We start from the raw sequence: 57,671 nt of genomic DNA on the forward strand, positions 1-57,671 counted from the left end.
GCCTGGGAGCCCATGCCCGGTGTTCAAACCCGTCTTGCTCCGGTGCTTGCTCCGATATGTGGCTCTGGTTTTGGGCCCTATCGCTTAGGCGTGGCCTGCGCACGACCTTTCCATTGTCCGCCACGGCCTCGCCAATAGCGCCATGCCGAGGCCAGCGTGGCAGCCAGATAGAACAGCGCGGTCAAGGGCAGCAGCGCAGTCCACCAAAGCGGTTGGCGGTAATAACGCAGCATCGGGCAATACATCGCCATCATCAACAGCCATGCCAGGATCGCGGGCCACGCTGCCCAGCCGCACGTCAATGTCAGCACGGGCGGTGCCAGATAGGTCAGCGCCATGCCCAACACGGTGCCCGCCAGCAGCAAAGGCGAATAGCCCAACTGAGTAAAGGCTGTGCGGGCGATCATATTCCAGATGCTGGCCGCGTCTTCATAGCGTCGCAGCGAATAACTGTCCTGCGCCAGATCCAGGCGGATCGAACCTTGCTGCTTCATCTTGGCCGCCAGTGCGCAATCGTCGATCAGGGCGTCCTTGATCGCGGCGATCCCGCCGATGCGTTCCAGGGCGTCGGCACGAGCCAACATGCATCCGCCGGCGGCAGCGGCCACCTTGCTGCGAATATCGTTGACTTGGGCGAACGGATACAGCTTCGCGAAGAAAAATACAAAGGCCGGAATCAGCATGCGTTCGGCGAAGGACTCGCAGCGCAGACGCACCATCAACGAGGTCAGCACGCGTTGCTCGGCCTGCGCTCGGGCAACCAGTCGTTGCACGGTGGTTGTCGCATGACCGATATCGGCATCGGTCAGGAAAAAATATTCCGCCTGTGGGAACTGCGCCTTGGCACTCGCAAGCCCTTCGGACTGCGCCCAGACCTTGCCGGCCCAACCGGGCGGCAAGTCGCGGGCGGCAACGATCGTCAGCCGGTCCGTGCGACCCAGCTTTGCGGCGGCAGCGGCCGCCGTGGCCCCTGTGCCGTCGCTGCTGTGGTCATCGACCAGCATGACATGAAAGGTGCCAGGATAATCTTGAGTCAGCAGCGTACCGAGCGACTGCGCAATCACATCCGCTTCGTCGCGCGCCGGTACCACGGCGACGACGCTCGGCCACACTGAGGGCGCCGCTGCGGCGAGCGGCAGGCGGACTTGCCAGAAGCCGCCACGCAGCACGCCCAGATACACCCAGATAAGTAGAGCAATACTGGCGACGCCAAATGTCCACGCCATAATCAAACCTTCCCTCTCAAACTATTCATTGCGCACTATCGCTTGGAATAAAGTAGGGCACTCCCGTGCCGGCGCGCCCATTCTAACGTGGTTGGGTTAAACTTTCGCGCACCTCATCCCGCTCAATGACGCCATGTCCGTTGCATCTCCTTATGCATCCTCTGTCGCTGCCGACGCTTCCGGCGCCGGCGCTTCTGTGGCTCCCGCTTCCATCGCGCCATTAGGCATCGTCGCAGCCTTGCCTCAGGAGATTGCACAACTGATCGAACAGTTGCAGCAGGATCCGCACATGCGAGTGGTGGCCAGCGGCCGGCGGCAATATTACGTCGGCCGGCTGTGGGGCAGCCCCTGTGTCGTTACGCTGGCGCGTATCGGCAAGGTTGCGGCGGCGGCCACCGCGGCCGCGTTGATCCATGAATTCGGCGTGCGCGGGATCGTTTTCACAGGCGTCGCAGGTGGCCTGGGCGCGGGCTTGCGAGTGGGCGATATTGTGATTGCCGACAGCCTGATGCAACACGACATGGACGCCTCGCCGCTATTTCCGCGGCATCAGATTCCGCTGCTCGGGCTCGACCGCTTCCTGCCGTGCCCGACGCTCACACAAGCGCTCGCGCGGGCGGCGCGCAATTTTGTCGAGTTGAGTCTGCCGGCGCTGCGCGCCGAACATGACTGGACACTCGTCAAGCACACGCCGGTCGTGCGTCTCGGGCTGATTGCCAGCGGCGATCAGTTCATCTCTGACGACAGCGCCCGCATGGGCCTGCGTGCTTCGGCTCCCGATGCGTTGGCGGTTGAAATGGAGGGGGGCGCCATCGCCCAGGTCTGCTACGAATATGACCTGCCGTTCGCTGTGATGCGCACCATTTCCGACTCCGCCGACGATGGCGCGACGGATTCGTTTTCGCTCTTCCTCAATGAGGTCGCCAGTGTCTATTCACATGGCATCATCCAGCATTTCTTGGCGCAGCAAACGACGCCCGAATAGCGCCCTCCATCGCCCCTTCCGCGCCTCCAATAGCTGCAATCGCCCCGACGGGTTTCAATGCTGCTGCGGCTCCATCTTGCCGCGAAACACAAAATACTGATAAAAGTTGTAGCCCATCATCACCGGGAACAACACGCCGATCCCGATCAACATGAACACCAGCGTCGATGAACTCGAGGCTGCCTGAACAAGACTGAGCTTGCCCGGAATCAGATCGGGAAAAAGGCTGAGCGCCAGGCCGCCGAACGAAGCGACGAACAACAATACCGATGCGCGAAACGGCGACTGCACGCCACCGCGTTGCGTTGCATAGAGTACCCAGCCAAACGCCAGCGCGGAGATCGCGCCGAGAACGAGCAGCATCTGAAAGATCTGCGGTTGGGCCCAGCGCGAATGTGCGACGGGACTCAGCACCATCGTGCCCGCGGAGACGAGGATCGCAGCGGCTACCGTGGTCAGAGCGCTCGCGATTGCATACTTGCGCGCAGTGTGTTCGAGATTGCCCGAAGTTTTTTGAATCAGGTAAGTTGCGCCCAACAGCGCGTAACCGGATGCAACCCCAAGCGCAGTCAGTGTCGTGAAGGCGCCACTGACTGCGCCAGGCGCCAGGCCGGTAATGACGCGTCCGAGGATCACGCCTTGGGATAAGGCCGCAATCACGCTACCTACCCCAAACCCGATGTCCCACCAGCGCCTGCGATGTGCGGGATGACGGAATTCGATCGAGGCGCCGCGCAGGATCAAGCCGCCGATCATGACCATCACGGGCACATAAAGCTGCGACAACAGCATCGCATAAGCGCTCGGAAAAGCGCCGAACAGTGCGCCCCCCAGCACGACCAGCCAGGTCTCATTGGCGTCCCAGACATGGCCGATGGTTTGCATCATCATGCTGCGGTCTTTCTCTTCAGAGGTCACCAGACTCAGGATCCCGATGCCGAGATCGAAGCCATCGGTTACGACATACAACACCAGCATGAGTCCGATCAGGCAAAACCAGATCTGGATCAAAGTCGTGGGTGCAGTTGCATTCATCACAGCATCCTTACAATAGAAACGTACGCGTGGGGGAGGACCATGGGCTTAGTGCTGCGCCGCGCGCAAGGCTGTGAATACGGGCGGCGTGGCCGCCAGATCGGGGCCTTGCTTGAGCCATTTGCGGGCGAATATGAAAAACGTCGAGATCAGCACCAGGTAGAACAAGAAGAACATGACCATGCTGGCGGAGATCGTCGCGACAGGTACGTTAGACGCGCTATCGGCCGTGCGCAGCAAGCCATATACGGACCATGGTTGGCGGCCGACTTCTCGGATGATCCAGCCGGCTTCGACCGCAAGGTATGGCAGCGGAATACTGAACACCCATGCCAGTAGCAAAGCGCGATGAGTGAGCATAGCCTCCAGGCGCCCGCGTGTTTTGCGCCAGACGAACGCGCTCCAGAACGCCAGCAGCATGAACCAGAAGCCGATGCCGGCCATCGCCCGAAACGCGTAAAACAGCAGGGGTAGCATAGGCGGCTGGTCTGCACGGGGAATGTCAGCGAGGCCTGTCACGCGGCCGGTGAGGCTGTGCGTACCCAGCACGCTGAGCATATTGGGCAGCTCCAGCGCCCAGTCGTTTTTTTGTTCGGCCTGATTGGGCCAAGCCAGCAAAGCCCACGCTGCGCCTTCGCCGGGCTTGTTGGTATGCCAAAACCCTTCGATGGCTGCGCCTTTGGCCGGCTGGCTACGAAAGACGTCGCCGCCGCTGGAGTCCCCTAGCCATATCTGCAGCGGTGCGATCACCAGCAAGGCGGCCAAAGCGAGCTTGAACGAGCGCAGGAAAAACTCCGGGTTGCGGCGCCGATACAGATAGAACGCCGAGATGCCGGCGATGACGAACGCGCCGGTCTCCAGCGCGGCAACCCACATATGCCCGACGCCCCAGACCATATCCGGGTTGAAAATCGCTGCGAGGTAGTCGGTGACGATCAACTTGCCGTCGGTCAGCGTCACGCCCGCGGGCGTCTGCATCCACGAGTTGGCGACCATGATCCAGAACGCCGATATCGAGGAACCCAAGGCCACCATCCCCGTGGCGAACAAATGCACGCCGCGCGGCACGCGGCCCCAGCCATACAACATCACGCCGATAAAGCCGGCTTCGAGCATGAACGCCATCGCACCTTCGAAGCCGAGGATGTTGCCGAAAAACTCGCCGGTATAGCGCGAAAACCCTTCCCAGTTAGTGCCGAACTGAAACTCCATCGGGATGCCGCTGACAACGCCAACGGCGAAATTCAGCACGAGCAATTTGGCCCAGAAACGCGCATGGCGGTAATACATCACGTCCCGGGTGCGCACCCACATCGCTTCGACGAGGAAGAGGAACGCAGAGAGGCTGATGGTCAGAATCGGCCAAAGAATATGGAAGAGCGCGGTCATCGCAAATTGCGCGCGCGATAAATTGACTATGGAGTCCACTGACATGGTGACTGACATCCAAAAAAATAAATGACGGGCGGGTTCGTTGTTGCATACCGCGTTCGCGCAAGCGGACTGGCACGAGCAGGCATGCTCCTGAACGTGAGTTGAATATAGGCGCAACACCTCGTCTGAGCGCCTGTTGGCCGTGCGTCATTGCGCCGCGCTTATGCCTGGGAAGACGGTTTCACCGGGGTGTTGTGACAACGTGCCGCAGTGGCGATGCCCTCGATGCGTCGCATGAGCCCGGTCCTTACCGAGGAGGAACCGGCTTTTAAATTTAAGAAAAAGGATGGGATACCGATATCGTGTAAGAGCGTGCAATATTTTCGATGCCTAACCATCATCTGATGCGGCCTCGCTTTGTCCCCAAGCGGCGCACACAGCGTTTCGCAAAACTTGGGTCGCTGGACAATCGGGATCACGGCGAATAAGCGGGTCTCGAGAGCAAGAGAGTTGCCAATAAATAGTGCTGAATCCAAGAAAGAACAGACATATAAAGCGGGCTGCGCAGTGGGCTCAAAAGTGGACTGTGCAGTGGGCCATGAAGCGGGAATGTCTCGACAAGCGCTTCGACAAACTGATCGGTCTCGGGGCAATGGCAGGTTGTGCGATGGCATACAGTTCGGTGGGCAGCGCGGCCGACGCTGTCGCTGAGGTGCCGCGCGCTATTGCTGCGAATAGCGAGGATTCGTCGAACACTTCAGCCGCCATTCCACCCACCAGCATCATCAGTGGACGCCTGTTGCTGACGCAGGGGGTATCGAACGTGGAAGGCGCGGCGGGCGGCGGCTTGGCGCCGTGGGCGGTCATTTCGGGGTACTCCACGGAAAAGCAGGTCGGCGGCAACGTTCACGACACGTACATCAAGACCCAGGACTTTTCCCTCAACACCTACGGTGTATCCATTGGCATCTCCGATCGGGTGGAGCTATCGTTGGCGAAACAGACGTTCGATACGCGAGCGCTCGGTACCGCGCTGGGTCTGGGATCGGGGTTCAAGCTCAATCAAGACATCGTCGGTTTGAAAGTAAGATTGCTGGGCGACGCGGTTCTGGATCAGGACACATGGCTCCCGCAAATTGCGGCTGGGGTGCAATACAAGCATAACGAGCAGGGCAATGTCGTCGCGGCGGTCGGCGCCAAAAGCGATTCGGGCACCGACTTTTACCTCAGCGCCACGAAGCTGCTCCTGGCGCAAAGCGTGCTCGTCAGCGGCACGGTGCGGATGACCAAGGCGAACCAGTTCGGCTTGCTCGGGTTCGGCGGGGACAAGAACAACCGCTATCAGCCCGAATTCGAAGGGTCTGTGGCGTATTTGCTGTCGCGGCACGTCGCAATCGGCGCCGAATATCGAACCAAACCCAATAATCTGACGTTCGCGGCCGAGCAAAACGCTTACGATGCGTTCGTCGCTTGGACCATTAACAAATACGTTTCGCTAACAGCTGCCTATGTGCAACTGGGCGATATCGCCACGCTGAAAAATCAGCATGGCTTTTATATTTCTGCACAGGTCGGATTCTAGAAGATGCATACGCTGAGGCTCATCGAGAAACCCGCGCGCCGTACCTCGCGGCGCGGCATGTTCACGTTACTGGGCGCCGTGCTCGGCTTGGCGCTGTTGTTGCCGGGCTCACGCGCGCATGCGGAAGATGATAAGGTATATCAGGCATTTGGCGGTAGAGAGGGGATTGCGGCGGTCGTCGATGATTTGATCATCAATGTTCAGGCCGATCCGCGTACCAAAACCTATTTCGAGGGCACGTCGTTCAAGCGATTCAAGCAAAAACTAACGGAACAGATATGTCTGCTGACAGGCGGCCCGTGTGTCTATACGGGACGCTCGATGAAAGAAGCTCATCAAGGCCTGGCGGTCGATCGTGCGGCTTATTATGCGTTGATCGAAGATTTGCAACTGGCGATGGATAAACACCATGTCCCGTTTCGCGATCAAAACAAATTGCTCGCGAAATTGGCACCGATGTACCACGATGTCGAGGAAAGATAGGCACCCGCCATCTTGTAGACCACGCGGCGTTCAAACGCTGCACATCATTCGGAACGGATTCAACAACAATGACTTTTTTCGGGCAGCTACGATGGGCGGCCACGGCCGGCGCGTTGTTAATTTGCGGTAATGCCGCCGCGCTAACACTGCAGGTCGATGTGGTCGGCAAAACAGGAGCGCCCCTTGCGGATGCCGTGGTCTATGCGACACCAGTCAACACGAAAGTGCAGCTAAAGCCGCAACCGCTGGTCAATATCGTTCAGATCAACAAAAGTTTTGTGCCGAAAATGACGATCGTCCAGACTGGCACCGACATATCGTTTCCAAACAAAGATTCGATAGGACACGACGTGTACTCGTTCTCTCCGGCCAAAACCTTCGAACTCAAACTTTATTCAGGTGTGCCGGCCAAACCGATTCTTTTTGATAAATCGGGCCTGGTCACTATCGGCTGTAATATCCATGATCAGATGATTGCTTATGTCATGGTTGTCGATACACCTTACTTCGCTAAGACCGATGCGAAAGGCGTGGCTCATTTGGAAGGGTTAGTGCCGGGCGACTACGACGTGAAAGCGTGGCATTATAGTCTTGCAGATGGCGCGTCACCGGTAATGCGTCGCATTTCGGTGCAGAGCGACCAAAACGTAACAGTTCCTCTTGATGCCGTTGGTAACTAAAGAATAATAAGTATGGCAATACGGATTCACCACCTGCACACTCGTATCGCGCTGGTTTTCGCGGTGCTGCTTTTGGTCATCCAAATTGCGGGTTTTTCCGTCATTTCAACCGCTATTTATTCCAATGCGCGCAGAACGGTTAATAACGAGCTGAGCGTATCGGAAAAAGTTTTCAATCAGTTACTGCAGTCCGACGATGAAAAACTCCGTCAGGCGGCAACGGTTACCGCCGCCGATTTCGGTTTTCGCGCCGCGGTAGCCAGTCGCGACAGCGAAACCGTCGCATCGGCTCTCAAAAATCAGGGCGAGCGCATCAAAGCCAACCTGGTGATGCTGGTCGGTCTGGATAACGTCCTGATTGCGGATACCCGCGGCGCAAGCTATGCCGGTGCCCCGTTTCCCTTTCCCAACCTGATTAACAACGCGCGACGCGAGGGCAGTGCCTCGATGGTCGGCCTCGTCGACGGGCACCTATACCAGTTGGTGGCCGTGCCGGTGCTGGCGCCGCTACCGATCGCCTGGGTCACGATGGGTTTCGAAGTCGACGACGTACTGGCCAGCCGCTTGAGCGACTTGACCTCGCTGGACGTATCGTTCCTGAGCAAAAGTAACGGCGGCGATTGGAGTTTGCTGGCGACATCGCTTGCGGAACAACGTGGCGCGCAGGTCGAAGCCGCGTTCAAGCAGATGAAAGTCGCGGCCGGCAACGCCGAACTCGATTTGCCGGACGAAACCTATGGCGCCCGCGTTATTCCGCTGCAGTTGGCCGGCCAGCAGGTGGTCGCGGTGTTACAGCGCTCGCTCGATCAGGCCATGGCACCGTTCAGGCATTTGCAGTCGATTCTGCTGCTCATTTCGGTGATCGGCTTCATCATCTCGATTGTCGTCAGCGTCTTCACCGCGCGCAGTATCACCAAGCCGATTGCAATGCTATCGCGCTTCGCTCAGCGGCTGGGCCGCGGCGACTATTCCGAGCCGGTCACGATCGTCTCCGATGACGAAATCGGCGAATTGGCCAAAACCTTCAACAGCATGCGCGACGGCTTGGTGGAGCACGAGCGCAAGATTCTCGATCTGGCGTACCAGGATCCGCTGACCGGTTTGCCCAATCGCGTGTTGTTCTCGGATCGCGTCGAGCAAAGCATTGTTCAGGCGGGCAAATTGGGTCAGTCGTTTGCGTTGATGATCATGGATCTGGACCGCTTCAAGCTGGTCAACGATACGCTGGGTCACCATATGGGCGACTTGCTGCTGCGCGAAGTCGGCGCACGCCTGAGCGCCACGCTTGCGCGCAAGCGTGACCTGGTTGCGCGGCTCGGTGGCGACGAGTTCGCGGTGCTGTTGCCGGAAACCGATCGCGAGGGCGCCGAGGGCGTGGCGCGTCGCATGATGGCGGCGCTCGACGCGCAGTTCACCATCGATGGTCATTCGGTCGATGTCGGCGCCAGTATCGGCATCGTCGGCTATCCGATCCATGGCGAGGATCTGAATACGCTGATGCGCCGTGCCGACGTGGCGATGTATACCGCCAAGCGCGGTAATCGGGGCTGTGCGGTATATAACGCCGAAGACGACCAGCACAGTCCTGCACGACTGTCGCTCATGAGCGATCTGCGCCGCGCGGTCGAAAACAGCGAGCTGATGTTGCACTATCAGCCCAAGGTGGACCTGTCGAACTATTCGGTCAAATACGTCGAAGCGCTGGTGCGCTGGAACCATCCGGAGCGCGGTTTTATTCCGCCGGACCATTTCATTCCATTTGCGGAACAGACCGGTTATATCAAGGTACTCTCGCGCTGGGTCATCAATGAAGCGTTGCGCCAGTGTGCCGCGTGGCGAGCCGATGGCGTCGAGATCAGTGTCTCGATCAATGTTTCGGCGCGCGATTTGCTACACGCGGAACTACCCGAATATTTCGAACGATTGATGAGAAAGTACGAGATTTCGCCGGAATGGATCTGGATAGAAATCACCGAAAGCGCCGTGATGGATGACCCGGTCAACGCGATGCTGACGCTGGACCGACTGCATGAACTCGGCTTGCGCCTGTCGATTGACGATTTCGGCACCGGCTATTCGTCGCTCGCGTATTTGAAGCGTCTTCCGGTCGACGAAATCAAGATCGACAAGTCGTTTATCCTGAACATGTCGAGCGACAAGGATGACATGGTCATCGTACGCTCGACCATCGACCTGGGCCACAACATGGGGCTCAAGGTGGTCGCGGAAGGCGTGGAGACCGAAGACGTCATGCAGCAGCTCGCCACGCTGAGCTGCGACCTGGTGCAGGGCTTCCACGTCAGCCGCCCGTTGCCGGCGGCCAAGTTTGTCGAGTGGCTCAGCGGCTGGCAGGTGGAGGTCGCGGCCAAGCAAGCCGCGGCGCCCTCCGGGAAACAAGCGGCGTAGGCTTCATCGCCAAGACACCAAGACCTGACCTGCGCGCGACCCACGCCTAACCTGCGCCTAACCACGCGTGCACCGTTCAACGCTGAACGCCCGAGCGGGCGCTCGCGCTTCATCTGTTTATAATCCCCACACACTTACCTTAGGACGTTCCATGACGATCTCCCTTTATGCCAGCTCCGTTCCGGTTTTCAAACAAATGCTGGATGCCCTGGATGCCAACCTGACCAAGGCGCAGGAGCACGCGGTCGCAAAAAATATCGAGCCCGACGCCTTGCTGCAGGCGCGGCTATTCCCGGATATGTTTCCGTTACTGCGTCAGGTACAGATCGCGGCTGACTTCGCGCGTGGCGTCTCGGCGCGACTGGCCGGCGCCGAAGTGCCGAAATACGAAGACAAGCAGCAAAGCTTCGAAGACCTGCATACCTTGGTCCGCGAATCGCTGGCGTTCACCGAGCGTTTCACGCCTGCTCAGATCGATGGTCAGGAAGCGCGCGAAATCGTGACCCGTCCGGGTACGCCGAAGGAGAAGCGCTTTACCGGCCAGTCCTATCTGCTCAGCTATGGCTTGCCGCAATTCTTCTTCCATGTGACGACCGTCTACGCGATCCTGCGCCATAACGGCGTGGAACTCGGCAAGCGCGATTTCATGGGTGCGTTCTAACTAAGTAAAAGGCCGCGCATGCGCGGCCTGGCTCCTCTTATTTTGCGAAATTTGTATAAACGGTATATACGGTATATATTATTGTGATCAAAACTACCGAGAGCGTTATGCAAACCGTCGATCCCAAAGCCGTCGTAGCAAGCAGCACAGCACCGCAAATGGCCAAGGCACAAGCCGAAAGCCCCCTGAATGGCAAGGTGAGCCCAACTTCGGCGGCAGCCCGCAAAGTCAAAGCTGCCAAGCCTGCCGCGGTCAAAAAAGAGGTTTCCGCGAAAGCCACGACGCCCGTAAAGAAAGCCGCGACGGCGAAGAATGCCGACTCGACCAAGAAAGTCGCCGCAGTGAAAAAGGCGCCGACGCCGAAGCCGGCAACCGCCGCCGGCGATGCAACGAAGAAGTCGACCGTAGCGGCAAAAGCGCCCGTAGCTAAAAAGGTCGATGCCGCGAAAGCCGTCTCCGCAAAAAGCAAAGACGCTGCGCCTAAAGACGACAAGAAGAAAAAGAAAGTGGTGCGCGACAGCTTCACGATGCCTGAAAGCGATTATCAAAGAATCGCCGAACTCAAGCGCAAATGCATGAGCGCGGGGATATCTGCGAAGAAGAGCGAACTGCTGCGCGCGGGCTTGCAAGCGCTCAGCGCACTGCCGATCAAACGCTTGATCGAAGTGGTGGCCGCGGTCGAAAATCTGAAGACCGGCCGTCCCGGCAAAGTCGAGTAAGGATTGCCCTGGCCATGGACCGGGCAACGCCGGTCTGGCCAGGCTCACTGTGCTGCTTCATTGCACGGGTGCGGCGCCCCTACCCACGGCGCTGTTTTCACCGCGCCGTGCGCATTGCCTCATTGCCTCATTGCCTTTTCTCGGTACCCGTTTTCTCCCTACCCGTTTTCTCCCTACCCGTTTCGCCGTATTTACTGCATCGTCGGCGCCACCACGTTCAATGCCATCCGTGCCGCCGCGGTCCGCGTTTCCACGCCCAGTTTTTCAAACACATGCTCCAGATGTTTGTTTGCCGTGCGGGGACTCATGCCAAGAATATCGGCGATGTCGCGATTGGTTTTACCCAGCGCAGCCCAGTACAACACATCGGCTTCGCGCGGCGTCAAGCGGAACGCCTGCATCAGCGCTGCGGGTTCAGGCGCGCCGGCCTTGCGCTGAATCAGCAGCAACTCCTCGCCATGCGCTCCACGTCGCAACCGGCTGAATACCAGATGCTCGCCCTGCGCCAGCAGTTCGAACGGCTTTACCTCGGCCACTTCCAGCGCTTCGTTCAACCAGCGGCATAGCGTGGCCGGCAATCGACCATCGACGTCGAGCGAAGTGCGCAGCCACGATTGCGCCAGCGGCGTAAGCCACAACACCTCGCCGCTCAGATCGACCGCGACCACCGCTTGCCCCGCCGCATCCATCGCTGCACGGGTCTGTGCCACCAGCCGCGAATTGCGCAGGTGTGACGCGATGCGCACCATGACTTCGGCAGGACGGATCGGCTTGGTGATGTAGTCCACTCCGCCGGCCTGGAACCCCTTCAGGATGTCCTCGGTTTCCGCCAGCCCCGTCATGAACACGACCGGAATCGTGCGGGTTTCAAGATCCTCCTTGAGTCTGCGACAAGTCTCGAAGCCGTCGAGGCCGGGCATCACGGCATCGAGCAAGATCAAGTCGGGCGGCAGGCGGCGCGCGCGGTCCAGAGCACCCGCACCATCGGTTGCGACCAGCACGGTGTAACCGGATTCATCGAGCAAGGTATGCAGGATGGAGAGATTTTCAGGCGCATCGTCGACGATCAGGACGACATCGCTGAGTGGGTCAGGACGTAGCATCGGAGGTCCGCAGGGTTCTTTCAACGTGTCGTAAATATTCGGGCAGGTCGAAGCGCTCAACGTGCGCGCGCAAAGTCCCGGTGAAAACTTCGTAGGCGGGATCGAGTCTTTCGATCTCGCTGAGCTTGTCCAGAATGCCGCGTACATAACCGAGGCTGCCCAACTCATGCAAGCTGTGCAGCAGCGCCGTGGGCGGCGCCAACAAGCTTGTGACCGAGCGCTCGCCCGAGTCCGCGCTTCCTTCTGCGCCCAGCCCAAAACCGACTTCCGGCACCGGCACCCACCGCAAGTCCAACCTGTCGCGGATCAATTCAAGCAACTCGACGACGTTGACGGGTTTGACCAAAAAGTCTTCATAGCGGATGCCCGCCTCGTTTTTCCGACCCTTGTCGAACGCATTGGCCGATACCACGATGATGGGTGCGTTGCTCATCAAATTGGCGCGCAGTAGCCGCGCGGTTTCCCAACCGTCGAGCATCGGCATGCCGATGTCGAGCAGGATCAAATCGGGCGCGAAAGCCGAAACGGCGCGCAACGCCTCGATACCGGAAGCCGCCTCCTCCACCACGAAACCGAGCGGTTCCAGCAGTTTGACCAGCAGCTCGCGATCGACCGGTTCGTTATCGACCACCAGCACTCGGCGCGGCGCGCCGGCGTAGCCGCCGATCGGCAGTTTGGGGAGCGCTTGTACGGGCTTGGGATCCCGCACTTCCGGCAGGAACAACTGAACGCGAAACACGCTGCCGTGACCGGGCTTGCTCGTGAGCGTCAGCGTGCCGCCCATCACGTCCGTGAGCATCTTGGCGATCGTCAGGCCCAGGCCAGTGCCGTTTTCCGAGCCGCCCGGCGCATTGGTGCCGCGCTCGAACGGCAGGAAAATCCGTTTCAGGTCCTCATCGTTGATGCCTACGCCCGAATCGGCCACTTCGAAGATGGCCATCTCGCGCCGATATTGCAGACGCAATGTGACCTGGCCGGCATCGGTAAACTTCACCGCATTGCCGAGGATATTGATGAGTATCTGGCCCACGCGTTTCTTGTCGGCGCGCACGGCAAAGGGCAGATTAAGCGGCGCTTCATAGGAGAAGACGATGCCCTTGGCGTGCGCCTGCAGGCTGACCATATCGGCCAGTTGCGTCACAAACGCCGGGAAGCGCACCTCCTCGACTTCCAGCGTCATCTTGCCAGTTTCTATCTTGGCAATATCGAGCAACCCGTCGATCAAGGAGACCAGATGCTCGCCGCTGCGCCGGATAACGGCGAGCGCAAGATGTCGATGCGGCGGAATCGAGACGTCGCTTTCGAGCATCTGCGCATAACCGAGGATGCTGTTAAGCGGCGTGCGCAGTTCGTGGCTGATGCCGGTGATATATCGGCTTTTCGCCAAGTTGGCTTTTTCGGCCACTTGCTTGGCGCTTTGCAATTGTGCATCGGTGCGTTGGTGCGCATCGATTTCCTCAAGCAGCAAATGTGTCTGCCGATTCGATTCCTCTTGCGCGACACGGCGGCTCTCCGCCGTCAGCACGAACCACCAGCAACCGATTCCGCCTGCCAGCGACAACACCGCGAATATTTTTAGAAAAGACGCGCGCAGCAACATGTTGACGGCGGGCGACAGCTCGTTGACGAGCACGGACTCCTGCGTATAGACCAAGCCGAGGATCGCACTCAGCACCACCATCATCAGTCCGAACAGCAGCAAATACTGGCCGATGCGCGTGTTGAACTGAGTTGACCAGGATTTTGGCAGGAGCCAGCGCATTACCGCGTTCGCCTGTTCCGACAGGCGAGCGCCGGGCTTGCAGAGATCGTGGCAGCGTGCGTCCAGCGTACAGCACAGCGAGCAGATCGGGCCGTCGTAGGCCGGGCAGTGCGCCATGTCCTCCGTTTCGTAGGTCTTGTCGCAGATGCAGCAGCGCACGGATCGGTAGCCTTTGCCCAACGGCACGCCCGCAAACGTGACCGGTGCGCGCGCGATGTAGTACTTGCCGCCGGTGGCCCAGGCGATCGCGGGAGCCGTGACCAGGGCGGTGCCCAGCGCAATCAACGCGGAAAACGCGTGCGCGGTTTCTCCCAAGACATGTGAAAACGCAAGAATCGACACGAACGAGGCAATCAGCATGGCGCCCACGCCAACGGGGTTGATATCGTATAAATGCGCGCGCTTGAACTCGATGCCTTTCGGGCTCAGGCCCAGCGGTTTATTGATGACCAAGTCGGCGACCACCGCACCGACCCAACTGATCGCGATATTCGAATAAAGCCCCAGCACCTGCTCAAGCGCCCGAAATACGCCCAACTCCATCAGCATGAATGCGATCAGGACGTTGAACACCAGCCACACGACGCGCCCTGGATGGCTGTGGGTGAGTCGTGCAAAAAAGTTGGACCACGCGAGCGAACCCGCATACGCATTGGTCACATTGATCTTGAGCTGCGACAGAATGATAAAGAACGTGGTGATCACCAGCGCCCACTCGGGCGAGCTGAACACGTATTTATACGCGACCAGGTACATCTGGGTCGGCTCGACCGCACGGTCGGGCAGCACTTCATGCTGGATCGCGAGGAAGGCGAGAAAAGCGCCGCCTAGCAGTTTCGCTACCCCAAGGACGATCCATCCGGGGCCGGCGGTGAGCATGCTCAGGGTCCAGCGGCGCTTGTTGAGCGCGGTGCGCTCAGGCAGGAACCGCAGGAAGTCGACCTGCTCGCCGACTTGCGCAATCATCGAGATCAGCACCGTGCTGGCCGAGCCGAACATCAGCAACTCGAAATGTCCTTCGCTGCCGCCATTGCCGATAAAGCTCGGCAATTCCCGCAGCAGGCCGGGTTCTTTCCAGATCACGGCACCGTAAGGCAGCAACAGCAGCACGATCCATAGCGGTTGAGTGAACGCTTGCAGACGGCTGATCAGCGTAATGCCGTGAGTGACGAACGGGATCACGATGGCCGCGCAGATCAGGTAGCTCAACGAAATCGGGATCTTGAAATAGAGCTGCAGCGCCAGCGCCATGATGGCCGCTTCCAGCGCGAAGAAGATAAACGTGAACGACGCATAGATCAGCGAGGTGATGGTCGAGCCGATATAGCCGAAGCCGGCGCCGCGCGTGAGCAAATCCATATCGACGCCGAACTTGGCGGCGTAATAGCTGATCGGCAAACTCGTCACAAAAATGATCACGCTGACGAACAGGATCGCCCACAGCGCATTGGTGAATCCGTAGCGCACGGTGATCGAGCCGCCGATCGCTTCCAGCGCGAGAAAGGAAATCGCGCCGAAGGCCGTGTTGGCGACACGGAATTCCGACCATTTGCGAAAAGCGCGCGGGGTGAAGCGCAGCGCGTAGTCCTCGATCGTTTCGTCAGCGACCCATGTGTTGTAGTCACGACGCACTTTGATAATGCGCTGGACCGGTGCTCCGTGCAGCACTGCGGGTTCGGACGGTAGCTTCATCGAATATCCGGAACGAGGGTTGTGCAGAGGAAGTATCCCGACATGCGACGCAAGCGCCGTGCCATGTCGTCACCTCATTTTTACCCTCGCGCGACCGCGTAGCCGCGCGCACCGAGCGAACCCGGATGGCGGCCGTGCAATGCGGTGCATGGCGCCCTCGAATGCGGCATTGGTGCACCGCAACCGCGCAGGCGGGCGATGAGGAGCCGGGCCGGATTTACGGCGACCTTATGGGCGTCGGAAAGGATACCGTATCGCCCCGGGCAGCCGCCGATACGTCAATTGACGTAGACCGGCGAACTCGCCCGTGCAGCCACGGTCCGCGACATTCCCCCAATGCCAGTTGCAACAAGACGATAGCGCCCGTGCGGCGATGTTGCAGTGCGCAACTACGCTAAATGACGTATTTCGATGCGTATTTCGGATACCTACTCTGCACCTGCCGTTCAACTACAAGCCGCGTCGCGATGTCAGTGCTTACAGACTCAACGCTCGAGCTTAGCGCGTATTTTGATTAACCCCTGGCCGCTGATCGTTACTCATTTACCCCCTGCACCAGGCAGATCTAAAACCTCCGCAGAAAAGGACCTTAGAACATGACACAACGCTTCGACGACAAGAGCGACGACCTATCTCCCGAGTCATCGGTCGACGCCGAACTTTCCTCGCCGGCACGCCGCAAGGTTGCAATCGGACTGGCCTCCTTGCCGTTCGCGATGATGGCCAAGCCGTCGTTCGCGGCGGCTCCGCCGACATCGCAAGTCAACACGACGGGCCTGGCGGTAACCGATACCACGGTGACGGTTGGTCAACTGCACTCGGCGACCGGCACGATGGCCATCAGCGAAACCGGTTCGATCCGGGCTGAGCGTCTCGCGATCGACCAGATCAATGCCTCGGGCGGCATTTTGGGTCGTCAGATCAAAGTGATCCAGGAAGACGGCGCCAGCGACTGGCCGACCTTCGCGGAAAAAGCCAAGAAGCTGCTCGAGAACGATCACGTCGCCACGGTGTTCGGTTGCTGGACGTCCGCTTCGCGTAAAGCGGTGTTGCCGGTGTTCGAAAAAGACAATGGCTTGCTCTACTACCCGACCTTCTATGAAGGCCTGGAACAATCGAAGAATGTGTTCTACACCGGCCAGGAAGCGACGCAGCAAGTGCTCGCCAGCCTGAACTGGTTCGCCAAGGAAAAGAAGGCCAAAACCTTCTACCTGGTCGGCTCCGACTACATTTGGCCGCGTACCTCCAACAAGATCGCCCGCAAGCACATCGAAAACGTGCTGCATGGCGAAGTGGTGGGCGAAGAGTACTACCCGCTGGGCAACACCCAGTTCGGTTCGTTGATCAACAAGATCAAGCTGAAGAAGCCGGACGTGATTTTCTCGGACGTGGTGGGCGGCAGTAACGTGGCGTTCTACAAGCAACTGAAGGCCGCCGGCGTTACGGGCGACAAGCAATTGCTGTTGACGATCTCGACCACGGAAGACGAACTGCTGGGCATAGGCGGCGAAAACTTCGAAGGCTTCTACTCGTGCATGAAGTATTTCCAGAGCCTGGACAACCCCGCCAACCTGAAGTTTGTTGCGGCGTTTAAAGCCAAGTACGGCAACGACGCGGTGATCGGCGACGTGACCCAGGCCGCTTATCTCGGACCGTGGCTGTGGAAGTTCGGCGTTGAAAAGGCCGGTAGTTTCGATGTCGACAAGATCGTGGCCGCATCGCCGGGCATCGAGTTCAAGGACGCGCCGGAAGGCTACGTGAAGATCCACCCGAACCACCACTTGTGGAGCAACACGTTGATCGGGCAGGGCCAGCGCGACGGTCAGTTCAAGGTGGTCTACAAGTCGGATCTGATCGAACCCAATCCGTTCCCGAAGGGCTATCAGTAAAACTCACAGGCGGGCCGGCCCGCGGCCGCACGCATAGCGCGAGCGGCTTGCGGGCCGGCCCCGGCGGGATCCTGAAAGCATGCAGTTTAGTTGCACCATTCGGCACCATTCGACGTTTAAAGCGACCGGCTCTCGAGCCGGTCGCGCAGCAGGGGATTAACCATGGCATGGATCTCGCAATTCGGCGCAATCGTCGCCATGCAGGGCTTCAACGGCCTCTCGGTATTCAGCGTTTTACTGCTGATGGCACTCGGTCTGGCCATCATCTTCGGTCAGATGGGCGTGATCAATATGGCGCACGGCGAGTTCCTGACGATCGGCGCCTACACCACCTATATGTTGTCGGTGCTGACCCAGAAATATGCACCGGCGCTGCTACCGCTTTATTTCTTCTTGGCAATCTTCGTCTCGTTTGCGATCGCGTTCGCGGTCGGATACCTGGTCGAGTGGCTGTTGATTCGGCACTTGTACAGGCGCCCACTCGATACGCTGCTGGCCACCTGGGGTTTGTCGCTGATGATGCAGCAAACCTTCCGCTCGGTGTTCGGCTCCGAAGAAGTCAGCCCTGAGTTGCCGCAATGGCTGATGGGTTCGCTCACGCCCGCGCAGGGCTTGGACATTCCGATCAACGGCCTGATGGTGATGGTGGTGACACTGATACTGACCAGCGTATTGCTGCTGTTTCTATACAAATCGCAGTGGGGCGTGAAAGTACGGGCCACGACGCAGAACCGCGTGATGGCCGGCGCGGTCGGTATCAATACCGCCAAGGTCGACCGCCTGACCTTTGCACTGGGTTGCGGCATTGCGGGTATCGCCGGCGCGGCGTTTACCACGATCGGCTCGACCGGCCCGACCAGCGGCTCGCTCTATATCGTCGATACATTCCTGACCGTGGTATTCGGCGGCGCGCAAAGCTTGTTCGGCACGATTGCATCGGCATTCACGATCGCACAAACCCAATCGACCACGGAGTTCTTCCTGTCCGGCTCGATGGCGAAAGTGCTGACGCTGTCAGCCGTGATCATCATCTTGATGCTACGTCCGCAAGGCCTGTTCGCAAACAAAGTGCGACGCTAATAGTTTGATTGCTGGAGAACGCGATGAATTCGGGATCTTTTAAATGGCTAGGCGGCCGCTCCGGTCTGTGGGGCTTCTTCTGGCTGGCCCTGCTGATACTGGTGATACTGCCGTTGACGCTGGACATCTTCCGCCTGAACCTGATGGGCAAGTATTTGACCTACGCTTTCGTGGCAATCGGGCTGACGCTGTGCTGGGGTTATGGCGGCATCCTCAGCCTGGGGCAGGGGGTGTTCTTCGGCCTGGGCGGCTACTGCATGGCGATGTTTCTCAAGCTCGAATCGTCGGATCCGATCAGTACCAAGATCCAGTCCACGCCGGGCATTCCGGACTTCATGGACTGGAATCAGATTACCCAATTGCCGTTGATGTGGGAGCCGTTCCGGCACTTCTGGATCGCCATACTGGCGGTGCTGCTGATACCGACCTTGCTGGCATTTATCATCGGCGTGGCGATGTTCAAGCGACGCGTGGGCGATGTGTATTTCGCGATCGTGACGCAGGCGATTGCCGCGATCCTGTCGGTCCTGATCATCGGGCAGCAAGGGCTTACCGGTGGCGTGAACGGCATTACCGATTTGCGCACCATGCTCGGCTGGGATATCCGCACCGACTCGGCTCACTACATTCTCTACTTCGTCAACGCGGGTCTTTTGCTCTTGTGCATTGCATTCGGCAAGTTCCTGCTCTCCAGCAAGCTAGGCAAATTGCTGGTGGCCATGCGCGATAAAGAGGAACGCGTGCGCTTTTCCGGATACGACGTGGCCGCGGTGAAGATTTTCGTGTTCTGCATCGCCGCGATGTTCTCGGCGATAGGCGGCGCGATGTTCACGCTGCAGGTCGGCTTCATGTCGCCGTCCTTCGTCGGTATCGTGCCGTCGATCGAAATGGTGATTTTCTGTGCGGTGGGCGGACGCATGTCGCTATTCGGCGCGGTGTACGGCACGCTGCTGGTGAACTTCGGTAAATCGTATTTTTCGGAATCGTTCCCGCAAGTGTGGCTGTTCCTGATGGGCGCGCTCTTTATCGGCGTGGTGATGTTCTTCCCGAACGGCTTGGCCGGTATCTACGAGACGCACGGCAAGAAGCTGCTGGCCCGGTTGCCGCTCGCCGGTTATCTGCGCCGCCGTGCGTTGTTGAGCACTCCGACGTCCGACCCGAAAGCTTGAATCGGCTGGCGAGATTTAAGCCCCAAGAAACCCAGAGGACATCATGGCTCAAGAAGATTTTGTTTTATCGGTCGAGGACCTGACGGTTTCATTCGATGGTTTCAAGGCAGTCGACGGCCTGAACCTGTATGTGGACCGTAACGAGGTACGCGTGGTGATCGGCCCGAACGGCGCCGGCAAAACCACCGTGCTCGACCTGATCAGCGGCAAGACGCGCGCGACCGGCGGCAGCATCAAGTTCAAGGGCCTGGAGCTGACCAAGATGAGCGAGCACATGATCGTGCGCGCCGGCATCGGCCGCAAATTCCAGACGCCTTCGATCTATGAAAACCTGACCACTTACGAAAACCTCGAGGTTTCGTTTCCGCGGGGCCGCAGCGTGTTTGGCGCGATTGCATTCAAGCGCACCGCCGATGTCGACGAGCGCGTGCGCGAGATCGCCGAGGAAGTGTTCCTGTCGGACACCCTGCATCAGACCGCCGAATTGCTCAGCCACGGGCAAAAGCAGTGGCTCGAAATCGGCATGTTGTTGATGCAGGATCCCGAGTTGATGCTGCTCGACGAGCCGGTCGCAGGCATGAGCGTATCGGAGCGCGAAAAAACGGCCGAGCTGCTGGCGCGGGTCGCAAAGAATCGCTCGGTGGTGGTGATCGAACACGACATGGAGTTCGTCAAGAACATCGCCCATCGCGTCACGGTGCTGCATCAGGGCAAGGTGTTGGCCGAGGGCAGCATGGAGTCGGTGCAGGCCAACCCCAAGGTCATCGAAGTGTATCTCGGGCATTGAAACGCAGTAAAGGAGCAGCTTATGTTCAAAGTCAGCGGACTGGTATCGGGCTACGGCCAGAGCGAAGTGATACACCAGATCGACCTGAGCGCCGCCACCGGCGAAATCGTCGCGGTGATGGGCCGCAACGGCATGGGTAAGACCACCTTCTTCAAATCGTTGATGGGGATTTTGCCGTGCCGTGCCGGCAAGGTCGAGATTGCCGGCGTCGATGTCGCCCAGATGCAGCCGTTCGAACGCGTGGCGAAGGGCATCGCCTATGTGCCGCAAGGCCGCATGATTTTTTCGACGCTCACCGTTCTGGAAAATATCAAGACGGGCCTACCTAAATCGGCAAACGGCAAAGTGCCGTCCGAGGTATTCGAATTGTTCCCGGTGCTCTACGACATGCGCGATCGGCGCGGGGGAAATTTGTCCGGTGGGCAGCAACAGCAACTGGCGATTGCGCGCGCGCTCGTCACCAATCCCAAAGTGCTGCTGCTCGACGAGCCGACCGAAGGGATCCAGCCGTCGATCATCAAGGACATCGCGCGATCGCTGAAGGAAATTCGCACGCTCAAGCAACTGACCATCATCGTCTCCGAACAGGTGTTGAGCTTCACGATGGAAATTGCCGACCGTTTGGTGGTGATCGAGAAAGGCCGGTTCGTCCATGAGAATCGACGCGATGAACTCGATATCGCGAAGGTCAGTAGTTACTTGTCGGTTTGATGCGTGTCGGTTTGATGCACCTGCACAGCGAACCCCATCACCTCGCGGCTTATTAAAAAGGAGATCAGCACGATGCTTGGCTATATGCACTACAACCGCTTTGGCAACGACGGCTTTACCGACAAGCACAAAGGCCGTTCCACCTCGTCGGTACAAACCTGCCCGGTGTGCCTGCTGAAGTTCGATGCGCGTGGGGGCACGCTGCCCGACGGCAGCGTACTGGAAAAAGCGGAATGGACTGCCCAGGTCTGTACCCAGATCAAGGATGAGACCGTCAACGGTGGGTATCAGGCGGGTTGCATCGCCTGCGCCTATCCGGCGACCTGAGCCGCCACCTAAGCCGCCACCTAAGCGCGACCCACCGAGCGCGACCTTAACCCGTTACCACGGAGATAATGCATGCAACATTTCACGATCAAGCCCGGCGTACCGCTCGCCGAACAAGCGGAGCTGGGCCATAACCGCTGGCACCCCGATATTCCTTTTCTTTCGAAGGTCAAGCCGGGCGAAGAAATCATCATCGAGTCGCTCGATTTTCTCGATGCGCAGATCAAGGATGACGACGGTACCGATGACGTTCGCGACATCGACCTGACGCGCGCCCATCCGCTCACCGGTCCGTTCTATGTCGAAGGCGCCGAGCCCGGCGACTTGCTGGTGATCGATTTGCTCGACATCAAGCCGATTACCCCGGTGGGCTTTTCGGGCGTGTTCGCCAAAAGCAATGGCGGCGGTTTCCTGGGTGACTATTTCCCCGATCCGGCCAAGGCGATCTGGGATCTCAAAGGCCTATATGCGACTTCGCGACATATCCCGGGCGTGCGTATCGCGGGACTGACGCACCCCGGCCTCATGGGTTGTTTGCCGTCGCACGAATTGCTTGCTGAGTGGAATCGCCGTGAAGCGCCGCTGGCTGCGCTGGGCCTGGCCAAACCACCCGATCCGTCGACAGCGGTGCTGCGTGGCGTGAGCGGTGCGGCGTTCGATCGCATGGCGAAGGAAGCGGCTCGCACGGTACCGCCGCGCGAGCATGGCGGCAATACCGACATCAAGGACTTGTCGAGCGGCACCCGGATTTTCTTTCCCGTGTACGTCAAGGGCGCCGGCTTCTCGATGGGCGACTTGCACTTTTCGCAAGGCGATGGCGAGATCAGTTTCTGCGGCGCAATCGAAATGGACGGCGCCACGCATGTCGGCTTCGACCTGATCAAAGGCGGCATGGCGAAGTACAACCTGAGCGCGCCGATTTTCATGCCCAGTCCGGTCAAGCCGCACTACGACCAATGGTTGACCTTCGAAGGGATCAGCGTCGAAAACGGCAAGAACTATTACATGGATGCCACCGTCGCCTATCGCCAGGCCTGCCTCAAGGCCATCGATTACTTGACGCACCACGGCTTTACCGGACCGCAGGCTTATATGCTGCTTACGGCCGCGCCGGTGGAAGGGCGCATTGGCGGCATCGTCGATATCCCCAACTGTTCGGCGACCGTGTCGTTGCCGCTGGCGATCTTCGAGAAGAGCATCGTCCCGACCGGCATGGTTGCGGATCGGCAGTTCTGGGGGCACAAGGACTGACAGGCACAGGAGGCGTGGCGCGCGCAAATTGCGCAAACCGTGCGCTAGGCAGGCCCGGCACATCGAATGTGGCCGGGCCGGTTTTTGAAGCAGGCTCAGTCGGCAAGCTTAGCGAGTCAGCTTACGATCAGCTTTCGTAAGCGTGCTTTTTAGTAAGTTATTTAGCGCGTTTCTCAGTGATCCGCCGGAGTATCCGTCATGCCGCTTTACGATATGCGTTGCCCTTCGTGCGAAGGTATTTTTGAAAAACTGATTGCCGTGTCAAAACGTGAGCAGCCCGTCGAGTGCCCCTATTGCGAGCAAAGCATCGCGCCGGAGCCGATGATCACGGCGCGCAATATTCAGGTCAGCGTGACCGAACGCTGGAGACCGAGCAGCCAAGCCGAACAACTGACCGGCGCGGGCGCGTCCGGCCCCGGAACACGTGCCAAGGCAGGGCGTTCCAGCGTCTTGCATGTGTGCAAAGGCGGCAATTGCAGCTTGTGCTGACTCGACGACGCTACGTCGAAGACTGCTCGAGCGCAAGACAACGCAGCACCAGCTGCGCGTGATGATCGAGCGCTTCGAACTCGAGCCCATAGATCATTTCGCCGTCGCCACCCGTGGCCGTGCGCCGCTGAGGGCGCATGTTGCGCACGGTTGCCGGAACGTCGACATCGAGAAGCTCACCTTCCGCCCACAACTGGAAGGCCACGCGTATGCAAGTCCCCACTTCGCCAAGCACGCCGTGCGTCAGCATTGACAGGCCTCGCGCGCTCAAGTCGAGCATCGCACCGATGCCGGTGCACGATGCCGGCGTCATCGGCTGGTCTGTCTCAGCGGTCCGGTACAACACCGGTCGCGTCAATTCCATACGCGGTGCATTGCGATTACGCAAACGGCGAATCTGAGCCGGCGGTGATAAAACCAGAAAATCAAACGGTGTCTTGCACACGGTGGTGACCGTGCAAACGAAATCGAACACCGAGCGCTGTTCCATATGAAAGATTTCGAGCCGCTCACCGAACATCAACTGGACGTCCTGATTCTGCTTCAGCGGCCGTGTCACGAATAGCGATTGATTGGGCGCGACGCCGATCACGTAACTGAGCACGACTCCGTATCCCGACTGCGAGGGGGTACGGATGCGCAGGCTAGTACCGATCTTTATGTTCATATCGGCGAGCGAAAGCGACGGCTTGCTCGTCACCTCGGGTGAAGTCGACGGCGCGGGCTCGCCAGCGTTCGTCAAGACTTCCGGTGCAGCGCATACCTTGAAGTGCGCGAGCAAGAAATCGCGCGATGCAGCATCGGGCAAGACCATGCCTGCGGGCAGTAGCGGTTTGCCGTCAGGTTCGACCAATGCGAACGGCAGTGGCTGTCCTATTGGAAAGTCGGTGGAAGCGGACGGCGAGGCGGGTGCGTGGGCTGTTTCGATCGGCGTAGCTGCAGGAAGGGAGGAGTCGGTCATTGCCTTATGCAAGAGTGACAGGCGCAGGCGGGGTTCGCGCGCCGCGAGAAATCAGCAATAAGGTAAACGATTCGGCCCCATGCTGCAATGCCAACACGCATGGAGCCCGACTCGCGCATGAAAAGAAAAGACAAAGCGACCAGGGTCGTTAGACCAAGGTCGCTGGTGCAACTTGCGGTGACAGGGGTGCCCTGATAGAGGAAACCTCGGCAGGACACTTCGTCAGCGCACTTCAGTCAGGCAACTTAGTTGGCTAAGCTCGTCACGACTATCAGCTAAACAACTTGGCAGCTTGAATCAGCGTGTTGTACACGCCCCACGCAAGCGGAATCAATACATACGCCCAGAAAACCAGCATCACGGGCTTGTTAGTCGGATGTCCTTCGATCATGTCCAGTCTCCTTACGCTGTCGCGGTTTCTTTCATGTGATGTTTCGCATTGACCTGTTTCACCAGGAAGTTGCATACCGCGCCCAGTAACAACAGCACCACCATGATGCGCAAAGTGATCGTGTAGGCATCGGCGTTAGCCACACCGTGCCCGACCTCATAGGCGCGAATATAGTTGATCAACACCGGACCGGCTACGCCCGCCGCAGCCCAGGCCGTCAGCAAGCGGCCATGGATTCCGCCGACGAAAGCGGTGCCGAAAATGTCAGCCAGATAGGCGGGCACCGTTGCGAAACCGCCGCCGTACATCGACAGAATCACGGCGTAGGCTGCCACGAACAAAGCGACATTGCCGGCGGCTGCAAAGCTCGGCACCAGGTAGTACAACACTGCACCGAGCAAGAAGAACACGAAGTAGGTGTTCTTGCGACCCAACGCATCCGAGGCCGAGGCCCAGATAAAGCGTCCGCCCATGTTGAACAAGGAAAGCAAGCCGACAAAGCCCGCCGCGGCGCCCGCCGTGATGCTTTCCTTGAAACTCTCTTGAATCATGACCGAGGCCTGGCTCAAGATGCCGATGCCAGCCGTCACGTTGAAAAACAGCACAGCCCAAATCAGGTAAAACTGCGGCGTCTTCAGCGCTTCGTCGATATGAACGTGGTTACGCGAAATTAGTTTGCCTTGCGCTACCGGCGCGGTCCAACCGGCCGGTTTCCAGTCCGCGGGTGGGATCCGGATTGCCAGCGAGCCTATCGTCATCGAGATGAAGTACAGCACGCCCATCACGACGAAGGTTTCGGCTACGCCGACCGAAGTGGCACTCTTGAAGTGATTCATCAGCGCCACCGACAGCGGTGCGGCGATCATCGCACCGCCACCGAAGCCCATGATCGCCATGCCGGTTGCCATGCCGCGCCGGTCCGGAAACCAGCGGATCAGCGTCGACACCGGCGAGACATAGCCGAGCCCCAAGCCGATACCGCCCAGCAAACCGTAGCCGAGATAAAGCAGGACAATCTGGTGCAGCCATACCCCTACCGCTGACACCATAAAGCCCGCGCCGAAACAGCAGGCCGCCGTGAACATCGTGCGGCGCGGTCCGACCTTTTCGAGCCATCGGCCGGCGAACGCCGCCGACAGGCCCAGGCAAACGATCGCAAGCGAGAAGATCCAGCCCAGTGAAGTCAACGCCCAGTCTTGGGGACCGGACTGGGTGATGCCGACGATTTTGGTCAGCGGGCCGTTGAATACGGAGAAAGCGTACGCTTGGCCAATACACAAATGCACGGCCAGCGCTGCAGGCGGGACCATCCAGCGGCTGAAGCCAGGTTGCGCAATCGTGGCCTCCTTTGAAAAGAAGGACGGCTTGGATTCCCCCCGGCCGTTTTTGTAGTCACTGACACTGCTCATATCATCTCCTTCATCCGTCTTATGTCAAAACGCCACCGCGTGAACGGTACCCGTACAGCAGTGGGCGTATTCAATTGTCATTGCCAATTAACGATTACGACCTACCTGCATTTACGTGCACTTACGTTTACTCGGTCTATCGGCCACGCGATCTTGTTTAAATTCATCTCACTGCCATACGCGAAAAAACGATCTAGAAACCTACGCGCGTCGGGGTCTATCTTAGGTGCTCAAGGCATGAGCTGGTTGCTGCACATATATGAAGTTTTAAGCATATATGTGCCTCGTTTATGACCTCGTACGCACAATAGACCTAGGTGATCTGTATTTCAATAAGAGATAACACTACATATGGAGCGATATCGCACTGGGTATATCCCTTACCCGTCCCTTATTACAAATTATGTCTGCGTTATTGGCGGCTTGACATCGGAATTTAGGCGCAGGTAAATACCCTTACGTAAAAACAATTTAATTCGATTTCCGCTGCCAATGACGCCAGCGAGAAATCAGGCAAAAAAGCCCGCGGCCGACTCGATCGGCCGCGGGCTTTTTTTGTTTTTCCGTACTGATCCACGACCACCATCATGGGCCGCCTGGCCCGGGAGATTTCGAATGCGACACGGAGATATATCGAGCAGCAACGATTGTTTGGGCGTAGCGGTGGTTAACTACAAAATGCCCAGTTTGCATACCAAGGCCGAAGTGCTAGCCAACGCGCGCAAGATCGGCGAGATGCTGATCGGCATGAAGCGCGGTTTGCCGGGCATGGATCTCGTGGTATTCCCCGAGTATTCGACCCACGGCATCATGTACGACGCCAAGGAGATGTACGAAACCGCCGCCACGATTCCCGGCGAAGAGACCGAGATTTTTGCCGCCGCTTGCCGCAAAGCCAATGTCTGGGGCATTTTTTCGCTCACGGGCGAACGCCATGAAGAGCATCCGAACAAGGCGCCGTACAACACGCTGATCCTGATGAACAACCAGGGCGAGATCGTTCAGAAATATCGAAAAATCATGCCGTGGGTGCCGATCGAGGGTTGGTATCCTGGCGATTGCACCTATGTGTCCGATGGTCCCAAGGGCATGAAAATCAGCCTGATCATCTGCGACGACGGCAACTTCCCGGAAATCTGGCGCGATTGCGCGATGCAGGGCGCCGAGTTGATCGTGCGCTGCCAGGGCTATATGTACCCGGCCAAGGAGCAGCAAGTGATGGTCGCCAAGACCATGGCTTGGATGAACAATGTGTATGTGGCCGTTGCCAATGCGACCGGGTTCGACGGCGTGTATTCCTATTTCGGCCATTCGGCCATTGTCGGGTTCGATGGCCGTACGTTGGGCGAATGCGGTGAGGAAGAGATGGGCATTCAGTACGCCGAATTGTCGGTCAGCCTGATTCGCGACGCGCGCAAGAATATGCAATCGCAAAACCATCTGTTTAAGTTGCTGCACCGCGGCTACACGGGCACCATCAATTCCGGCGACGATGTGAAAGGCGTGGCAGCTTGCCCGTACAACTTCTACGCGAAGTGGATCAACGACCCCGAGGGCACGCGCAAGATGGTGGAGTCGTTTACGCGCACCACGGTCGGCACGCCTGAGTGTCCCATCGATGGGATTCCCAATCAGGAAGCCGACCATCGTTAGGAACGAACATGCCTATCCAGCCTTATCTTCTAACAGAAGAGCCTTACTACCAGCCGGTGGACACCGAGATCGAGGTGTACGAGTCCGCCTATCGCTTGCGCTTGCCGTTGATGCTCAAAGGCCCGACCGGCTGCGGCAAGACGCGCTTCATCGAGCACATGGCGTGGCGGCTGAAGCGCCCATTGATCACGCTCGCCTGCAACGAGGATATGACGGCGGCTGATCTGGTCGGGCGTTTCCTGCTCGGCCCCGAGGGCACCTTTTGGCAGGACGGCCCGCTGACGTTGGCGGTAAGGCACGGCGCGATTTGCTACCTCGACGAGGTGGTCGAAACGCGCCAGGATTCGATCGTCGTGATACATCCGCTCACCGACTCGCGGCGCTTGCTGCCACTCGACAAGAAGGGCGAAACCATCAAGGCGCATCCGGATTTTCAGCTCGTGGTGTCCTATAACCCCGGCTACCAGAGCGCGGCGAAGGATCTGAAGCAATCGACCAAGCAGCGCTTTTGTGCGCTCGATTTCGACTATCCGCCACCGCAGCAGGAAGCGCGCATCGTCGCCCACGAAAGCGGGGCGGCGCTCGCGCTGTGTGAGCAACTGGTGGGCGTGGCGGCGCGCTCGCGGGCCTTGCGCGGCCGGGGGTTGGACGAAGGCATTTCGACCCGGATGCTGATCTATGCGGCGCGGCTGATTGTAGATGGCCAGCCGGTACAGCTTGCCTGTCGGGTGGCGTTGAGCCGCCCGCTGACCGATGATCCGGACATGCTCGAAGCGCTCGACGGTTTTGTCGAAGCCCATTTCGCCTAGCCCATGCCGTCGATGACAGCGCATGCGCCGGGCAATTTGTCGAGTGCTGACGGACAAGCTCACGCCCGAGCACGAGCGGTATTGCAAGCCTATCTGTTAGGCATGAGCGGTTTGAGCGTTGAAGTCGAGACGCGCCCTCGAGGGCCATTGGACCGACCGCCGGCACGGCCGGTCGTGGCGCGTGCAATGCTGGCGCTGCCCGACGAGTACACGGCGGCTTACACGGAGACCGATGCGGCGACCGACGCGCAGACCAACGTAGCAACTGACGTAGCAACCCAGGCGGCAACCAATGCCGCCGATCGTGCTTGCCTTCAGCGTGCTGCCGCTGCCCATGCTGCCGCGCACCTGTTATATTCGCCCGCCGCCCAGACGGCGGGGTCGCTCAAGCCGCTTGCGCTCACGGTTATCTCACTGCTCGAGGACGCGCGTGTCGAGACTTTGCTAGGCTTGCGTTATCCGGGCTTGTGGACCTTGTGGCGCAGGCTGCATACGGCGACACCCGCCGATGGACTCGGATGCGCGACGCTGCTCGCGCGCATGAGCCGCGCACTGGCCGATCCTCTTTACCGGGACGACAGCTTCTGGGTCGATAAGGCGCGCCGCTTATTCGATATGCAGCGCGTGAATTTGCACGATCCAGCGGCATTTCGCAGCATTGCGGCCATGCTTGCCAACGATCTGGGCCAGATGCGGGTGCAATTCGATCTGGCCGCCTATGCGGCGGAACCGGCATACCGCGACGACCATAGTTACTTGTGGGACTACGGTGGCGATGGCGCGGATCACGCGGCACTTCAGCAGTCGGTTGCTTTGCAAACGCAGGCGGGTGGTGCACACGCGAACGAGCCTGATCGCATGGACACTGCGCCCGCTACCGAAATAACGGAAACCGTGACCGCCGCGGAGATGCCACTGTGGGCCGCACAGCGCAGCGTGAGCTATCCGGAGTGGGATGAGCGCACCGAAACCTTGCGGCCCGATTGGTGCACCTTGCTAGAGAAGGCCGCACCCACCGATCGCGTGGCCGGCCTGCAAACGCAACCCGCGAGCGGCTCTCGGTTGGCGCGCACGGGCGAGCGTGAACTCAACCGGTCGATACGGCTGCGCCGTCAAGCCCAGGGCGAGCGCTTCGATCTCGATGCATTGATCGATTCGCTGGCTGGCCGTCACCATGGCGGCTATCTTGACGATCGCGTTTTCGAGCGTCCCGGCACACGTCTGCGCACGGCGTCGCTATTGCTGCTGCTCGATGTTTCCGCGTCCACTGCACAACCGTCGGCGGGGCAGGCGGTCACCGTACTCGATAGCGAAAAAGCCCTGGCGCTGCGAGCGGTCGAGCTGGCGCAACAGAGCGGCCATCGAATCGCAGTGCATGGCTTTGCCTCGAATACGCGCAAACAAGTGCACTACGAACGCTACCTCGATTTCGGCATGTCGTTCGGTCACGCGCAACGTCAACGCTTGATGGCGGCCACCAGTGCTTGGTCGACGCGCTTTGGCGCGGCGCTGCGGCATGCGAGTGCCCTGATCGAGGCCGAGTCGGACGCAAAAGCGGCCGCAAACGCAGATGCCACGCGCGTGATCCTGATGGTGACCGATGGTGCGCCTCACGATATCGACGTGACGCGCGATGCATATCTGGTCGAAGACGCACGCCTGGCGGTCCAGCAAGCCCGACGCAAAGGCATCCGTTGCTTTTGCGTGGCGCTGGACCGCCAAGCCGATTCCTACGTCCGGCGTATTTTTGGTGTGAGAAATTACCTTATTGCGGTGGATCCGAATTTTGTGCAGCAGCGCATGAATTCGCTCTTCGCCACTTTGTTGCAGCCTTGACAGTCAGGAACCCCGCGTGGCACTTACCGACCCGATCAAAATTGGCGTGTTGTTCTCCGAAACCGGCGTGACGTCCGCGATAGGACGCTCGCAACTGCAAGGCACCTTGCTTGCCGTGCATGAAATCAACGACGCCGGTGGTATCGATGGGCGCGAACTGGTGCCCGTGTATGCCGACCCTGCGTCCGACCCGGCCCGCTATGCGACATTGGCCGAGCGCATGATCGCACGCGACCACGTCAATACGATCTTCGGTTGTTATATGTCGAGCAGTCGCAAGGCGGTGATTCCCGTCATCGAAAAATGGAACAAGCTGCTGTTCTATCCGACTTTGTACGAAGGCTTCGAGTTTTCCAACAACGTGATCTACACGGGCGCGGCCCCCAACCAGAACAGCGTGCAATTGGCCGAGTTCATGACCGAGAACTTCGGTGCGCGTGTCTATCTGGTCGGCTCCGATTACATCTATCCTTACGAGTCCAACCGGATCATGGCCGATCTGGTGTTGCAGCACGCGCATAGCGCCAAACTCGGCGAAGTCTATGTGAAGCTGGACGCCAGCGAGCAGGATTTCGCGCCCATTATTGCCGACATCAAAAGCCGTCAACCCGATTTCATTTTCTCGACCGTGGTGGGCGACGCCACTGCCCGCCTTTACCGGATGTACGCACAGGCCGGGCTCGACCCGCGCACCATGCCGATCGCGAGCTTGACGACGTCCGAAGCCGAGATCGCACAGATGGGGGCGGCGGCATCGGCCGGGCACTTCACTTCGGCGCCGTACTTCCAGGCCATCGACTCCGAACTGAACCGGCAATGTCTGGCACGCTATCGACATCACTTCGGCGACCACAGCACACCCAACCTGTGTTGGGAATCGGCCTACTTTCAGGTGCATCTGTACGCGAACGCATTTCGCCAAGCCGGCGACGACGCGCTCGACATACTGCTGCCGCATTTGCTGGGCAGCGAGTTTTCCGCGCCGCAGGGGCGCGTCAAGATCGATCCGGCCAATCACCATGCCTGGCTGTACCCGCGCGTGGGGCGTGTCGATGCGCAAGGGCAGTTCACTATCGTGCGCGAAGCCAAGCGAGCTGTGCAGCCTGACCCGTACCTGGTCACCCATACGCTGAGCGACTGGACCGGCAAGCTAGAGCGGCTGGAGGTTTGACGGTGAGCAAAAACGCCTCGCTCGGAACGCAGACGCTGCGCGTCACCCCCGCACTGTTGAAAGACTTGCGCATGCTGCGCGTGGCGGTCTTCCATCCGGACGATGCGGACGGGACCCAGCTCGTTCAACAGCTCCAGCGCATCGGATGCCAGGTGCAAGCATTCTGGCCGCCCCTGCCGCAATTGCCCGAAGGCGTGGAACTGGTGTTCCTGGCCGTGCGCCCCGATATCGTTGCGCTCGATTTCGCTTGGGTGTCGGGCGAGAACAGTCCCGCACTCATTGCGGTCGTGGCTTATGAGAACCCCACGATCGTCGAGGCGGTCCTGCGTATCGGAGCGAAAGCGATCCTGCCGGCGCCGGTGCGCTCGTTTGGCCTGCTCTCGGCCTTGGTGTTGGCGCGTGCGCTCAACGCGCAGATCGGCACGCAGTCCAAGCGCATCGCCAAGCTTGAACTCAAGTTGGCCGGTCAGCGCAATGTCCTGGAGGCGACCCGCATCCTTAGCGTAAGCCGGGGTATCAGCGACGATGCGGCTTTCGACCTGATTCGCAATCAGGCCATGGCCAAGCGCGTCACCAAGGAAGAGATCGCGACAGCCATCGTCAACGCGAACGACGTCCTGAATTTTGCACGGTGATGACATAGCGCGATAACGTCGCACCGCGAAGCGTCCGGCAAAGCGTCTAACCGCACGTCCAAGCGCGTGCAAAAACCGCCGTCAAACTGGCACAAGCCGCCATCAAGCCGCAGGTCCATGCGTACGCGCATGTCAACCCGCGCTCGGCATGCCCTCCTGCTTCATCCGCACAACAAAAGTCGCGCTTTGAGGGAAATCGCGTAATAATGCGTGCCAGTACGGTAAGGTTAGATGGCCGATATATCTGTCTCAGAATCATCTCAAAATAGATATATCAGATCGAGACTATCGGCCCACCTATGGAGGCGACATGCTTTTGCTCTCGCGCGCTCTCGGTAATCCCAGACAAACGTTGCGCTCCGTTTATACCTCGCATGCGGTCCGCCGATGGTCGCTGATCACGGTGGCAGTGATCGTGGCATTCGGTCTGTTGGGGTTTTTCGGCGGGCCGCCCCTGATACGCCATCTGGTACAAACTCAACTCAGTCAAGCGCTGCACCGGCCCGTAACGGTCGGGCGAATCGCGCTTAATCCGTACACGCTCAACCTCGAAGTGGACCAACTTCGGATCGGCGAGCCGGCCGTGGCAGCGACTCCCGTGCCTGCGGTTGCGTCGACCGCCGTCCCGACATCCGGCGTGACAGCGGCACCTGCCACGGCAGCTGCAGTCCCGCCGACGGCAGTGCCCTTTTTTACCGTCGGAAAGCTGGTAGTGCGGCCGTCGTGGAGCGCGTTGTTCAGGCTCAAGCCGGTGATCAACGAGGTCTATCTCGAAGCGCCGGTGTTGCATCTGGTTCGCACCGCCGCGCAGCGTTTCAATTTCTCCGATCTGGTTGACGAGGCTTCGCAGCCGGGGCCGAAAGACAGCAAACCGGCCTTGTTTTCCGTTTCCAATATCCATGTGGAAGCCGGCCGTATCGACTTCGATGACGAGGTGCTGCAATCGCATCACACCATCGATCAATGGCGACTGGGCATCCCCTTCATCGCCAATCTGCCTTCGCAGGCCGACATTTTCGTGCAGCCCTTGTTGCAGGCCCGCATCGACGGCAGCCAACTCACCATCACCGGCAAAACCAAGCCCTTCAGTAGCACGCTGGATTCGACGATAGAGATCGACCTCGACCAGTTCGATCTCACCCGTTTGTTGCCTTATGTTCCCTATGCTTTTCCGAACGGTGTACCGGTCAAGCTGCAGCAGGGCCAGCTCTCGAGCCGGCTTGGCGTGGCGTTTTCGCGCTCGCCGGATCAGACGTCGGTCAAGCTCTCGGGCAGTCTCGATTTGCAAAATCTGAATCTGATGGACCGTCAGGGTGCGGCGCTGTTTGCAGCCCGTTTGATTCATCTGGATGCGGCGCAGATCGAGCCGTTGCGTGGGATCGTGCACTTGTCCCAACTGCAGATCGACGAGCCTGCCGTGACACTCGCGCGCGACGCGCAGGGCACGCTCAACATCGTGCAAACCTTTGCGAGTGCGCCCGCAGCGCCGGCCGCTCCGGGGGCGCGGTCCGCTTCACAGGCCGCCCCGGCGTCACAAGCCGCCCCGCAACCTGCCAGCGCATCGGCGACCGATACAGCGAGCGCACCGACCCCGCTCGATCTGGCAATCCAGCAATTCGCATTGACCGGGGGGCGCGTCCAGTTTGACGATCATGCGGTGAACCCGGCGGCGCAGATGGCGCTCAAGGACATCAACCTCAAGCTGACCGATTTCTCCACGCTGTCGAAAAACGATGCGCGTTATACCGCACAGACCGGTTTTGATTCGGGCGGAACCTTCAATAGCGAAGGGACCTTCAACTTACCGGCGCACCGCGCGACGGCCAAGCTGACACTGAGCCAGTTTGCGCTACCCGTTTTGCAACCCTGGCTGAACGGCAACTTCAATGGCCAGATTGTCGATGGCAAACTGGCGGCCGATGCGACGCTGCAGACCGACTGGTCGGCGCCTGCGATAGCGCTGAAGGTGGCGCCTGCAGTGGTCGACTTGACCGCGTTGCGGGTGCAGTCCGATGCGAAATCGCCGCCGTTATTGGAACTCAAGCAAGCCCACGCGCAACTGACCCAGTTCGATCTGGCAAGCCGCCAAATCGACCTAGCCGCGCTGACATTCGACGCGCTGGCGTTGCATGCGAGCCGCGACAAGGCGGGCGTGCTGAATCTGGCCGCATTGCTACCGTCGGGTTCGGGCTCGTCTGCGCATGAGTCATCGCATGCCCCGCAGTCACTCGCAACAACCGCTCCCTATTCGGACAGACCCACAGACAGACCCGCGGACAGCCTCACGGCCCGACACGCAGCCAGACACGCGGCCCGAATAACCCAAACGACCCAGACAGCCGCGGCGACCTCGGGCTGGCATTACAAAATTGGCGTATTGAGCCTACAAGATGGCGATCTGAACCTGAGCGACCTCGCGACCACGCCGGCTGTTGCGCTCAAGCTCGCGCCCCTGCAGGTCAAAATTTCGCAGATCAGCGACGCGCTGGACCGACCGTGGCAAGTCGAGGCAAACGGCACATTCAACAAGAAGGGCAGTTTCTCGACCAACGGCAGCGTGACCGCCGAGCCGCTTGCGGTGGCCATGCACCTGAACGCGAAAAATCTCGATATGGCGGCTTTCGAGCCGTATTTCGGTGCGCACTTGAATGCTGCCGTCGCCAGCGCGCTATTTAGCGCAAACGGCGACCTCAAGCTCGCGCGCCCGGAGCAGAACCTGCAGGCCGCGTATGACGGTGACGCCTCGCTCGATGAAGTGCGCATGCTGGACCGCGCCAGCGCCGACTTATTCGCCGGCTGGAGCACCTTGAATGTCGCGCATATCAAGGCGCGCTACGACATGCACGGCCCCGATCTGGAAGTGGGCACGGTCTCGCTCAGTAATTTCTATGCGCGTGTGATTCTTGACCAGAACGGCCGCTTGAACTTGAGCAATCTGGTGGCTCAGCCAGCGCAACCGGCGGCTTCGCTTACGCGTACCGATGCCGCAGCGGCCGACGCCGCTTCTGCGGCGGCTGCCGCCAAAGCCACCGCCGCATCGGCTGCAGCAACTGCAGCAGCCAGCACGCCGGCCACAACGCCGGTCAACGCAAAACCCCCACTCAACGTGCGCTTCGGTCAATTCCTGCTGCAACGCGGCCGGATCAATTACACCGATAATTTCATCAAGCCCAACTTCACTGCGAACTTGGTCAATATCGGTGGCAAGATCGGTTCGTTCGGCACGCGCAGTACACAGGCGGCACCCATCGACCTCAAAGGCAGTCTCGATGGGCGCGGGCCGTTGTCGATCAGCGGCACGCTCAATCCCTTGATAGCCAATCCCGAACTGGACTTGACCGTGAGCGCCAGCGGCATCGAGCTGACCAGTTTCACGCCTTATTCCACTAAATACGCGGGTTACCCGATCACCGAGGGGCGACTCAATGTCGATCTGCACTATCAACTTGCCAATAATCAGTTGACGGCCAATAACCATATATTTATTGACCAACTGACCTTTGGCGACCAAGTGCAGAACTCGACCGCCACGCATCTTCCGGTCAGGCTGGCTATCGCGCTATTAAAGAATTCGCGAGGTCAGATCGACGTCAACGTGCCCGTATCGGGCTCGCTGTCCGATCCTCAATTCAGCGTCGGCAGCTTGATATGGAGCGCGTTCGTCAATCTGATCGAGAAGGCCGTCACGGCGCCATTCACTTTATTGGCGAGCGCCTTCGGCGGCTCGGAACAATTGCAGTATGTGGAATTCGCCCCCGGCTCCTCGACATTGAGTGTCGATGCGCAGCAGAAACTGGAGACGCTTGCCAAGGCGATGGTGGACAAGCCGGCGGTGAAACTCGATCTGATCGGGCGAGCCGATCCCGCACAGGACGGCCCGGGATTGAAGCGTCTCGACGTGGACCGCGCGGTGCGTCAGCAAAAGGTTAAAGATCTGATCGGACACGGTGAAAGCATATCGCTGAAGGATGTCAAAGTGTCGCCGGACGAATACGACAAATATTTGACGCGCGCCTACAAGGCGGCCGACTTCAAGAAACCGCGCAACCTGATAGGGCTGGAAAAAACCCTGCCGGCCCCCGAGATGACTGCGGCGCTGGAAGAGAATACGCCCGTGGACGATGCCGCCTTGCGCGAACTGGCACAGGCACGCGTGGCTGCGGTGCACCAGTTCCTCGAAGGCAAGGTCGCGCCGGACAGGTTGTATGACCGCTCCCCGCATCTTGACGCGAGCGGCATCACCGATAAGGGGGCGACGACACGAGTCGATTTCGTGTTGAAATAAATAGAGTGGCCCGCAATTGCGGGCCACTTTCACATCATGCGCTCAAGCCTGCGATCAAAGATCGAGGCGCGAGACCTTGGTGCCTTCCAGCGACAGGTTTGCCATCAAGCCGCTGTTGGTCAGCACGATGGCTTCGATTGGCGCCTGTGCCGTGTTCGTGTCGATATCGCCGTTGGCGCCGACTTTGAGCAAAGCGACCGAAGCGTCGCCGCCGGCCGACCAGCCGTTGCTGTTACGGAATTGGTCGAGCGCCGATTGCGTCATGAACAGGAAAATAATCGCTTTGGACTGCGCACCGATCTGCAAACCAACCGATGCCGATGTCGTGCTGTAGTACCCGGTGGTCGCGCCGTTTACGCGCAGCACACCTTCGCCGTACTGGCCACCGACCCAAAACCCTGCGGCGATGACCGAGGGAAACACCAATACGCCCTTGGCTCGTCCGACAAGCTGGCGTGAGCTGCGGGCGGTATCGTACAAGCGTCCCAGCGTGGCGTCCGCGTCCGTATTCAGGCTCCTGCGTTTAGCTGCCGGGTCGCCGCTGCCTACGTTCGATCCTCCGGTGGTCGTGCAGCCAGCCAGCGCCATGCCGCCTGCTGCCAGAGTTGTGCCGGTGGTGATCAGAAATTTGCGTCGTTCCATTATGTATATCTCCAGTTGTCAAAAAGCGGGAAGGGAGGACACACCTGAACGAGGGCGAGCGCCAAATGCGACAGCGCGCACATTCCCCGATCGACCTTAACGGTCCTTAATGTGCATCTCTATTGAGATAGACCATTGACCCTCAAAAAAATTCAGCTATTTATCTGTCCAAGCGCGTACTTGCGACAATGTTCGAGATATCCGCGCTCGTGATCGATGATCATCTCGACAATGCTGGCCCAGAGCCATGATGGTGCATCAAGAGTTTTTGAACGATTGCGTTGCAGCTCTGTCTTCCACAATTTACGCGTCGCCACGTCCATTTGCCGTGCATGCGCGTGTCCGACCACCTGCGCCAGAAAGCGCGCCGTGCGCATCGCTTCATTCTCGGTAAGGCGGTCGATTTCGATTTTCAGATCCTGCGGGCGCAGCTCGCGCAGCACGATAGAGCGCTCGAGAAAGTGCTCGGCGCGCATGCGCTCGCCGAGAAACGGCGCCAAATGACGTGCGCCTTCCACGACGCGCAACGCATTGTCGCGCGGCATGCGGGCGCCGGGGGTGCGCGGCGGCGCCGCTGAGACCGCTTCCTTGATGTCCATCAGGCATAGGTCACTCCCACCCGCACGCCCATCCGCACGCGCACCCGCACGCGCACCCGGCTCGGAGCCGATATCAAGCAGGACCGCGTAACGCAAGCGTCCCAGCGAACTGCAACCTTTCACCCAATACGCGGCGTCGACCACTTCGACGCGGGCATCGTCGGCGTGTGCGCGTATTGAGGTCGCCAGCCGCGAAACCACCTGCTTCTCGAACAATTGCTCGATGGCACGTCGTTCTTTCTTGGCCAGCGGCCAGAACCGTTTGCCTAACGGAATCGTGGGCCGGGTATCCTCGATACGTTCGCGCGCCAAATGGCCCCAGGTGCGCTTGACTGCCTGCTTCATCACCAATTGAACGGTCGAGGGCATGGCAAACGATTCCGGCGACTCGGCGCTGTCGTCGTCAAATGCCTGGGCATAACCCACGATCAATTGTTCGAGCATTTTTGCCGTCGTCACACCGGGTAAATCCGACCCGCGGGCGGCCGTAGCAAGTGACAGGCCCAGCCGGATCAAGTCATGCGCGGGGTTCCCGATGACGGTTTGATCCAGATCGCGGATCTGCAATTCGACTTGGCCCTGCGCATTGGCGACCGGGCCCAGGTTGCCCAGATGGCAATCGCCGCAAATCCAGATCGACGGGCCTTCCGGAACCGTGTGGCTTTTAAGCGCTTTGAGCCCTTCATAGAACTTCAGGGTGTTGCCGCGCACATAGGCACTGGCCGAGCGCGCCATTTTTAAATTGCGCTGGTCGGCCAAAAGCGCCGCACGGTCATCGGGACCGGGCAACTTTTGCGATTTTTTCCTCATGAGCAAGCGTCTCGGATGCTAAGCACACGAGCCGCACAAGCCGCACGAAATGCGTAAAGCGCCACGCTGAATTTCCGTTCGCTTGCTGCGTCTCGCGTATGCAAAAGCTTAAAGATGCAAACCGCTGGTGCCAAAGATGCCGATTAATCCAATAATGATCAGATAAAGCGCGACGATGAAATTCAACAAGCGCGGCATGGCAAGAATCAAGACCCCTGCGATGAGTGAAACGACAGGCGTGAGAGCCAAATGAATTTGCATGACGGGTTCCTCTTTCTAGATTGGTGTGGGAGCAAGCGCGCCCGGCTGGTAAAAGGCCCAGGCTGCTTTACCGTGTAGCAATTTCCGTGCTCCGGGCGCAGCGCGGCAACACTTTAATTGACTCCGGGCTCGCAAAAAGATTCCCGCTTATTGGAATTGGCTGCACAGATGACGACTAAATGACCAAGCCAAACGGTATTTATCACTTTTGGGGGGATAAAACCACGTTCATTTATTTTGCTCTAACCCGCACGTGCGCTGCTGGTATCATTACCAGCGTTTCTACACAGTGAGCTAGAAACACCATCGTCCGGACTATAAATTCCGGTAATTTCAAGGATAGTAGGGCATGGGCGAACTCACCCTAACGTTGACCGACGCGCAAATCAAACGTCTTCAGGAAGACTCCGAGGAGTTTGCCCGCATCGCGATGAAGCGTGATCCGCGCTTTGCGTTACCTAGTTTCGAAACCTTCGTGCGTTCCAGGCTTCTGGACAAGCCGACCGTCCTGACCGAGGATGCGGTCGCCGCGCTGTTGGTATCCGGCGAATATGGCTGGGCCACTCGTTCGTTCGAGAAGGGTGTGCCCGATTTGTTCAAGGTATTTATCGATGAGGGCGCTCAATTCGGCTTCACGCTCGTGCGTGCCACGGAATGGTCACAGGCCGATGCGGCGCTGCATGCTCAGGAGTGGGCTACGCACGTAGTGGAAAAAGCCGGCGGCAAGTCCAATCTGGCCGCTCCGCTGGCAGCGCAAATCGTTGCGAATAGCCAAGACTTCAAAGCGCTGGAGCAAAAAGAACAGACCCCGGCGTGGCTGGTCAGCACCCGGCTGCACGAAATGCTGCATGCCACGCGTCGAGCACTCGATACTGCTACGGGTTCCGACGCGCGCGACAAGCTGGGGCAATTGCGCGCGCTGATGCGGCTGGCGATCGTCTACGGCTCGCTGACCCGCGAGGAAGAGCGCGGCGTGATCGATTCGCTGCACTTTAGCCGGCCGGAACTGTTTGTCGACGAACCGGACGACATATTCGCGCACCTCGCGGCGATGCTGCGTAGATGGTTTTTACCCCATACCTTGCGGCCCAGCCCTACCCAGAGCGAACCGGCCGCTGACTGATAGTCGCAAACGCGTTGAGTGTGCCGGGTGCGCTGCAGGTGGAGCGGTATTTACTCGGGACTGGCGGCTCGCGCCGACGGAAACGGCGAGTACTGCTTGAGCCACTGGGCGAACCCGCTGGACGTGGTACTGGCTTCTTGTGGCGAACGTGGTGTTGCCGGGCGCTCGTCGGCTCGCGCGGTCATGGGGTCGAGTTTGTCGACGCATTTGGCAAAACTGCGCATTGCCTGCGGGGAAGGATAGCGAATCAACTTCCCGTTGAAAAACGTCGAATCCGAGATCGACGTGTCGATCGGCAAGGCGCGGTCCTCGCCATCGGGTTCCATACGATACATCAGCGTGAAACCTTGGCCGTTGCGCAAATCCTGCACCACCCGCCCCGACGACTGATCGACCCCAAACGCAAATGATGCTACCGACGAGGGCGTGCCTGGCACGCGCTCGGCGACGCTATTGCCGGTCGATCCGTCGCTGGTTTGTACGTACGCCAGCGCGACCGAGGGTAACGGCTTCATGGCGCGCTGGGCTTCCTCGGAAAACGTGACACTCAAGCCGATACGCGGCGGCTCGTTGTCTTGAGGTATGGCATAGGCCAAGCTGCCGTCGACGATTAGCGATGCGCCGGGCAGGTCGGGCGGATTTTTCAACAGACTGCGAAAATTCAACATGCAACCGCGATATTCTTGCTGGTTGATTTCGCGAAACCGCACGCCCAAGGTGGTAGGCACGGCCTGCGCTGAGGCCTCAAGCGGGGGCTGCACTTCCGCTTGAGCAGCCGCGGCCTGCAACGCGGCGGGCGCCAACATCGCGGCGGCCACCAGTCCCTGCACAATGTGCGAGCGCGAAGTGCGTGTCATCGCCCGCAGCAGTGCTGCGCGACGGCTAGGGACTGACGTTGAAAAAGCAATCGGACTCGGCATCGAAACAGTTCGGGGTGGAGACACACAATACCTACGCGTAGGCCGCATATCGGATCATAAACCTGAACGGATGATAAACCTGATTTAGGAAAGCAGGGGGCGCGCCCGTGTGGCCGGCTTGATCTGCGTCGCGTTGTTGCATCATCGACCTTTCCGTCGACTCACTTCTTTCGCAGCGGTACGTTCTTGAGCAGCCACGACAAACCGAACGCGACGAGCGCTACGCACGCCGCTACGGTGTAGACGACATCGAGCGAAGCGGCGAACGCGTGCAGATAGTCGGTGCGTATCGGCTCGGCGAGCTGGCGTATCGACTCGGGCCCGAGTGTTTGCGGCAGCACCGTGTCGGGCGGCAAGACAACCGAGAGGCGGGCGCGCAAACCGTTCGAAAAGATTGCCCCGAACGTGGCAACACCGACGGAGCCGCCGATCGAGCGGAATAGCGTCGCGCCGGAAGTGGCCACGCCCATATGCTTGAAATCCACGGCGTTTTGCACGGCCAGCACCAAGACCTGCATGACCAGGCCCAGCCCCATGCCGAGCAGGCCCATGAATGCATAGAACGCCAGGTTGGAGGTCCCCGTGCCCAGCGTGGAAAACAGCGCCATCGCGATCGCAATAAAGCTGGTGCCGATGATCGGGAAAATGCGGTATTTGCCGATTTTGCTGATCAAGAACCCGCTCAATATCGACGTGAACAAAATGCCGCCCATCATAGGCACCATCTGCATGCCCGCGTGTGAGGGCGACGAGCCCTTGACGACCTGCAGGTACAAGGGCATGAACGTGACCGACCCGAACAGCGCGAAGCCGACGATGAACCCCATCATGCTGGTGACCACGAAGGTGTGCAGGCGAAACAGTTCCAATGGAATGATCGGTTCTCGGGCCTGTTGTTCCTCGTGTATGAATCCTCCCACGCACACCATGCCCATGGCCAGCGTCAGCCACAGTTGCGCCGACGACCACGGCAGCAACGTCCCGCCCTGGCTCGTGAACAGGATCACGCCTGCCAACGCGCCCGCCAGGAACAGCGCGCCCATATAGTCGACCTCGTGCTTGATCTTGGTCGTACGCGGGTTGAACGCAATGCCGAGAATGAACAGGCAGATCAGCCCCACCGGCAAGTTGATGTAAAAAATCCAGCGCCACGACAGATGTTCAACGATAAACCCGCCCAATAACGGTCCGACGATCGTTGCGATGCCGAACACCCCGCCGAACAGCCCTTGGTAGCGGCCGCGCTCAGCCGGTGGAATCACGTCGCCGATGGCCGCCATCGTGGTCACCATCAAACCGCCGCCGCCTAGCCCCTGCAAGGCTCTGAGCACGATCAGCTCGGTCAGGTTCTGCGCCAGGCCGCATAACACCGAGCCCACGAGAAACAAGCCGACGGCCACCTGCAGCATGATTTTGCGTCCGAGCATGTCGCCCAGCTTGCCGTAGATTGGCACCGCGATGGTTTCGCTGAGCAAATACGCGGTCACGACCCACGATAGATTTTCCGGGCTGCCCAGCTCGCCGACTATGGTGGGTAACGCGGTGGATACGATCGTTTGATCGAGCGCAGCCAGCAGCAGCACGAGCATGAGCGCTGGAAAAATAAGCCAGATGCGCGGGGCGTCGCTGGTTTGGGCTGCGGGAGTCACGGCGTCGTTATGGGTACCAAGTGGGCACGCCCGTCGGCATGGCAATGAGCATGGGACGGCGGCGAGTCAGGTCAGCGATGAGCCTAGCTTACCGATGTGTCAACTGTCCATCTCTTATGTGTTGCTAAATGTTTTGCCGGCGCTTCTATTCGCGCTTATTCAAATTTATCGCGATTTCCCCGGAATTTACCAGCATTCGAGCCTCACGGCTCGGGCCTCGCACGGCCTCATAACGATACTCCTGCAAACGGACTTTCCTATTCGCCGATTTGTTGATTTCGAAAGCTCAATTTCATATTTTGCTTTTGTTCGCGGGGATGTTTGAATGCATCGAGACGAATCTCCAGATTTCCCAGACTTCCAAGCGGATCACATGACTATTTTCGTTTTCCTGCGCGTCAGTGCGACGCGCGCTCTTGCTTTGTTGGCCGCCGGGTTCAAGCTCCCGTTGGCGCTCATTCTCACACTCGCCCTCACGTTCACGCTCAGCAGCGCAGCGCTGGCCGCCGAGCCCGCGGTAATTCGCATCGGCGTAGCCCAACAGGGAGCCGGCGACCCCCCGACCTTCGGCGGCTCGCCCGCCGCGACGGCCCAATTGCAAGGTGAAGTCGAGAAGGAGTTCCAATCCGACGGCATCAAGGTCGAATGGCTGTTCTTCAAGGGCGCAGGCCCCGCGGTGAACGAGGCGCTGGCTAATAAACAGCTTGATTTCGCGTACCAGGGCGACCTGCCCGCTGTGCTCGCGCGCGCCAACGGCATCAAAACCCACATACTGCTGGCCAGCGGCGTGCGCTCGGACGTCAAGCTGGCGGTGCCGCCGGGCTCCGATATCCATTCGGTCAAAGACCTGAAGGGCAAGCGCGTCGCACTTTTTCGCGGCACCAACATGCAACTGGTCGTGGATAACGCGCTGGCCGCCAATGGTCTATCGGAACGCGACCTGCAGGTGATCAACCTCGACACCTCGGGCTCGCAGGCGGCGCTCGCGTCCAAGGGCATCGACGCGTCGTTCAGCGACTTCCACTTGTACAAACTACAGGCGCAGGGGCTCGCCAAGGTGATCTACGAATCGCACACCGACGGCCCGCAATTCACACGCCAAGCTCATTTGCTCGTACTCGACGATTTCGACTATGCGCACCCCGAGATCGTGCAACGGGTGGTCAACGCCGTCGTGCGCAGCGCGCAGTGGTCGTCCGAGGAAAGTAACCGTGCCGCACTGTTCGACCTTTGGGCAAAAAGCGGCGTGCCAGCCAGCACGTGGCAAGCCGAATTTGCCGGGCAGTCGCTCAAGTCGCGCAGCTCGCCGTTGATCGACCCTTTCGTGATCGGCCGCTATAAGGCCGTCGCCCAAGAGGCGCTGGCGCTCAAGCTGATCCGCCAGCCCGTCGAAGTGGATTCGTGGTTTGAGCCCGTTTATCTGGACCGCGCGCTGCAGACGCTGAAGCTGCAAACGTATTGGACGCCCTACGACGCGGCCGGCAAACCGTTGAGCTAAGGGAGACCGCGATGAGCGATACCGCAATAGAGCGCAGCCTGGCACATCCGGCGCCGCGCGCCACGCACGGTCGACGCGGCTGGACTGAGTACGCGCTAGCGCTGCGTTGGCAGATCTTGCCGTTCATCGTGCCGGTACTGTTGTTCTCGTTATGGCTAGCCGGCTCGAGCTTCGGGTGGATAGCGCCACAAGTGCTGCCCGCGCCGCATCTGGTATTGGAGACACTGCTGGACTTGGCGCGCAGTGGCGACCTGTGGAGCAACACATGGATCAGCCTATCGCGCGTGCTGGTCGGTTTCGCGGGAGGCACCGCACTGGGGCTGCTGCTGGGCAGCAGCTTAGGTATGTCGCGCACGCTGGAAAGCTATGTGCTGCCCAGTTTCAATGCACTTGTGCAAATCCCGGTGCTGGGCTGGTTGCCGGTCCTGCTGTTGTTGGTGGGGATAGGCGAGCCGCTCAAATATCTGCTGATCGGGCAGGCCGCACTGGTGCCTGTCACGTTGAGCACCTTGCAAGGTTTCCGGCAGGCGCCCGCGGCCTATTACGAAGTGGCGAATGTGTTTCGCTACAGCCGTTGGCAGTTGATCACCGAGGTGGTGTTTCCCGCCGCGTTACCGACGATTGCCACCGGAGTGCGGCTGGCATTTACCAAAGCATGGCTGGCGCTGGTCGTGGTGGAGTTGGTCGCCTCCTCGCAGGGCTTGGGCTACCTGATCGTTTATGGACGGCAGTTGTTCCAGCTGGATCTGGTGATGGCCGCGGTGATCGTGGTCGGCGCAATCGGCTATGCCATCGACCGCTTGCTCAACGCGCTGGAAGCACGCCTCACACGCGGCGCTCGTCGTGCATTCCGCACATTCTGAATTGCTGACCGGGAGAGGGGCATGGCACACGCTGCCGATTTTGAATTGACACCGCCGGCGGTCGACGCCGGTGGCGCAGGCAGCACCAAGCCGACGTCGACATCCGCATCGACGGCGCCGAAGCGTTGGCGCGGCGCGGTCTTGCCGCTGCTGGCGCTCGCCTTGTGGTGGGGCGTCAGCGCGACCGGCATCAGCCGTTCCGGCCTGCTTGTCTCGCCACAGCAGGTTTTGCACACCGGCATCGAACAGATCGCGAGCGGCGCACTGTGGCGCGCGCTCTCGGCAAGCTTGGCACGCGAACTCACCGGCTTTGCGCTGGGCACGGCGGGTGGCTTGGTGCTTGGCGGTCTGCTCGGCTTTTCGCGGTTGGCCGAGCGCATATTGGGTCCTAGTTTCAATACCTTCAAACAGATTTCCTTATTTGCCTGGATTCCGTTGATCTCCGTCTGGTTCGGCTTGGGAGACGCGGCCAAAGTGGTGTTTCTCTCATTGGCGGCGCTGCTGCCGGTGGTCGCGCATGTAAGCGATGGCATACGCAACGTGTCGCCCGAGTTGCTCGAAGTGGCACACGTTTATCGCTACACGCGTTGGCAAGTGGTGGTGCGGGTGGTGTTGCCGGCGGCTTTGCCGTCGGTGTTTACCGGGATCTACCTGGCTTTGATTTATTCATGGCTGGCTACGCTGGGCGCGGAGTATTTGCTCGTGGCCGGCAGCGGCATCGGCAACATGCTGATCGACGGCAGCGAACAATTTCGCATGGACCTGGTGCTGTTTGGCATTGTCGTGATCGGTATCGTTGGCTGGGCATTGAACGCCAGCGCAAGACTGCTGGAGCGACGCATATTCGCGCACCGCAGCCGCTAATTTTTAGTCGTGGAGCCATTGTTATGTCAGAGCTTTTGTCTAGAGCGCAAGAAAGCATCAAGCGAAGTGGCAAGCAAAGTACCCAGCAAAGCGCCCAGCAAAATGTCGAGCCGCAGCGCGCCAATGATTTGCAGATCCGCCATGTCAGCAAAAACTACGCGCAGCCGGGCGGCAATCTCGAGGTGCTGGCCGACATTGACCTCGATGTTGCCGCCGGTGAATTCGTCAGCGTGGTAGGCGCCAGCGGTTGCGGAAAATCGACGCTGTTGCGGTTGATTGCTGGGCTAGACGCTGAATTCGATGGAACGATCCGGCTCGATGGACAAACCGTTGCCGGCACGAGTCTCGCGCGCGGCATCGTGTTCCAGGAGCATCGGCTGTTTCCCTGGTTGAATGTCGAGCAGAACATCGGCGTGGCCCTGCGTAATTCGGGCCTCGATGCGGCGCAAAAGCGGCGGGCCATCGCCGAGCACATCGAACTGGTCGGTCTGGTCGGTTTCGAGCATGCGTACGCGCATCAGCTTTCGGGCGGCATGGCGCAGCGTGTGGCGATCGCACGAGGCCTGGTGAACCGCCCCAGCGTGCTGCTGCTCGACGAGCCGTTTGGCGCACTGGACGCACTTACGCGCAGCCGCCTGCAGGGCGAATTGCAGCGCATCTGGGCACAGGAGCGCATCACGATGGTGTTGGTCACCCACGATGTCGAGGAAGCGGTGTTTCTGGGCGATCGGGTGGTCGTCATGCAACCGCGCCCGGGACGCGTCAAACGCGTGGTCGACGTGCCTATGGCGCGCCCGCGCAATCGCAGCGATCCAGAATTCATTCGAATCCGCGACGACGTGCTACGCGAGTTTGCCGAGCCTGGCTTGGTGAATCGTGCCGCGCTCCTTTTGAACCGTTCCGAGAAAAATCGATGAAGCCAACTCAACAGCAAACCAAACGTCAGATAAAGCTGGGCGCGTTCCTCATGCAAACCGGCCACCATATCGCTGCATGGCGTCACCCCGACGCACAAGCCGATGCCGGCCAGAACTTTCGGCACTATGCCCAAGTTGCGCAGAGCGCGGAGCGCGCGAAATTCGACGCGGTCTTTTTCGCCGACGGTGTCAGCGTGCGCGATTCCCAACTCGCATCGCTGTCGCGCACCGCGCGCGCCGATCATTTCGAACCGATCACGCTGCTGTCGGCCTTGTCGGTCGTCACGGAGAAAATCGGCTTGATCGCGACCGTCTCGACCACCTTTAACGAGCCTTACAACCTGGCGCGCAAATTCGCGTCGCTCGATCATCTCAGTGGTGGGCGCTCAGGTTGGAACCTCGTGACATCGAGTACCGAGTCGGAAGCGCTCAACTTCAACTTCGAGCGTCATCCGGATCATGCCTTGCGGTACGAACGTGCACGCGAGTTCTACGACGTGGTGGCGGGGCTATGGGATAGCTGGGAGGACGATGCGTTCATCCGCGACAAGGCCAGCGGTGTGTATTTCGATCCCGCCAAGCTACACACGCTGAACCACAGTGGCAAACATTTCTCGGTGCGCGGGCCGCTCAACGTAGCGCGCTCCCCGCAAGGCTGGCCGGTGGTCGTGCAAGCGGGTGCGTCGGAGGCGGGCCGCGAATTGGCCGCGCAGACTGCCGAAGTGATCTTCGTCGCGCACCAGACGTTCGAGGAAGCGCAATCGTTCTACCGCGACGTCAAAGGGCGCTTGGAGAAATACGGGCGGCAACCCGACCACATGAAAATCATGCCGGGCATCTTTCCGGTGATTGGTCGCACGCAAGAGGAAGCGGAAGAAAAATTCCAGCAATTGCAGGATCTAATCCACCCGGTGGTGGGCCTATCGCTGCTCTCCGGCATGACCGGTGGTGTCGACCTGTCGCCATACCCGCTCGACGGGCCTTTGCCCGATCTGCCCGAAACCAATGGCGGCAAGAGCCGACAGCGTCTGCTGTTCGATCTGGCGCAACGTGAAAACCTGACCCTACGCCAGCTCTATTTGCGCATCGCCGGCGCACGCGGCCATCAGCAAGTGGTCGGTACGGCGCAAAGTATTGCGGACCAATTGCAGCAGTGGTTCGAAGAAGGCGGCGCGGACGGTTTCAATATCATGTCGCCGTGGTTGCCGGGTGGCCTCGATGAATTTGCCGCTAGTGTGATTCCGGAACTTCAGCGGCGCGGCCTGTTCAGAACCGAATACGAAGGCAGCACGTTGCGCGAAAATCTGGGCTTGCCGCGCCCCGTGAATCGCTACAGCGAACCTCGTGAACAACCCGCCGTAGGCTGACGCTCTTGGCTGAACGGGTAGGCTGAATGAATGCAGGAGAACTGATATGATCGACAGCTGCCGCGGGCAATCGATCTGTCACTTGATACAAATAAGTCGATATTTGTAAAATAAAGTAAGTTTACTCATCGATTCGCCCCAAAGATCGGGCGAGGACCCCATAAATCTCTCATTTTTTTCGCAGCCGTTACATTTTGGTAATGTTTTTTGAGACGAACCTCGCTACGATGAATTTACTCACTACACATATGAGGTGTCTCATGAATACCAAACGTTTAGCGCTGTCGCTGGGCGCGGGCGCTTTGGCGCTCGGCTTTTCGGGCCTGGCTCTGGCTCGAGTCGACGTCGGCATCAATCTCGGCGCGCCGGTGTATGTCGCTCCCGCCCCAGTTTATGTAGCACCGCCGCCTCCGCCGCCGGTGTATTATCCCCAACCCGCTTACGTTGCCGGACCTGCCGTGATAATTGGCTGGCACGGCGATCGCTACTATGACGGTCATCGTTATTGGGATCGGCGTGAGTGGGAGCGTCATCACGACGATCGCGGGCGTCGCTATTAATGCCGAGACCGGTTGTCGTTTATCGTTCACGCAACGAACGTGACGGCGGTCCGCGGTTCTTTACTACGAGAGGAAAAATATGACAATGGGTAAGACAGTTTTGGCAGCACTGATGCTGGCCGCTGGTTTGGCTGCGTTCGCTCCGCTGAGCGCGCAGGCGTACGATCACCGCGGTCATAAGGTGTGTCATTTCGATCACCACCATCACCGCGCTTGCCACTGGGTGCGTTAAATCCAACGATTGGCCGCTAGACGGCTGATCGTGCCAGCCCACGCACGACTACGTAGTCGTACGTGGGCTTTTTTTCATGGGGCGCCAGGCCGATGATCACGCTTTATCACTGCATGAGTGCGCGCTCTTTCCGGCCGCTTTGGGCGCTCGAAGAACTGGGCATCCCCTACGAATTGAAAATGTTGCCCTTCCCACCGCGTGTGCTCGATCGCTCATTTCTCGCGATGAATCCGCTGGGCACCATACCTTTGTTGATCGACGGTGAAACGCACATGACGGAATCCGCCGCGATGTGCCAGTACCTGGCCACGCGCGCGGCACCCACGCCGCTGGACGTTACCGCAGACGAGGCCGGCTTCGGCGCGTACCTGAATTACCTGCATTTCGGCGAAGCCACGCTGACGTTCCCGCAAACGCTGGTGCTGCGCTATCTGCATCAGGAACCGGATGAGCGTCGTCAACCGCAAGTGGCCGACGACTACGCGAAGTGGTTTATGTCGCGATTGCGCAGCCTCGAACCGCTGCTGCAGTCCAATGACTATGTCTGTGCGGGACGTTTTACGGTGGCCGATATTTCGGTCGGATATGCGTTGATGTTAGCCGAGCATTTGGGTTTGCAGCCACGGTTCAAGCCTGCAGTGGCGGCATATTGGCAAAGGCTGCGCGAACGCCCGGCGTTTGAACGTGCCTTGGCGGCCCAGGCCGCGGCGGCGCAGACCCAGGGCGTGTCGCTCGTGGCGTCCCCCGATCTGCGCTGAACACGGACCGCCGATCCGCCTTGATTCGCGGTCGCACGTTTGGACGTGGTCCGGTTCAGGAACCATTATTCCCCAGGGATCTCGAAACAACAGGAAGCTGGCCGCGATCACCGCCAAGGTGATCGACGTCGCGGCGAACATCGCCCTGGGCGCACCTGCAGCGGACGGTGTGGCCCGATCGCGCCGGTTCCGGACGGAGACCTGCCATGTCACACCAACTGCTGAGCGCTGCCGGCCTGATTGCCAATATGGCTGGAGTTGTTGTGCTGTTTTTTTACGGTTTTCCCCAACCCACACACGATGAGCAGGCGGTCATTGCCGTCACGGCAAAACCCCACGAAGAAGTGAAGGACGGCAAGAAAGCGGCAGAGGTGATGCAGGAGGCGCGGCAGCGGAAAAAAGTCTATTTGTCGATGTCTGTCGTCGCATTGATCCTGATGCTCGGTGGGTTTGGCGCGCAGCTCGCGGCCCTTTGGTTCTGAGTCGTAAGTGTGATGAGCGGGGTGTTGTGCCGCGGCACGAAAATTGCAAACGTCTATCCGGAGTTTGCGCAATCCTCTTTTCATGCATGACTTCGCGCATGTGTCGCGCGTGTAAAAACGGTCGTTGGCCGGTAAGTTTGGTGCGATATGAACGTGGGAACGCGAGAACGCTATCGGCACGCGGCCCTTACGTCGCTTGCACGCGGTTTTTCGCACCGTGGTTTTCACCGGGTTAGCTCATTTGACAATGTCTTCTGCCAACACGTCGCTGTTGATCGTCTCGCCGCACTTTGATGATGCGGTGTTCAGTTGTGCGGACTGGATGGCACGGCAACCTGATGTCCTGGTTGGCACTGTCTTTACCGCTACGCCGGCCGGGAACCCGATGCACACCGAATGGGATGCGAGATGCGGCTTTGCGGACGCAGAGCAGGCGATGCGCGCGCGCATCGCGGAGGACGATCGCGCTTTGAGCCTATTGCATGCACACCCGCTGCGTTTGGGCTTTTTGGATCGCCAATATGGCGAACGTCCCGCTGTTGACGCGGTTGCACAGGCGATCGATGTGCTGGTCCTCGCTTATCGCTGCGGCGCGGTAATGATCCCGCTTGGGCTTTGTCACCCGGATCACGATCTCGTGCATCGCGCTTGTCTGCGGGTTCTAAAAGCAAATCCGCAGCTACGCTGGCTAGGATATGAAGAAGCCCCCTACCGACGAGTCGAGGGTCTGGTGCAGGGGCGGCTGATCATGCTGGCGGACAATGGAATCGTGGCGACGCCATTCGCTATCCAGGCGAGCGTAGGCGGGTGCAGCGGCAACGCGGCCTGCAACGAGGTTGCCGAATTAACGCGTCAGGCGGTCGCCGCGTATCGAAGCCAGTTGCTGGGCTTCGATGCGCCTGACACCGCCGAGTTCTATTTGCCCGGGCGCTATTGGACACTGGTTCACGCACCGGCCGGCCTGCGAGCCGCGACGCGAAACCCGCCGCTTTAAAATTCCCCGCCTCAAATTCCCGCCTTAAAATTCCCTTAGGCACACGATTTGCTCAAAGCTTCGGGCTTTCCCGTTTCGTATTGGGAAGTCCTAAACTTAACGGAGTCGTATCGTGATCGGAATCGTGATCCCAGCGCACAACGAAGAGCAACGAATCGAGCGTTGCCTGCGCACTGTCATCGCAGCCTCGTTTCATCCAGGGCTACATCGTGAAGCCGTGAAGATTGTCGTGGTGCTGGATGCATGCCGCGACCACTCGGCGCAGATCGCCCGAACCTGCGGCGTCGAAACGCTATCGATCAACGCGTGCAACGTGGGCGCTGCCCGAGCGGCCGGCGCCGATTATCTGCTGGCGTGCGGAACCCGGTGGCTGGCGTTCACCGATGCGGACACAGTTGTTTCGCAGAACTGGATAATATCCCAACTCGAACTTCGTGCCGATGCGGTATGCGGCACGGTGGGTGTCGACGAATGGTCGGAACACAGCGCTTGGGTGCGCGGCGAATACGAACGTAACTATACGGATCGCGACGGCCATCGACATATACATGGCGCTAACCTGGGCGTGTCGGCGCATGCATATGCACTGGCCGGTGGTTTTTCCGGTCTGTCGGTGAGCGAGGATGTCGCGCTTGTGGACGCACTGATTGCGAGCGGCGCAAATATTGCCTGGAGCGCCTCGCCGCGTGTGACGACCAGCGCGCGCAAAGACTTTAAAATTCCCGGTGGGTTTGGCACTTGTCTGGAAACGATACAGGTTCGCGAACCCGATGCACAGTTGTTGGCAATGCCGCTGCGGCAGGCGTCACGGGAAAGTGCGCGGTGGTCCGAGCCCTGGGGTCTTGACGACACGCTGAACAAAGCGGCCTGAACAACGTTGCCTGAACAACGTTGACTGAATCATGCTGCGCAAGCTCAGTTGCCTGAGCCAAGCTGACTGAGCGGACCTGGCGACTTGTACGGCCGCTACCTACGCGGTTGTATCCGGCACCATGCCTTCACGCTGTGCGACCGAGCGTGCATCGGGCGACCATACTTCGAGAATGAAATCATCTTCGCGATGACTGACCAGCCGCGTCAACTCCGGTCGCGCATTGAATGCGGCGTGGATACGCTCGGCGCTTTGCCCGTTGGCTTCGACCGAGCGCCGCCAGTGGCAAGCGAGCAGGGTGGCGTCGGGCACCAGCGAATCGATTATGTGGCCGAGCAACACTTTCAGATCGGCTGCGCTGAGGTAATAGGCTAGCTCGCTGATCACCACCAAATCGAATCGTTGCTGCGGCCACTGGTGCGGCATCGCGCGCTGCTCAACCTGCACCTGGGGGAGATCGCGCAGGCGGTTGCGCGCCAGTTCTACAGCGGTGGCATTCAGGTCAGACACCAGCAGCGTTGTGCAGCGTGACGCAAGTGCAGCGCTCAGTTCGCCATTTGCGCAGCCCGGCTCGAAGCCGGCTTCGTATTGCGCTTTCGGCAGGCATGCCAGCGTGAGCGCTCGTTTGCGTGACTCGTACCATCGCGCGCGCATTGCCCAAGGATCATCGCTGAGTCGATAAAGCTGCTCAAAATGCTGGGCAAGCGGGGAGGGGATCAGATCTGCCATAGGCGTCTCGCGTCGAGCGCATCGATCGGCGATTTTTCGGCGGCTTGTGCCTGGGTTCGGGCGTGATACTCACCCAACGCGGCGAGATCGTGTTCCGCATGGCTCTGACGCATGAACACCGGCAGGTCTGCCATCAGCCGGGCGATATGGGCGTCCAGGCACACCGGCGCTGCCCCTAGCGCTCGTGCGGCGTGTTCGAGCACTTCGCTCGCAGCGCCCTCGACGCTCAGGCGCGTACGCAACGCGAGCCATCGCGCATCCGCATGCGGCATTTCGTCAATCGCGTCCGCGGCCTCGCGCAGCGTCGACGCGGCGTTGCCCACGGCCACGAGTATGCTGCCCAGATGGGCATTGCGGTGTGGATTGGGACGTTGCGCGGTTGCCTGCGCAACGCTGCGCGCCAGTTCCGCGATGGCGCCGTACCAGCAGGCCGCAATGCCTGCCCCACCTTGCCAGAATCCGGGGCGCGAAATGTATGCGCCCACGTTACCGATACGCTGTGCCGCGACGTGCTCGAAGACCACTTCGACGCTCGCGGTAGCCTGCATGCCGACCGCATGCCAGCCGCCCGTGGCCACCATCACGCCCGCTTGATCCAGATCCACCGCATACAGGCCCGCTGCACCATCGGGGTCCCACCCTGTCACGAGCGCGTGGGTAACCGCGGCCGCACCGGAACACCACTGTTTGACACCGTTCAACTCGACCGTCGTCCCGCCCGCCGTCTCGCCCCCTGCGTCGGCTGCACCGCTTTGCGACGATGCGGTGATGCGCGCATTCGGCGACTCCGAGGCCCACACGCCCCAATACCCCTCGGCCAGAGGATAATCGGGCTGCAGCTCGGCGAATATCGCCAGCGCATCGGTATGGCCTTCGAAGAATTTCGCGAGGCTCAGATCGCGCGCTGCCACGGCGGCCAGCGCATTCCATCGCTGCGTGGTCGCGCCCGAGCCGGGCAAAGGTAATTGATCGAAACCCGCATCGACCAACGCCCTGAACGCCGTGCCCACCGCGGCCCACTGCGACGCATCGAATTCCATGGCGGCGAGGTAAGCGTTCAACTCGGCCAGCGCCAAAGCGCCCGATGCGTGGGGTTCATCGAAGAGCGGGATGTTGTCAAACTTCGATCGATCGTTCATGGTGGTCGCCCAGAGTGGAAACGCCTGGCAATCGCCGGCGCGGTTTGGCCCCAGACACATGGCTGTAAGATTTGGTCGCAAATGTTGTTCCCGCGGGTATGCGTTTCCCGGGAGCTTTTCGGTCGGCAGTACGTCAAACAGCAGCAGTTCAGGTGGTGCGCGAGCATGCGGTAAAAATTACACGTGTCGGCAAGAAGGCAAGAGTACGACGGTCCCATCTGTTATGAAGGTCAATAAATGAGCATTCATCAAACGCATTGTTTGGACGCACTTTCGGGTGTGAGTCTTTGATTCCGTCCCCAACCAACGTGGACGAAAGCGCACCGCTACACAGCGTCGCACCGGGGACGCGCCGCGAGGGGCCTGCGGTTATGCCCGTACCGCCACCACCTGCATTTGCGACGCCCCGCGCTCGGCTCGAACGTGTCCTGTTGCTGCTGCTGACGTTAATGGGTGCGGTGGCCTTCCTCGTCTGGGCGCGCACGCTACTGATTCCGATCGCAGTCAGTGTCATCGGCAGTTTCGCGCTCAATCCTCCAACTCGTTACCTAAGGCGCTTCGGACTTCCGCGCGTAGCTGCCGCGGGCGTAGTGGTTTCGGTGTTGTGGATAGCGGGGTGCTATTTCCTGTACGCATCTCAAGACGGCTTGATTGCGCTGACCGAACAAGTGCCCGCCGCCGCAGAGAAAATCACCGATGGGCTGAACGCTTTGCGTCACAGCCGCATTCCGACAGTCAAGAAATTTCAGAGCGCGACCACCCTGATCGAGCAACTGGGCAACCCAGTCGGCCCGCCTCAGATTCATGCAAGCGCTGCGCCGGCCGCACCGATTTTTAACTTCCGCGATTTCTTCTTGAGTGGTTCGCTCAGCATCGCCAACGCGTTCAGCAATTTGCTGGTGGTCAGTTTCCTGACCTTTTTCCTGTTGGCTTCCGGCGACGAACTTCGGCGCAAATATTTGTTAAGCACGGGTGGTGGCCTGAGTCGGCAAAAGCGCCGAGCGCGCATGCTGACCGAGATGTCGCGACAAATCCAAAACTCGTTGCTGGCCTTGCTGGTGGCCAACGTCATCATCGGTGGCGCCACGGCGGTCTGCTTTGCGTTATTGGGCATGCAGCAGGCAGTCATGTGGGGCGTGGCAACCGCCGCATTGCATTTCATCCCTTATTTCGGCACGGCATTGATCGCGGCCGCCAGTTTCATTCTTTCGTGGCTTACCACGGGCAATCTGCAACACGCTTTCGTCATCGCCGCCGTGTCGCTGTTCATCGCCATGCTCGGCGGAACCTTCATCACCACGATCCTGCAAAGCCGCGCTTTGCAAATGGACGCTTGCGTGATGTTCGTCAGCCTGTTCGTGTGGGGTTGGCTCTGGGGAGTCTGGGGTTTGTTGCTGTGCTCGCCGTTGCTGGCCGTGACCAAAGTCATCAGTGAACACGTGGATGGGCTGGCACCGGTTGCGATGATATTGGCGAACAAGCACGGCGCGCCGCGCAAGCGACGGCGTCGGCGGCGATTCTTCAGGTAGGTCCGCCCCGCGGTCCCAAGACGAATACCATGCGTTGGCGCTGGGCTTGCTTGCAGGCACAGGGCTTGCTCGTAAGGTTAGCGTGGACGCGCCCACGGCGCGTCGACCCCATCTCAGACTCGGGAGTCGGCAATGGCTCAAATCATATGGCGCGGCGCGATCAGTTTCGGCCTGGTGCATATCCCGGTCCGGCTTTATCCGGCGATTTCGCATCAACGCGTGGGTTTCGATTTGCTCGACAAACGGTCGATGGATCCGATCGGTTACCGCAAGATCAACAAAAGAACCGGTAAGGAGGTCGACAAGAGCAATATCGTGCGCGGCTTCGAATACGAAAAAGAGCAATACGTGGTGCTCAGCGACGAAGAAATCAAGGCGGCAAATCCGGAGTCGACTCAGACCATCGACATCGTCACCTTTGTCGATGCTCCCGAAATCTCATTTCTCTACCTCGATACCCCGTATTTTCTCGCGCCCGATCGCGGTGGCGACAAGGTTTACGCTTTGCTGCGCGATGCGCTCAAAAAGTCGGGGCGCATAGGCATTGCCAATGTGGTTCTGCACAGCAAGCAACATTTGGCCTCATTGATTCCGGTTGGGGCGGGGCTCGCGCTCAACACCTTGCGCTGGGCGGACGAAGTGCGCGACATCGAGCCATTGAAGCTGCCTTCGCAAAGCGCCGGCAAGAATGGCATATCGGATCGTGAACTCAAGATGGCGACCCAGTTGATCGACGACATGACGCAGCCGTGGGACCCTGAGCTATACCACGATACGTTTCACGACGAAATTTTGAAGCTTGTGCAGCGTAAGGTGAAACTGGGCAAGACGGGTACGTTGCGTGCGGTCGAAGAGGCGAGCGGCGAGCCGAAGAAATCGGCCGATATTCTGGATTTGACCGAAATGCTCAAACGCAGTCTGTCGGGAAAACCCAAAGCCGCAAAGGCCGAGTCCGCCGAATCTGGCGATGCGCCAGCGCGCACGGGCGGCGCCAAGGCAAAGCCGGCTGCGAAAGGGACGAAAGGGCGCACGAAAGCGAGCCCAAGCGGCAGTGCAAAAAAGAGCACAAGCACCGCCGCCAAGCCGAGCACAAGAACCAGCACAAGAGCACCTGCGAAAAAGCGAGCCGCCCACGCCGGCTCCTGACAGGCATTGTTTTTTCGACCACCTGTGAAGGAGATACGATGCAACTTGACGGATCCTGCCACTGCGGTGCCGTGCGCTTCAGCGTGTCGAGCGCGACACCGTATCCCTACCAGCGTTGCTACTGTTCGATATGCCGCAAGACCCAGGGCGGCGGCGGGTACGCCATCAACCTGGGTGCCGATGCGAACTCGATGAAAGTGACTGGGCGCGACGACATCAGCATCTACCACGCAAAATTGAAACGTGCCGGAGAGCACCGCATGCATGCCAGCACGGCGGAACGCCATTTTTGCAGGCGTTGTGGCAGCGCGCTGTGGTTATACGATCCCGAGTGGCCTGATCTGATACATCCGTTTGCGTCCGCCATCGATACGCCCTTGCCTGTGGCTCCCGAACGTACCCACCTATTGCTGGAATTCAAAGCGCCCTGGGTCGAACCGGACATCAGGCCGCACGATCAGTATTTTCAGGCGTTTCCGCAGGAGTCCATCGCGCAATGGCACGAACGGCTGGGGCTGCTCGACGAGGACGGCCCCGATGGGCATTAGCGCGCATTCTCGAGATTAGGTGTTTCCTCGTCGATCGAGTGGCTCTCCTTGCTTCCGTCGTTGCAATCGGCCTTGGCTGCGAGTCTTGCGTAAAACGCAGCGATTTTACGGAGATCATCCTCGGTGGCATCTTCGATGCCCACCAGCCGATTGCTCGCGTCTTTCTGTGACGCGAGCAACTCGTTAAGCTTCATATGTACCGCGATACTGTCCTTGTTCTGACTTTCCTGAATAAGAAACACCATCAAGAACGTGACGATCGTCGTACCCGTGTTGATGACGAGTTGCCAGGTATCCGAATAGTGAAAGATGGGCCCGGTGACTACCCAGACGACGATGGATAAGATAGCCAGCGCAAACGCGATCGGCGACCCTGTCCAGCGGGTGATCCAACTCGCGAACTTGTCGAACGCTTGTACAAGCCGCGACGCTTTAGAGTATCCAAGGCCGGCGGAGGTGGGCACGGATTCGATGTCGCCGCGATGTTCAGGAGCTTTGGGCATTGAACTCATGATCAGGTCCTCAGGTTGTGTTGCGCGTACTGGAAGAAATGTTAGATACAAAGCAAATACCGTACCCGCAAGCCGGCGCATCGGGCGAGCGCCGGGG

At 59.5% G+C, this 57,671-nt stretch carries 52 protein-coding genes; 36 read left to right on the forward strand and 16 right to left on the reverse strand.

Annotated features, from left to right (window positions below; genetic code table 11):
• Positions 1-77: 77 nt before the first annotated feature.
• Entirely contained in the window at positions 78-1,232 is a 1,155-nt protein-coding gene (locus GSQ77_RS23445; protein WP_158905296.1) for a glycosyltransferase, read from the reverse strand.
• A 190-nt stretch (positions 1,233-1,422) separates the two neighbouring features.
• Here GSQ77_RS23445 and GSQ77_RS23450 point away from each other — a divergent pair, with 190 nt between their 5' ends.
• A complete protein-coding gene (locus GSQ77_RS23450; RefSeq protein ID WP_254067750.1) occupies positions 1,423-2,211 on the forward strand; it encodes a 5'-methylthioadenosine/adenosylhomocysteine nucleosidase in 789 nt (262 codons plus the stop codon).
• A gap of 54 nt (positions 2,212-2,265) precedes the next feature.
• Here the strand turns inward: GSQ77_RS23450 and cydB are convergent, their stop codons facing one another.
• Both cydB and GSQ77_RS23460 read right to left on the reverse strand, forming a co-directional pair.
• Positions 2,266-3,246, reverse strand: a complete 981-nt coding sequence (cydB, locus tag GSQ77_RS23455) for a cytochrome d ubiquinol oxidase subunit II (RefSeq protein WP_158905300.1) — start codon at positions 3,244-3,246, stop codon at positions 2,266-2,268.
• 48 nt (positions 3,247-3,294) lie between these two features.
• Positions 3,295-4,680, reverse strand: coding sequence for a cytochrome ubiquinol oxidase subunit I (locus GSQ77_RS23460; protein ID WP_158905302.1), 1,386 nt, complete (start codon positions 4,678-4,680; stop codon positions 3,295-3,297).
• Between the two features lie 538 nt (positions 4,681-5,218).
• On the opposite strand from GSQ77_RS23460, the gene GSQ77_RS23465 reads away from it, so the two are divergent.
• From GSQ77_RS23465 to GSQ77_RS29650, 6 genes are all read left to right on the forward strand, one after another.
• Entirely contained in the window at positions 5,219-6,202 is a 984-nt protein-coding gene (locus GSQ77_RS23465) for a DUF3034 family protein (RefSeq protein WP_254067751.1), read from the forward strand.
• A gap of 3 nt (positions 6,203-6,205) precedes the next feature.
• Positions 6,206-6,685, forward strand: a complete 480-nt coding sequence (locus GSQ77_RS23470; RefSeq protein ID WP_254067752.1) for a group 1 truncated hemoglobin — start codon at positions 6,206-6,208, stop codon at positions 6,683-6,685.
• A 68-nt stretch (positions 6,686-6,753) separates the two neighbouring features.
• Positions 6,754-7,365, forward strand: a complete 612-nt coding sequence (locus GSQ77_RS23475) for a methylamine utilization protein (RefSeq protein WP_158905304.1) — start codon at positions 6,754-6,756, stop codon at positions 7,363-7,365.
• A gap of 12 nt (positions 7,366-7,377) precedes the next feature.
• Entirely contained in the window at positions 7,378-9,771 is a 2,394-nt protein-coding gene (locus tag GSQ77_RS23480; protein ID WP_254067753.1) for a bifunctional diguanylate cyclase/phosphodiesterase, read from the forward strand.
• A gap of 151 nt (positions 9,772-9,922) precedes the next feature.
• The gene (locus GSQ77_RS23485) at positions 9,923-10,432 is read left to right on the forward strand and encodes a DUF1993 family protein (protein ID WP_158905306.1); all 510 of its coding nucleotides are present in this window, start codon (positions 9,923-9,925) and stop codon (positions 10,430-10,432) included.
• A gap of 107 nt (positions 10,433-10,539) precedes the next feature.
• A complete protein-coding gene (locus GSQ77_RS29650) occupies positions 10,540-11,151 on the forward strand; it encodes a hypothetical protein (RefSeq protein ID WP_254067754.1) in 612 nt (203 codons plus the stop codon).
• A gap of 191 nt (positions 11,152-11,342) precedes the next feature.
• On the opposite strand, the gene GSQ77_RS23495 is transcribed toward GSQ77_RS29650, so the two are convergent.
• Together GSQ77_RS23495 and GSQ77_RS23500 are read right to left on the reverse strand one after the other, a co-directional pair.
• The gene (locus GSQ77_RS23495; RefSeq protein ID WP_158905308.1) at positions 11,343-12,254 is read right to left on the reverse strand and encodes a response regulator; all 912 of its coding nucleotides are present in this window, start codon (positions 12,252-12,254) and stop codon (positions 11,343-11,345) included.
• Complete coding sequence (locus GSQ77_RS23500) at positions 12,241-15,708, reverse strand: ATP-binding protein (protein ID WP_158905310.1); 3,468 nt, start codon at positions 15,706-15,708, stop codon at positions 12,241-12,243. The genes GSQ77_RS23495 and GSQ77_RS23500 overlap by 14 nt, the downstream gene beginning before the upstream one ends.
• Positions 15,709-16,304: 596 nt before the next feature.
• Here GSQ77_RS23500 and urtA point away from each other — a divergent pair.
• The 8 genes from urtA (at position 16,305) to GSQ77_RS23540 (ending at position 23,411) form a co-directional block, all read left to right on the forward strand.
• On the forward strand, positions 16,305-17,597 hold the full coding sequence (gene urtA, locus GSQ77_RS23505) for an urea ABC transporter substrate-binding protein (protein WP_216854929.1): 1,293 nt from the start codon (positions 16,305-16,307) through the stop codon (positions 17,595-17,597).
• Between the two features lie 162 nt (positions 17,598-17,759).
• Positions 17,760-18,677, forward strand: coding sequence for an urea ABC transporter permease subunit UrtB (gene urtB, locus GSQ77_RS23510; RefSeq protein WP_158905312.1), 918 nt, complete (start codon positions 17,760-17,762; stop codon positions 18,675-18,677).
• Between the two features lie 23 nt (positions 18,678-18,700).
• Positions 18,701-19,846, forward strand: a complete 1,146-nt coding sequence (gene urtC, locus GSQ77_RS23515; RefSeq protein ID WP_158905314.1) for an urea ABC transporter permease subunit UrtC — start codon at positions 18,701-18,703, stop codon at positions 19,844-19,846.
• 43 nt (positions 19,847-19,889) lie between these two features.
• Entirely contained in the window at positions 19,890-20,633 is a 744-nt protein-coding gene (gene urtD, locus GSQ77_RS23520; protein ID WP_158905316.1) for an urea ABC transporter ATP-binding protein UrtD, read from the forward strand.
• Positions 20,634-20,654: 21 nt separating this feature from the next.
• Positions 20,655-21,344: an urea ABC transporter ATP-binding subunit UrtE gene (gene urtE, locus GSQ77_RS23525; protein WP_158905318.1), complete on the forward strand. Its 690-nt coding sequence runs from the start codon at positions 20,655-20,657 to the stop codon at positions 21,342-21,344.
• 72 nt (positions 21,345-21,416) lie between these two features.
• The gene (locus GSQ77_RS23530) at positions 21,417-21,671 is read left to right on the forward strand and encodes a hypothetical protein (RefSeq protein WP_158905320.1); all 255 of its coding nucleotides are present in this window, start codon (positions 21,417-21,419) and stop codon (positions 21,669-21,671) included.
• A 72-nt stretch (positions 21,672-21,743) separates the two neighbouring features.
• Positions 21,744-22,922, forward strand: a complete 1,179-nt coding sequence (gene fmdA, locus GSQ77_RS23535; RefSeq protein ID WP_158905322.1) for a formamidase — start codon at positions 21,744-21,746, stop codon at positions 22,920-22,922.
• A 198-nt stretch (positions 22,923-23,120) separates the two neighbouring features.
• On the forward strand, positions 23,121-23,411 hold the full coding sequence (locus tag GSQ77_RS23540) for an FmdB family zinc ribbon protein (RefSeq protein ID WP_158905323.1): 291 nt from the start codon (positions 23,121-23,123) through the stop codon (positions 23,409-23,411).
• Positions 23,412-23,421: 10 nt separating this feature from the next.
• On the opposite strand, the gene GSQ77_RS23545 is transcribed toward GSQ77_RS23540, so the two are convergent.
• The 3 genes from GSQ77_RS23545 to GSQ77_RS23555 form a co-directional block, all read right to left on the reverse strand.
• Complete coding sequence (locus GSQ77_RS23545) at positions 23,422-24,372, reverse strand: flagellar brake protein (protein ID WP_158905325.1); 951 nt, start codon at positions 24,370-24,372, stop codon at positions 23,422-23,424.
• 271 nt (positions 24,373-24,643) lie between these two features.
• Positions 24,644-24,763 carry an oxalate:formate antiporter gene (locus GSQ77_RS23550; RefSeq protein WP_158905327.1) on the reverse strand — a complete coding sequence of 40 codons (120 nt, stop codon included), beginning with the start codon at positions 24,761-24,763 and terminating at the stop codon, positions 24,644-24,646.
• Positions 24,764-24,774: 11 nt separating this feature from the next.
• Positions 24,775-26,172 carry an OFA family MFS transporter gene (locus tag GSQ77_RS23555; RefSeq protein ID WP_158905329.1) on the reverse strand — a complete coding sequence of 466 codons (1,398 nt, stop codon included), beginning with the start codon at positions 26,170-26,172 and terminating at the stop codon, positions 24,775-24,777.
• Positions 26,173-26,787: 615 nt separating this feature from the next.
• Here GSQ77_RS23555 and GSQ77_RS23560 point away from each other — a divergent pair.
• From GSQ77_RS23560 to GSQ77_RS23585, 6 genes are all read left to right on the forward strand, one after another.
• Positions 26,788-27,825, forward strand: a complete 1,038-nt coding sequence (locus GSQ77_RS23560) for an aliphatic amidase (RefSeq protein ID WP_158905331.1) — start codon at positions 26,788-26,790, stop codon at positions 27,823-27,825.
• Positions 27,826-27,833: 8 nt separating this feature from the next.
• Positions 27,834-28,634 carry a CbbQ/NirQ/NorQ/GpvN family protein gene (locus GSQ77_RS23565; RefSeq protein WP_158905333.1) on the forward strand — a complete coding sequence of 267 codons (801 nt, stop codon included), beginning with the start codon at positions 27,834-27,836 and terminating at the stop codon, positions 28,632-28,634.
• A gap of 3 nt (positions 28,635-28,637) precedes the next feature.
• Positions 28,638-30,470 carry a nitric oxide reductase activation protein NorD gene (locus GSQ77_RS23570; RefSeq protein WP_158905335.1) on the forward strand — a complete coding sequence of 611 codons (1,833 nt, stop codon included), beginning with the start codon at positions 28,638-28,640 and terminating at the stop codon, positions 30,468-30,470.
• Positions 30,471-30,486: 16 nt separating this feature from the next.
• Positions 30,487-31,641, forward strand: a complete 1,155-nt coding sequence (locus GSQ77_RS23575) for a transporter substrate-binding domain-containing protein (RefSeq protein ID WP_158905337.1) — start codon at positions 30,487-30,489, stop codon at positions 31,639-31,641.
• A gap of 2 nt (positions 31,642-31,643) precedes the next feature.
• Positions 31,644-32,276 (forward strand): ANTAR domain-containing response regulator, encoded by a 633-nt coding sequence (locus GSQ77_RS23580; protein ID WP_254067755.1) that lies wholly within the window; start codon positions 31,644-31,646, stop codon positions 32,274-32,276.
• A gap of 310 nt (positions 32,277-32,586) precedes the next feature.
• A complete protein-coding gene (locus GSQ77_RS23585) occupies positions 32,587-36,561 on the forward strand; it encodes a DUF748 domain-containing protein (protein WP_158905339.1) in 3,975 nt (1,324 codons plus the stop codon).
• A 54-nt stretch (positions 36,562-36,615) separates the two neighbouring features.
• On the opposite strand, the gene GSQ77_RS23590 is transcribed toward GSQ77_RS23585, so the two are convergent.
• The 3 genes from GSQ77_RS23590 to GSQ77_RS23600 form a co-directional block, all read right to left on the reverse strand.
• Positions 36,616-37,203, reverse strand: coding sequence for a YSC84-related protein (locus GSQ77_RS23590; RefSeq protein WP_158905341.1), 588 nt, complete (start codon positions 37,201-37,203; stop codon positions 36,616-36,618).
• Positions 37,204-37,355: 152 nt separating this feature from the next.
• The gene (locus GSQ77_RS23595; protein ID WP_158905343.1) at positions 37,356-38,612 is read right to left on the reverse strand and encodes a DUF2252 family protein; all 1,257 of its coding nucleotides are present in this window, start codon (positions 38,610-38,612) and stop codon (positions 37,356-37,358) included.
• A 108-nt stretch (positions 38,613-38,720) separates the two neighbouring features.
• Complete coding sequence (locus GSQ77_RS23600) at positions 38,721-38,873, reverse strand: DUF3096 domain-containing protein (RefSeq protein WP_158905345.1); 153 nt, start codon at positions 38,871-38,873, stop codon at positions 38,721-38,723.
• Between the two features lie 349 nt (positions 38,874-39,222).
• On the opposite strand from GSQ77_RS23600, the gene GSQ77_RS23605 reads away from it, so the two are divergent.
• Positions 39,223-39,996 (forward strand): DUF4088 family protein, encoded by a 774-nt coding sequence (locus GSQ77_RS23605; protein WP_158905347.1) that lies wholly within the window; start codon positions 39,223-39,225, stop codon positions 39,994-39,996.
• A gap of 50 nt (positions 39,997-40,046) precedes the next feature.
• Here the strand turns inward: GSQ77_RS23605 and GSQ77_RS23610 are convergent, their stop codons facing one another.
• Both GSQ77_RS23610 and GSQ77_RS23615 read right to left on the reverse strand, forming a co-directional pair.
• The gene (locus GSQ77_RS23610) at positions 40,047-40,853 is read right to left on the reverse strand and encodes a hypothetical protein (protein ID WP_158905348.1); all 807 of its coding nucleotides are present in this window, start codon (positions 40,851-40,853) and stop codon (positions 40,047-40,049) included.
• Positions 40,854-41,077: 224 nt separating this feature from the next.
• Positions 41,078-42,565 carry an MDR family MFS transporter gene (locus GSQ77_RS23615; protein WP_301951182.1) on the reverse strand — a complete coding sequence of 496 codons (1,488 nt, stop codon included), beginning with the start codon at positions 42,563-42,565 and terminating at the stop codon, positions 41,078-41,080.
• Positions 42,566-42,938: 373 nt separating this feature from the next.
• On the opposite strand from GSQ77_RS23615, the gene GSQ77_RS23620 reads away from it, so the two are divergent.
• The 11 genes from GSQ77_RS23620 to GSQ77_RS23665 all read left to right on the forward strand — a co-directional run bounded on the left by GSQ77_RS23620 (position 42,939) and on the right by GSQ77_RS23665 (position 51,971).
• Positions 42,939-44,063 (forward strand): ABC transporter substrate-binding protein, encoded by a 1,125-nt coding sequence (locus GSQ77_RS23620; protein WP_158905350.1) that lies wholly within the window; start codon positions 42,939-42,941, stop codon positions 44,061-44,063.
• Between the two features lie 11 nt (positions 44,064-44,074).
• Positions 44,075-44,926, forward strand: coding sequence for an ABC transporter permease (locus GSQ77_RS23625; RefSeq protein ID WP_158905352.1), 852 nt, complete (start codon positions 44,075-44,077; stop codon positions 44,924-44,926).
• A 21-nt stretch (positions 44,927-44,947) separates the two neighbouring features.
• Positions 44,948-45,790 (forward strand): ABC transporter permease, encoded by an 843-nt coding sequence (locus tag GSQ77_RS23630; protein WP_158905354.1) that lies wholly within the window; start codon positions 44,948-44,950, stop codon positions 45,788-45,790.
• Between the two features lie 23 nt (positions 45,791-45,813).
• Positions 45,814-46,707, forward strand: a complete 894-nt coding sequence (locus GSQ77_RS23635; protein ID WP_158905356.1) for an ABC transporter ATP-binding protein — start codon at positions 45,814-45,816, stop codon at positions 46,705-46,707.
• Positions 46,704-48,074: an LLM class flavin-dependent oxidoreductase gene (locus GSQ77_RS23640; protein WP_158905358.1), complete on the forward strand. Its 1,371-nt coding sequence runs from the start codon at positions 46,704-46,706 to the stop codon at positions 48,072-48,074. The genes GSQ77_RS23635 and GSQ77_RS23640 overlap by 4 nt, the downstream gene beginning before the upstream one ends.
• Before the next feature lie 260 nt (positions 48,075-48,334).
• Complete coding sequence (locus tag GSQ77_RS23645) at positions 48,335-48,634, forward strand: hypothetical protein (protein ID WP_158905360.1); 300 nt, start codon at positions 48,335-48,337, stop codon at positions 48,632-48,634.
• Positions 48,635-48,719: 85 nt separating this feature from the next.
• Positions 48,720-48,866, forward strand: a complete 147-nt coding sequence (locus tag GSQ77_RS29215) for an HHHH-motif protein (RefSeq protein WP_174246483.1) — start codon at positions 48,720-48,722, stop codon at positions 48,864-48,866.
• A gap of 92 nt (positions 48,867-48,958) precedes the next feature.
• On the forward strand, positions 48,959-49,624 hold the full coding sequence (locus tag GSQ77_RS23650; RefSeq protein ID WP_158905362.1) for a glutathione S-transferase family protein: 666 nt from the start codon (positions 48,959-48,961) through the stop codon (positions 49,622-49,624).
• 206 nt (positions 49,625-49,830) lie between these two features.
• Positions 49,831-50,106 carry a hypothetical protein gene (locus GSQ77_RS23655; RefSeq protein WP_158905364.1) on the forward strand — a complete coding sequence of 92 codons (276 nt, stop codon included), beginning with the start codon at positions 49,831-49,833 and terminating at the stop codon, positions 50,104-50,106.
• Positions 50,107-50,353: 247 nt separating this feature from the next.
• Positions 50,354-51,100: a PIG-L deacetylase family protein gene (locus tag GSQ77_RS23660; RefSeq protein ID WP_158905366.1), complete on the forward strand. Its 747-nt coding sequence runs from the start codon at positions 50,354-50,356 to the stop codon at positions 51,098-51,100.
• Positions 51,101-51,212: 112 nt separating this feature from the next.
• Positions 51,213-51,971, forward strand: coding sequence for a glycosyltransferase family 2 protein (locus GSQ77_RS23665; RefSeq protein ID WP_158905368.1), 759 nt, complete (start codon positions 51,213-51,215; stop codon positions 51,969-51,971).
• A gap of 99 nt (positions 51,972-52,070) precedes the next feature.
• Here the strand turns inward: GSQ77_RS23665 and GSQ77_RS23670 are convergent, their stop codons facing one another.
• On the reverse strand, positions 52,071-52,700 hold the full coding sequence (locus GSQ77_RS23670; RefSeq protein ID WP_158905370.1) for an SAM-dependent methyltransferase: 630 nt from the start codon (positions 52,698-52,700) through the stop codon (positions 52,071-52,073).
• Positions 52,688-53,839 (reverse strand): acyl-CoA dehydrogenase family protein, encoded by a 1,152-nt coding sequence (locus GSQ77_RS23675; RefSeq protein ID WP_216854930.1) that lies wholly within the window; start codon positions 53,837-53,839, stop codon positions 52,688-52,690. Before GSQ77_RS23675 ends, GSQ77_RS23670 begins: the two co-directional genes overlap by 13 nt.
• A gap of 371 nt (positions 53,840-54,210) precedes the next feature.
• Between GSQ77_RS23675 and GSQ77_RS23680 the strand changes: the two genes are divergently transcribed.
• From GSQ77_RS23680 to GSQ77_RS23690, 3 genes are all read left to right on the forward strand, one after another.
• The gene (locus GSQ77_RS23680; RefSeq protein WP_158905372.1) at positions 54,211-55,368 is read left to right on the forward strand and encodes an AI-2E family transporter; all 1,158 of its coding nucleotides are present in this window, start codon (positions 54,211-54,213) and stop codon (positions 55,366-55,368) included.
• A gap of 132 nt (positions 55,369-55,500) precedes the next feature.
• Complete coding sequence (locus tag GSQ77_RS23685; protein WP_158905374.1) at positions 55,501-56,514, forward strand: Ku protein; 1,014 nt, start codon at positions 55,501-55,503, stop codon at positions 56,512-56,514.
• Positions 56,515-56,552: 38 nt separating this feature from the next.
• The gene (locus GSQ77_RS23690) at positions 56,553-57,062 is read left to right on the forward strand and encodes a GFA family protein (protein ID WP_158905376.1); all 510 of its coding nucleotides are present in this window, start codon (positions 56,553-56,555) and stop codon (positions 57,060-57,062) included.
• On the opposite strand, the gene GSQ77_RS23695 is transcribed toward GSQ77_RS23690, so the two are convergent.
• Positions 57,059-57,565, reverse strand: coding sequence for a low affinity iron permease family protein (locus GSQ77_RS23695; RefSeq protein WP_174246504.1), 507 nt, complete (start codon positions 57,563-57,565; stop codon positions 57,059-57,061). The genes GSQ77_RS23690 and GSQ77_RS23695 overlap by 4 nt on opposite strands.
• Positions 57,566-57,671 lie beyond the last annotated feature (106 nt).

The sequence above is a fragment of the Burkholderia sp. L27(2015) genome (assembly GCF_009765705.1).
In the GTDB taxonomy this organism is placed as follows: Bacteria; Pseudomonadota; Gammaproteobacteria; order Burkholderiales; family Burkholderiaceae; genus LMUX01.

Bases quoted from the DNA above. Each gene is read 5' to 3' on its own strand.
- GSQ77_RS29215 (WP_174246483.1), top strand. From the start codon at position 48,720: ATGGGTAAGACAGTTTTGGCAGCACTGATGCTGGCCGCTGGTTTGGCT.
- GSQ77_RS23645 (WP_158905360.1), top strand. From the start codon at position 48,335: ATGAATACCAAACGTTTAGCGCTGTCGCTGGGCGCGGGCGCTTTGGCG.
- GSQ77_RS23610 (WP_158905348.1), bottom strand. From the start codon at position 40,853: ATGACACGCACTTCGCGCTCGCACATTGTGCAGGGACTGGTGGCCGCC.
- GSQ77_RS23590 (WP_158905341.1), bottom strand. From the start codon at position 37,203: ATGGAACGACGCAAATTTCTGATCACCACCGGCACAACTCTGGCAGCA.
- GSQ77_RS23555 (WP_158905329.1), bottom strand. From the start codon at position 26,172: ATGAGCAGTGTCAGTGACTACAAAAACGGCCGGGGGGAATCCAAGCCG.
- urtC (WP_158905314.1), top strand. From the start codon at position 18,701: ATGAATTCGGGATCTTTTAAATGGCTAGGCGGCCGCTCCGGTCTGTGG.
- GSQ77_RS23685 (WP_158905374.1), top strand. From the start codon at position 55,501: ATGGCTCAAATCATATGGCGCGGCGCGATCAGTTTCGGCCTGGTGCAT.
- GSQ77_RS23680 (WP_158905372.1), top strand. From the start codon at position 54,211: ATGCCCGTACCGCCACCACCTGCATTTGCGACGCCCCGCGCTCGGCTC.
- GSQ77_RS23485 (WP_158905306.1), top strand. From the start codon at position 9,923: ATGACGATCTCCCTTTATGCCAGCTCCGTTCCGGTTTTCAAACAAATG.
- GSQ77_RS23660 (WP_158905366.1), top strand. From the start codon at position 50,354: ATGTCTTCTGCCAACACGTCGCTGTTGATCGTCTCGCCGCACTTTGAT.
- GSQ77_RS23470 (WP_254067752.1), top strand. From the start codon at position 6,206: ATGCATACGCTGAGGCTCATCGAGAAACCCGCGCGCCGTACCTCGCGG.
- GSQ77_RS23650 (WP_158905362.1), top strand. From the start codon at position 48,959: ATGATCACGCTTTATCACTGCATGAGTGCGCGCTCTTTCCGGCCGCTT.
- GSQ77_RS23540 (WP_158905323.1), top strand. From the start codon at position 23,121: ATGCCGCTTTACGATATGCGTTGCCCTTCGTGCGAAGGTATTTTTGAA.
- GSQ77_RS23670 (WP_158905370.1), bottom strand. From the start codon at position 52,700: ATGGCAGATCTGATCCCCTCCCCGCTTGCCCAGCATTTTGAGCAGCTT.
- GSQ77_RS23475 (WP_158905304.1), top strand. From the start codon at position 6,754: ATGACTTTTTTCGGGCAGCTACGATGGGCGGCCACGGCCGGCGCGTTG.
- GSQ77_RS23545 (WP_158905325.1), bottom strand. From the start codon at position 24,372: ATGACCGACTCCTCCCTTCCTGCAGCTACGCCGATCGAAACAGCCCAC.
- GSQ77_RS23635 (WP_158905356.1), top strand. From the start codon at position 45,814: ATGTCAGAGCTTTTGTCTAGAGCGCAAGAAAGCATCAAGCGAAGTGGC.
- cydB (WP_158905300.1), bottom strand. From the start codon at position 3,246: ATGAATGCAACTGCACCCACGACTTTGATCCAGATCTGGTTTTGCCTG.
- GSQ77_RS23500 (WP_158905310.1), bottom strand. From the start codon at position 15,708: ATGAAGCTACCGTCCGAACCCGCAGTGCTGCACGGAGCACCGGTCCAG.
- GSQ77_RS23480 (WP_254067753.1), top strand. From the start codon at position 7,378: ATGGCAATACGGATTCACCACCTGCACACTCGTATCGCGCTGGTTTTC.
- urtB (WP_158905312.1), top strand. From the start codon at position 17,760: ATGGCATGGATCTCGCAATTCGGCGCAATCGTCGCCATGCAGGGCTTC.
- GSQ77_RS23585 (WP_158905339.1), top strand. From the start codon at position 32,587: ATGCTTTTGCTCTCGCGCGCTCTCGGTAATCCCAGACAAACGTTGCGC.
- GSQ77_RS23630 (WP_158905354.1), top strand. From the start codon at position 44,948: ATGGCACACGCTGCCGATTTTGAATTGACACCGCCGGCGGTCGACGCC.
- GSQ77_RS23640 (WP_158905358.1), top strand. From the start codon at position 46,704: ATGAAGCCAACTCAACAGCAAACCAAACGTCAGATAAAGCTGGGCGCG.
- fmdA (WP_158905322.1), top strand. From the start codon at position 21,744: ATGCAACATTTCACGATCAAGCCCGGCGTACCGCTCGCCGAACAAGCG.
- GSQ77_RS29650 (WP_254067754.1), top strand. From the start codon at position 10,540: ATGCAAACCGTCGATCCCAAAGCCGTCGTAGCAAGCAGCACAGCACCG.
- GSQ77_RS23530 (WP_158905320.1), top strand. From the start codon at position 21,417: ATGCTTGGCTATATGCACTACAACCGCTTTGGCAACGACGGCTTTACC.
- GSQ77_RS23600 (WP_158905345.1), bottom strand. From the start codon at position 38,873: ATGCAAATTCATTTGGCTCTCACGCCTGTCGTTTCACTCATCGCAGGG.
- GSQ77_RS23625 (WP_158905352.1), top strand. From the start codon at position 44,075: ATGAGCGATACCGCAATAGAGCGCAGCCTGGCACATCCGGCGCCGCGC.
- GSQ77_RS23595 (WP_158905343.1), bottom strand. From the start codon at position 38,612: ATGAGGAAAAAATCGCAAAAGTTGCCCGGTCCCGATGACCGTGCGGCG.
- GSQ77_RS23605 (WP_158905347.1), top strand. From the start codon at position 39,223: ATGGGCGAACTCACCCTAACGTTGACCGACGCGCAAATCAAACGTCTT.
- GSQ77_RS23495 (WP_158905308.1), bottom strand. From the start codon at position 12,254: ATGCTACGTCCTGACCCACTCAGCGATGTCGTCCTGATCGTCGACGAT.
- GSQ77_RS23695 (WP_174246504.1), bottom strand. From the start codon at position 57,565: ATGCCCAAAGCTCCTGAACATCGCGGCGACATCGAATCCGTGCCCACC.
- GSQ77_RS23565 (WP_158905333.1), top strand. From the start codon at position 27,834: ATGCCTATCCAGCCTTATCTTCTAACAGAAGAGCCTTACTACCAGCCG.
- urtD (WP_158905316.1), top strand. From the start codon at position 19,890: ATGGCTCAAGAAGATTTTGTTTTATCGGTCGAGGACCTGACGGTTTCA.
- urtA (WP_216854929.1), top strand. From the start codon at position 16,305: ATGACACAACGCTTCGACGACAAGAGCGACGACCTATCTCCCGAGTCA.
- GSQ77_RS23460 (WP_158905302.1), bottom strand. From the start codon at position 4,680: ATGTCAGTGGACTCCATAGTCAATTTATCGCGCGCGCAATTTGCGATG.
- GSQ77_RS23560 (WP_158905331.1), top strand. From the start codon at position 26,788: ATGCGACACGGAGATATATCGAGCAGCAACGATTGTTTGGGCGTAGCG.
- GSQ77_RS23675 (WP_216854930.1), bottom strand. From the start codon at position 53,839: ATGAACGATCGATCGAAGTTTGACAACATCCCGCTCTTCGATGAACCC.
- GSQ77_RS23465 (WP_254067751.1), top strand. From the start codon at position 5,219: ATGAAGCGGGAATGTCTCGACAAGCGCTTCGACAAACTGATCGGTCTC.
- urtE (WP_158905318.1), top strand. From the start codon at position 20,655: ATGTTCAAAGTCAGCGGACTGGTATCGGGCTACGGCCAGAGCGAAGTG.
- GSQ77_RS23570 (WP_158905335.1), top strand. From the start codon at position 28,638: ATGCCGTCGATGACAGCGCATGCGCCGGGCAATTTGTCGAGTGCTGAC.
- GSQ77_RS23690 (WP_158905376.1), top strand. From the start codon at position 56,553: ATGCAACTTGACGGATCCTGCCACTGCGGTGCCGTGCGCTTCAGCGTG.
- GSQ77_RS23550 (WP_158905327.1), bottom strand. From the start codon at position 24,763: ATGATCGAAGGACATCCGACTAACAAGCCCGTGATGCTGGTTTTCTGG.
- GSQ77_RS23620 (WP_158905350.1), top strand. From the start codon at position 42,939: ATGACTATTTTCGTTTTCCTGCGCGTCAGTGCGACGCGCGCTCTTGCT.
- GSQ77_RS23655 (WP_158905364.1), top strand. From the start codon at position 49,831: ATGTCACACCAACTGCTGAGCGCTGCCGGCCTGATTGCCAATATGGCT.